General features: G+C 36.8%; 39 protein-coding genes and 4 tRNA genes. 13 read left to right on the top strand and 30 right to left on the bottom strand.

Annotation, left to right across the window (positions count from 1 at the left end):
- Positions 1-73 precede the first annotated feature (73 nt).
- Genes CVP05_RS11685 through rffG form a run of 15 tightly spaced genes read right to left on the bottom strand, consistent with a single transcriptional unit; the run spans position 74 to position 14,324 of the window.
- The gene (locus tag CVP05_RS11685; RefSeq protein WP_243389247.1) at positions 74-1,324 is read right to left on the bottom strand and encodes an O-antigen ligase family protein; all 1,251 of its coding nucleotides are present in this window, start codon (positions 1,322-1,324) and stop codon (positions 74-76) included.
- Positions 1,324-2,733, bottom strand: coding sequence for an undecaprenyl-phosphate galactose phosphotransferase WbaP (gene wbaP, locus CVP05_RS11680; RefSeq protein ID WP_100289741.1), 1,410 nt, complete (start codon positions 2,731-2,733; stop codon positions 1,324-1,326). Before wbaP ends, CVP05_RS11685 begins: the two co-directional genes overlap by 1 nt.
- Positions 2,723-3,655, bottom strand: coding sequence for a glycosyltransferase family 2 protein (locus CVP05_RS11675; RefSeq protein WP_100289740.1), 933 nt, complete (start codon positions 3,653-3,655; stop codon positions 2,723-2,725). Before CVP05_RS11675 ends, wbaP begins: the two co-directional genes overlap by 11 nt.
- Positions 3,656-3,712: 57 nt before the next feature.
- A complete protein-coding gene (locus tag CVP05_RS11670) occupies positions 3,713-4,582 on the bottom strand; it encodes a glycosyltransferase family 2 protein (RefSeq protein WP_100289739.1) in 870 nt (289 codons plus the stop codon).
- The gene (locus tag CVP05_RS11665) at positions 4,569-4,970 is read right to left on the bottom strand and encodes a GtrA family protein (protein WP_100289738.1); all 402 of its coding nucleotides are present in this window, start codon (positions 4,968-4,970) and stop codon (positions 4,569-4,571) included. Before CVP05_RS11665 ends, CVP05_RS11670 begins: the two co-directional genes overlap by 14 nt.
- Positions 4,963-5,901: a glycosyltransferase gene (locus tag CVP05_RS11660; RefSeq protein WP_100289737.1), complete on the bottom strand. Its 939-nt coding sequence runs from the start codon at positions 5,899-5,901 to the stop codon at positions 4,963-4,965. The genes CVP05_RS11665 and CVP05_RS11660 overlap by 8 nt, the downstream gene beginning before the upstream one ends.
- Positions 5,891-7,630 carry a hypothetical protein gene (locus CVP05_RS11655; protein ID WP_100289736.1) on the bottom strand — a complete coding sequence of 580 codons (1,740 nt, stop codon included), beginning with the start codon at positions 7,628-7,630 and terminating at the stop codon, positions 5,891-5,893. Before CVP05_RS11655 ends, CVP05_RS11660 begins: the two co-directional genes overlap by 11 nt.
- A gap of 3 nt (positions 7,631-7,633) precedes the next feature.
- On the bottom strand, positions 7,634-8,812 hold the full coding sequence (locus CVP05_RS11650; protein ID WP_100289735.1) for a rhamnan synthesis F family protein: 1,179 nt from the start codon (positions 8,810-8,812) through the stop codon (positions 7,634-7,636).
- Between the two features lie 18 nt (positions 8,813-8,830).
- Entirely contained in the window at positions 8,831-9,571 is a 741-nt protein-coding gene (locus CVP05_RS11645) for an ABC transporter ATP-binding protein (protein WP_100289734.1), read from the bottom strand.
- A 2-nt stretch (positions 9,572-9,573) separates the two neighbouring features.
- Entirely contained in the window at positions 9,574-10,362 is a 789-nt protein-coding gene (locus tag CVP05_RS11640) for an ABC transporter permease (protein ID WP_100289733.1), read from the bottom strand.
- Between the two features lie 11 nt (positions 10,363-10,373).
- Positions 10,374-10,916 (bottom strand): dTDP-4-dehydrorhamnose 3,5-epimerase, encoded by a 543-nt coding sequence (gene rfbC, locus CVP05_RS11635; RefSeq protein WP_100289732.1) that lies wholly within the window; start codon positions 10,914-10,916, stop codon positions 10,374-10,376.
- A gap of 16 nt (positions 10,917-10,932) precedes the next feature.
- Positions 10,933-11,490: a nucleotidyltransferase family protein gene (locus CVP05_RS11630; RefSeq protein ID WP_100289731.1), complete on the bottom strand. Its 558-nt coding sequence runs from the start codon at positions 11,488-11,490 to the stop codon at positions 10,933-10,935.
- A gap of 9 nt (positions 11,491-11,499) precedes the next feature.
- A complete protein-coding gene (rfbD, locus tag CVP05_RS11625; RefSeq protein ID WP_100289730.1) occupies positions 11,500-12,375 on the bottom strand; it encodes a dTDP-4-dehydrorhamnose reductase in 876 nt (291 codons plus the stop codon).
- Entirely contained in the window at positions 12,375-13,247 is an 873-nt protein-coding gene (gene rfbA / locus CVP05_RS11620) for a glucose-1-phosphate thymidylyltransferase RfbA (protein ID WP_100289729.1), read from the bottom strand. The genes rfbD and rfbA overlap by 1 nt, the downstream gene beginning before the upstream one ends.
- 9 nt (positions 13,248-13,256) lie before the next feature.
- Positions 13,257-14,324: a dTDP-glucose 4,6-dehydratase gene (gene rffG / locus CVP05_RS11615; protein WP_100289728.1), complete on the bottom strand. Its 1,068-nt coding sequence runs from the start codon at positions 14,322-14,324 to the stop codon at positions 13,257-13,259.
- Positions 14,325-14,540: 216 nt separating this feature from the next.
- Between rffG and infA the strand changes: the two genes are divergently transcribed.
- Complete coding sequence (infA, locus tag CVP05_RS11610; RefSeq protein WP_100289727.1) at positions 14,541-14,759, top strand: translation initiation factor IF-1; 219 nt, start codon at positions 14,541-14,543, stop codon at positions 14,757-14,759.
- A 220-nt stretch (positions 14,760-14,979) separates the two neighbouring features.
- Here the strand turns inward: infA and CVP05_RS11605 are convergent.
- Both CVP05_RS11605 and gltX read right to left on the bottom strand, forming a co-directional pair.
- A tRNA-Ala gene (locus CVP05_RS11605) sits at positions 14,980-15,055 on the bottom strand.
- A 104-nt stretch (positions 15,056-15,159) separates the two neighbouring features.
- A complete protein-coding gene (gene gltX, locus CVP05_RS11600) occupies positions 15,160-16,599 on the bottom strand; it encodes a glutamate--tRNA ligase (RefSeq protein WP_100289726.1) in 1,440 nt (479 codons plus the stop codon).
- 170 nt (positions 16,600-16,769) lie between these two features.
- Between gltX and CVP05_RS11595 the strand changes: the two genes are divergently transcribed.
- The 5 genes from CVP05_RS11595 to brnQ all read left to right on the top strand — a co-directional run bounded on the left by CVP05_RS11595 (position 16,770) and on the right by brnQ (position 20,568).
- Positions 16,770-16,845: transfer RNA gene (locus CVP05_RS11595), tRNA-Val, on the top strand.
- 54 nt (positions 16,846-16,899) lie between these two features.
- Positions 16,900-16,975: transfer RNA gene (locus CVP05_RS11590), tRNA-Val, on the top strand.
- Between the two features lie 72 nt (positions 16,976-17,047).
- Positions 17,048-17,123, top strand: a tRNA-Val gene (locus CVP05_RS11585).
- A 69-nt stretch (positions 17,124-17,192) separates the two neighbouring features.
- Complete coding sequence (locus tag CVP05_RS11580) at positions 17,193-19,178, top strand: LTA synthase family protein (RefSeq protein ID WP_243389246.1); 1,986 nt, start codon at positions 17,193-17,195, stop codon at positions 19,176-19,178.
- 85 nt (positions 19,179-19,263) lie between these two features.
- Positions 19,264-20,568 carry a branched-chain amino acid transport system II carrier protein gene (brnQ, locus tag CVP05_RS11575; RefSeq protein ID WP_100289725.1) on the top strand — a complete coding sequence of 435 codons (1,305 nt, stop codon included), beginning with the start codon at positions 19,264-19,266 and terminating at the stop codon, positions 20,566-20,568.
- Positions 20,569-20,688: 120 nt separating this feature from the next.
- Here brnQ and CVP05_RS11570 read toward each other — a convergent pair whose 3' ends face one another.
- From CVP05_RS11570 to dmsD, 5 genes are all read right to left on the bottom strand, one after another.
- Complete coding sequence (locus CVP05_RS11570) at positions 20,689-21,837, bottom strand: 5-methyltetrahydropteroyltriglutamate--homocysteine S-methyltransferase (RefSeq protein WP_100289724.1); 1,149 nt, start codon at positions 21,835-21,837, stop codon at positions 20,689-20,691.
- A 124-nt stretch (positions 21,838-21,961) separates the two neighbouring features.
- Positions 21,962-23,224 (bottom strand): cytosine deaminase, encoded by a 1,263-nt coding sequence (locus CVP05_RS11565; RefSeq protein WP_100289723.1) that lies wholly within the window; start codon positions 23,222-23,224, stop codon positions 21,962-21,964.
- 10 nt (positions 23,225-23,234) lie between these two features.
- Complete coding sequence (gene codB, locus CVP05_RS11560; RefSeq protein WP_100289722.1) at positions 23,235-24,455, bottom strand: cytosine permease; 1,221 nt, start codon at positions 24,453-24,455, stop codon at positions 23,235-23,237.
- 73 nt (positions 24,456-24,528) lie between these two features.
- The gene (napF, locus tag CVP05_RS11555; RefSeq protein WP_100289721.1) at positions 24,529-25,053 is read right to left on the bottom strand and encodes a ferredoxin-type protein NapF; all 525 of its coding nucleotides are present in this window, start codon (positions 25,051-25,053) and stop codon (positions 24,529-24,531) included.
- Between the two features lie 12 nt (positions 25,054-25,065).
- A complete protein-coding gene (dmsD, locus tag CVP05_RS11550; RefSeq protein ID WP_100289720.1) occupies positions 25,066-25,665 on the bottom strand; it encodes a Tat proofreading chaperone DmsD in 600 nt (199 codons plus the stop codon).
- Positions 25,666-25,870: 205 nt separating this feature from the next.
- On the opposite strand from dmsD, the gene CVP05_RS11545 reads away from it, so the two are divergent.
- The 3 genes from CVP05_RS11545 to CVP05_RS11535 are packed head-to-tail and all read left to right on the top strand — an operon-like array spanning position 25,871 to position 29,845.
- Positions 25,871-28,318 carry a DmsA/YnfE/YnfF family dimethyl sulfoxide reductase gene (locus tag CVP05_RS11545; protein ID WP_100289719.1) on the top strand — a complete coding sequence of 816 codons (2,448 nt, stop codon included), beginning with the start codon at positions 25,871-25,873 and terminating at the stop codon, positions 28,316-28,318.
- Entirely contained in the window at positions 28,318-28,935 is a 618-nt protein-coding gene (locus CVP05_RS11540; protein WP_100289718.1) for a DMSO/selenate family reductase complex B subunit, read from the top strand. The genes CVP05_RS11545 and CVP05_RS11540 overlap by 1 nt, the downstream gene beginning before the upstream one ends.
- A 1-nt stretch (position 28,936) precedes the next feature.
- Positions 28,937-29,845, top strand: coding sequence for a dimethyl sulfoxide reductase anchor subunit family protein (locus tag CVP05_RS11535; RefSeq protein WP_100289717.1), 909 nt, complete (start codon positions 28,937-28,939; stop codon positions 29,843-29,845).
- A gap of 7 nt (positions 29,846-29,852) precedes the next feature.
- Here the strand turns inward: CVP05_RS11535 and CVP05_RS11530 are convergent, their stop codons facing one another.
- Complete coding sequence (locus tag CVP05_RS11530; protein ID WP_100289716.1) at positions 29,853-30,779, bottom strand: helix-turn-helix domain-containing protein; 927 nt, start codon at positions 30,777-30,779, stop codon at positions 29,853-29,855.
- A 186-nt stretch (positions 30,780-30,965) separates the two neighbouring features.
- Between CVP05_RS11530 and CVP05_RS11525 the strand changes: the two genes are divergently transcribed.
- Together CVP05_RS11525 and CVP05_RS11520 are read left to right on the top strand one after the other, a co-directional pair.
- A complete protein-coding gene (locus CVP05_RS11525; RefSeq protein WP_100289715.1) occupies positions 30,966-32,135 on the top strand; it encodes a M20 aminoacylase family protein in 1,170 nt (389 codons plus the stop codon).
- A gap of 31 nt (positions 32,136-32,166) precedes the next feature.
- Positions 32,167-33,663: an AbgT family transporter gene (locus CVP05_RS11520; protein ID WP_100289714.1), complete on the top strand. Its 1,497-nt coding sequence runs from the start codon at positions 32,167-32,169 to the stop codon at positions 33,661-33,663.
- On the opposite strand, the gene CVP05_RS11515 is transcribed toward CVP05_RS11520, so the two are convergent.
- The gene (locus CVP05_RS11515) at positions 33,630-34,547 is read right to left on the bottom strand and encodes a LysR family transcriptional regulator (RefSeq protein ID WP_100289713.1); all 918 of its coding nucleotides are present in this window, start codon (positions 34,545-34,547) and stop codon (positions 33,630-33,632) included. The two genes, CVP05_RS11520 and CVP05_RS11515, sit on opposite strands and share 34 nt — an antisense overlap.
- A gap of 187 nt (positions 34,548-34,734) precedes the next feature.
- Between CVP05_RS11515 and CVP05_RS11510 the strand changes: the two genes are divergently transcribed.
- Entirely contained in the window at positions 34,735-36,339 is a 1,605-nt protein-coding gene (locus CVP05_RS11510) for an ABC transporter substrate-binding protein (protein ID WP_100289712.1), read from the top strand.
- A 45-nt stretch (positions 36,340-36,384) separates the two neighbouring features.
- On the opposite strand, the gene CVP05_RS11505 is transcribed toward CVP05_RS11510, so the two are convergent.
- From CVP05_RS11505 to metG, 4 genes are all read right to left on the bottom strand, one after another.
- Positions 36,385-36,954 carry an opacity family porin gene (locus CVP05_RS11505; protein ID WP_100289711.1) on the bottom strand — a complete coding sequence of 190 codons (570 nt, stop codon included), beginning with the start codon at positions 36,952-36,954 and terminating at the stop codon, positions 36,385-36,387.
- A gap of 61 nt (positions 36,955-37,015) precedes the next feature.
- Entirely contained in the window at positions 37,016-37,519 is a 504-nt protein-coding gene (locus CVP05_RS11500) for a SprT family zinc-dependent metalloprotease (protein WP_100289710.1), read from the bottom strand.
- A 72-nt stretch (positions 37,520-37,591) separates the two neighbouring features.
- Complete coding sequence (gene metK / locus CVP05_RS11495) at positions 37,592-38,746, bottom strand: methionine adenosyltransferase (RefSeq protein WP_100289709.1); 1,155 nt, start codon at positions 38,744-38,746, stop codon at positions 37,592-37,594.
- A 108-nt stretch (positions 38,747-38,854) separates the two neighbouring features.
- A complete protein-coding gene (metG, locus tag CVP05_RS11490) occupies positions 38,855-40,909 on the bottom strand; it encodes a methionine--tRNA ligase (RefSeq protein WP_100289708.1) in 2,055 nt (684 codons plus the stop codon).
- A gap of 166 nt (positions 40,910-41,075) precedes the next feature.
- Between metG and apbC the strand changes: the two genes are divergently transcribed.
- A complete protein-coding gene (apbC, locus tag CVP05_RS11485) occupies positions 41,076-42,185 on the top strand; it encodes an iron-sulfur cluster carrier protein ApbC (RefSeq protein ID WP_100289707.1) in 1,110 nt (369 codons plus the stop codon).
- 64 nt (positions 42,186-42,249) lie between these two features.
- On the opposite strand, the gene argG is transcribed toward apbC, so the two are convergent.
- Entirely contained in the window at positions 42,250-43,590 is a 1,341-nt protein-coding gene (argG, locus tag CVP05_RS11480; RefSeq protein ID WP_100289706.1) for an argininosuccinate synthase, read from the bottom strand.
- A 104-nt stretch (positions 43,591-43,694) separates the two neighbouring features.
- Positions 43,695-45,023, bottom strand: a complete 1,329-nt coding sequence (locus CVP05_RS11475) for an NAD(P)/FAD-dependent oxidoreductase (protein ID WP_100289705.1) — start codon at positions 45,021-45,023, stop codon at positions 43,695-43,697.
- Between the last annotated feature and the right edge of the window lie 250 nt (positions 45,024-45,273).

Here is a 45,273-nt window from a genome sequence, read left to right as displayed (position 1 = left end):
CTTTTTGGGGTCAGATCAAAAAATTGAAATTTTTTACCGCTCTTTTTATTGATAACCTCAAGTATAACTATAATTAATATTTACTACATAAATTAGAAGCTTTTTCTGTTGTTTTTAACATAGCATAAAATACAATAACCAAGAAAAAGTAAAACACATTGCCTGAATTATGGGCAAAAAATCCCTGACTCAAACAATAAAAAGCAACCGAAATAATATGCACACAACCTAGCATCGCAACCGTTGTTTGCTCTATAGAACCTTTATTTAATCGCTTAAAGAAAATAGCAAAAGGAATGCATAATACACCTAACAAAGCAAATAGGCCAACAATACCACGTTTAGAAAAATCATCTAAGTATTGATTATGTACGTGTGCAAACCCAGAAGCATAGCTACTAATTAATTTTTGCTCTCCCTGCTCTTTCCTATTTTCAACAGCCCCTTTATAACCCCAGCCTAAAATCGGTTTTTCCTGAATTTGTAACCAAGCACTTTTCCACATATCAAAACGGGCTCCTACCGAAGTCGAGCCATTATTCTTATCAAAATAAGCTGAAATTTCATTTTTAGCTTCAATAAACCGGTGAGCAATTTGTGTATTTGGCACTAATGTTGCTGTTGTTACAGCCAAAACCATAACAGCAAGAAAGCCACCTAATACTTTTTTAGAAATATATTGACGGTAAACAATCAAGATAAATAGAAGAATAACAGGTAATCCAATCCAAGCCCCCCGCGCAGTCGAAAGAAAGCTTGCTAAGATCCCCATTAAAGAAAAAACAAAGTAAAGTGCGGTTAATTTATAGCGTTTTTTCGTGAAAAAGTAGAATGTCACAATTAGCGAGAACATTGCAATAGACATGGCGATGCCACCACTTTGAATATGCATCTGGGCAAAGAACGCTTGCGGTTTATTTAAAATAAAACGATGGTAAATTGCTACAATACCAGAGATCAATGCGCCAACAGCTATAAAATGAAATATCCAAGTTAATTGAAGATAAAAACGAGAAAAAAGTGGTATTAGTAATAAGAAAAGTAAAACTTTTGAAGGATTATCTAATAAACTTGCTTTTTCATTGTTTATCAAAAATATCAACAAAAACGTAACAAAATAGAAAAAATACCCCCATACTAATAACTTCTCTTCATAACTAAAAGAAAAAATTGTCTTTTTTCTTAATTCAAAAATTACATAACCTAATGCAAAAGTACATAAAAAAAAGGGTGCATAATTATAACCCTTCTGAAAAACTAAAATAGATAAGAAAAAAAAACCGACTAAGGCATTCACTATGCCATTTAACTGAATTTGTTTCACTAATATGCTCCTTTTCGCATTAATACAACTTTAGCCGTTTTATATAAAATAATTATATCATTCCATAGTGACCAATTTTTGACGTACCAAGCGTCAAGGTAAACTCTCTTTTCATAACTAGTATCACTACGTCCACTCACTTGCCATAATCCTGATAGTCCTGGCCTAACCATATAATAATAGGTAATATTTTCCTCATAAAAACGTAATTCAGAACGAACTACTGGTCTTGGGCCAATTAAACTCATGTCCCCCTTTAATACGTTCCACAATTGAGGTAATTCATCTAGGCTAGTTTTACGTAAAAAACAACCAATTGGTGTAACTCTAGGATCATTTTTTAATTTATATGTTCTTTCCCACTCATAACGTATATCCACATCAGATTGCAGTAATTTTTGTAATATTTCGTTAGAGTTCATCACCATGGTTCTAAATTTGTAACAATAAAAAGGTTTACCATTACGGCCAATACGTACTTGACTATAAGTTGCACTACCACCATCTCGCCTTATTTTCCAAGATAGATATATAAATAATGGCATAAACAATACCAGTAACATTCCAGAAACCACTATATCAAATGTTCGTTTAACAAATCGAGAAGAGCGTTTTGCAAGATTATTATGCAAACGTAATAAAATTGCCTCATGACTAAAAATATGAGAAATCTCCGCTCCATATAGAGGTACCCCTCCTAAAGAAGGTATAACTGATATATCTCGGTATCCTAAACGATTCAATTTCATCACCCATTCTTCTAGCATATCATCTTGATTTTTTTCTAATGCAATGAAAACTTTTTGATAACAATGAATACTTTCTAAAAAAACATCAATAGGAACATATCCTTGTTTAGGATCAATAAAGACCATATCGTCTCGAGGATCAACAAACACCTTAACTTTATAACCTAAACTTTTATCTGTAGCTAAAGCCTGAAAAGCTGATCGTGCATTATCAGACTTACCAATCATAACGCAATCAAGCTCCCATACCCCCAAGTAATTTAAAAAATACTTAGCAAAGATACGCCCCAAAGGGGATAGAAAGATAACAATCCCCCAAACATAATACCACGTTGCTACTGATAAATTTGAGTAGGTTAATACCAGTAAAGACAGATTTAATAATGCAACTTTGATGAGTACCGTATAAATATCATATAATTCGTCCCAAAAGGGTTTACGATAAGTATAATGCCTCTTTATCGTCCAAAACCATAAAACAGCAACTCCTACACAAAATAGAAATAAACTTAACCGAATAATGGAATTTGTTATTTCATTAATATCTAATGAAAAATCATCAGGTGTAGAAATATAATAAGCAAAGAAAATCGAAAAACTAAAGACAAACAAGTCCGAAAAAATAAGAATAAATTTTGTAATAATCTTATTATTTATCATTTAATTTGGTCCAATAAGTTTTATGCATACTCAATTTTTTATTTAAACTCATTGGGAAATATTGATAATAGAATCCCAACTTAAAACCAAAATATTTAGCAAAAGTCATTCCGACCGCTCGAAATAACCACAGTCTCTTATTATTCCACAAATATTTACATTCTGAAAGAACAAAACGTGTGCCCTCTCCATTAAGTCTACCAAATTTTTGTCGAAGCCAATAATTTTGAGATTGAAAAACCCCTGTATCAAAATAACGTTTAAATTCTTGCGTCAAGGTATAATTATGGGAATGGTAAACGCAAGCCTCAGCACAATAAGCAACCTTATAACCCGCTAAAATCATTTTGGCCGTTAGATACATATCCTCTGCTAGAATAGTATTATCAGGGAAACCACCTAACTCTTCAAACACAGATCGGCGATATGCAGCAAAAGAGTTCGACATAAAAGCACATTTTATGCCTAACTCGGCAATATCCTGTTGAGATTTCACACTCGACTTTGCAGGATAATTAAAAAGACGCGCATGAGCCGCTAAAGGTGTTGCATTACTATGGGGTAATTGGCGACCACAAACGGCGGCAACATCTTTATCTTCAAAGGGTTTAAGTAATTTTTCTATGGCATTAGTATCCGCTAAAATTGCATCCTGTGTCATAAAGATAAGAATTTCTGCACTTTTTCCTGCAAACTTAACCGCTTGATTACGCGTACCACCGTGATTAAATGTTTGTTTATCAATTGAATAGACATCAAACCCCGATCGCTTTGCCCATATTACCGTATCATCTGTTGAGCCAGAATCAATTACAACAACACTTGGCTTAACGCTTTGTGCTAAAATATGCTTAAAACACGTTCTGCCTAACTCTCCAGCATTGTAGGTGGGGATAATTAGTATGGTTTGAATTAATTGCATTATTCTTTATAATCCACTTATATTTGTACAATCTAGTTTATCATCAAATAAAAAAGCCTAAAGACTCATCAACCTTATTAAGATTCTCTTTAATTTAGAAACGAACTTATACTGTCTAAATTTATTCTTAGGTAAATTTCCACATACTAATAAATCAAATGAATCTAGCGATTTTTTTTGTAAAATTGCCAGTCTAAAATTATGAATAAACACTGACAAATTAGTAAAGTAGACAAGCCACCTCTTCTTTCTATCAAATGCACCTATTTGATTATTAGAATGCTGACGATAATCAATCAATGGCTGTGGAATAAATATTGCTTCTCCATAATATTTTGCTAATAATGCAATCCACCAATCATGCATATAAAGATGATCCCAATCTACTAAATCAAGCGATTTTAGAACAAGCTCTCTCATAGAACGATTCACACAACTTGCTGCTCCTTGTACACAGTTTTTAAATAGGATAGAATCATCTTCAAACACTCGAGCTGTTAAGCCTTGATAATCAAAAAAACTATCTGAAATCACATAATTCTTATTATTAATTATTCGGCTATCACTAAATACTAGTAATGCTGTTTTCGTAGATTGTAAGTATTGACTAAATATCCCTATCTTATTTGGGTGCCAAATATCGTCTTGATCAGAGAAAAAAGTATAATCTTCTTTAGCATACTTTAACGCAGAAAGAAAATTATATTTTGCACCTTTTTGTAATCCAGAAACAATTTCATAACAAGAAAAACTATACGACAAGAAAATATTCTCTATCAGTTCTAGTGTATTATCTTTCGAAAAATCATCTGAAATAATAATTTTTTTAGGTAATATATTTTGTTTTAAAATACTTTCTAGTTGCTGCTGAACGTATTTTGAGCCATTATATGTACACAAAATTACATCATAATTAAGTTTTTTCATTATTAAATACTAAGAATTTTGATGATATAAAGTTAATTACCATGCCAGCAATGCTACCAGCAGCTACGCCAACTATCGGATAATTAAGTACAGTTATCACATAACTTACTAATAAATAATAAGTTAATAAATTTGCCATACCACCAAAAATCATACACCACAAATAATATAAGAACTCATAAAATTTATTTGTCCTCCGCTGTGCTTTAAATGTAATATTTCGATTTAAAATCCAAGTTACAAAAACAGCACATATAAAAGATACTAGGCGAGAAATATATAAGCCAAAATTATCTTTTAATAAGTAGAGTATGGTGGTATCAACCACAAAGCCAACACCACCAATAAAACCAAAAAATAAAATCTGTTTAATTGTACTTTTATTCATTATCTTTAATATTTAGATAAGATAAACGCTTAATCTCATGACGAGTAATTGTAGTACTATCTAAAATTAATCCTGTAAAAATAGAAAATATTGCAATCATCATTAAAGCAGAGGAAAGAATTGCTGTTGGTAAACGTGGAACAAGCCCAGTTGCAAAATATTCACTAAATAATGGGATTCCTAGTAAAATAGAAAATAGCGCACATAGTCCACCAATTAGACTGAAAAAGGCTAATGGTTTTTCGCGCATAAATAATTTAATAATTGTATAAAGAATACGAATACCATCTTTATAGGTAGATAATTTACTTTCTGAACCTTCTGGGCGATCAATATATTTAGTCATGACTTCACCATAAGGCATACGCAGCTCTAAAGCATGCACTGTCAATTCCGTTTCTGTTTCAAATCCTTGAGCTAGAGCAGGGAAAGATTTTGCATAGCGACGAGAAAATGCTCGATATCCAGAAAGCATATCGGTGAACTCTCCTCCAAAAATTTGACTAACACTACCTGTCAACATCTTATTACCAAATTGATGACCTGGGCGATATGCTAATTTTGCAATTTCAGGATCTACCTCACGACAGCCAACTACCATATCAAGATTTTCATCAATCAGTTTATCAACCAATTTATGTACAGCCTCTGCTTCATAAGTATTATCCCCATCAACCATTACATAAATATCAGCATCAACGTCAGCAAACATACGACGAACTACATTTCCTTTACCTTTATGTTTTACACTAATTACTTTTGCTCCACTTCTTATGGCCTCAGTAACAGTATTATCTTTAGAATTATTATCAAACACATAAGCCTCAATTTCAGGCATTACTTGCTTGAAAGATGTCACCACATTGTAAATAGTAACTTCCTCATTATAACAAGGTACTATAAGTGCTACTTTTTTATCTCTATATTTCATATAAACTCCTATAAGTTTTATTTAAACTAAATAATTCTTTTGCTGTTAACATTGCAAATATATATGCAAATCCTAATAATACCGAGTTTGCAACATTATAAAAATTAAGTACCGTCATATTGATTCCATCAGTAAATATAAACTCAGAGAACCAAGCAATTGCAAACGTATATACAAAACTCAATAGTATAAATGCTAATGTTGTTGCACAGTATAAAAATACCATTTTATTTCTTTTTATATTATCTTTTATAAAATTAAAGTTAAATATAAATGATAAAAAGCAATACGATATGACAGCTATACAAAGCAATATACAGAAAACGTTCATTTTCTTATAAATAGAAAAGATAAAATTTATCCATTTATTTGCTAGCTCACTATTCACAAAGCTATCTTGCATAATTTCATAATTAGTTAAATACTCTGTATGAGTAAGTCTTGACGCAAGATCGGCTATTTCCATATTTAAAATATTTCCAGCAGGTTGACTCCCAGCTGAATAATTGTGAAGTAAAATGCTTCCCTGATATCCTTTTCGCATTATCTTCCAAAGGTTTTTGATTTCATCTATAGACTTTCCTCCCGTAGAGGATACCAATTGGAATTTAGTCTCTTTTTCTAGAATTCCTTCTTCAAAAGCCTTTTCAACTTCAGAATTAATTTGTTTAAATAATGTATCCACATCCTTTTCTGAAGTCCATACATTAGCCTCTACCAGAGCAGTTCTTAATACCCAAGTTAAAAAATCTCCTTTAATAGGGTTTACGTATGCATCTCCGCCAAACCAAGGAGTATGAATAATTTTATTTCTAAGCTCTAAATGTTTTTGGAATGTAGGAGAGACATTAAATGCTTTATCAATAGAGTCAGCAGGGGCCCAATGTATAGATGTTCTATTATCAGATTTTATTTTATATATATTTTTTGTGAATCTACCAAGCTCACCCCCATTTCTAGTTTCAATTGCATATACACCAAAAAAATGTTGGTTTACAGATTTATAAGTAACTGTAATTACTTGATATACAAGTAGAGGCATAATTAGCAATATTAATTTAGAAAAAAATATTTTTTTAGAAAAATATCCTTTTATATATTTATATATATAAATAAGTAAGCATAATATTATAGAACTTACTAAACAAGCTAATAGCCAAACACCATCTTCTTTTATATAGAATGTAAATGAGAAAACTAAGCTATATATGACCACTGAAAATAATTTTTGATTTCTGTTCAACATAGCAGAAAAAACATTCCATAGTATAAAAGAGAAACTCATAATAGTAAATGGAGCAATAATAGAGTTTCTATACAGCCTAGTTCCCATCCATATTTCAAATGCCGTTGGTAAAAACAAGAAATATATAAAAGCAAGTAAAGCTATAAATTTATTCTGATTTAATTTAAGTATAAGATTAAGTACAGTTAAAGCAGAAATACACCAAAATATACTAAGAACTAAACTATAATTTAGTTGAGATATATACACAAAATCTAAAAATATCGGGAAAGACATTGTTTTTAAAAGCGATGTATGATCTATATTTTGATAATGGCTAGGTAAAGCATATTGGATCATTAAAGCATCATCATATGCTTGATCTGACGGAAACCAAAAGCCTGTAATTTCTCCCAAATATAATCTAATAAAAATAAGAAGAATAATAAATATATAATATGGATCTTTTAAAAGACTGAGTTTTTTATATATACTTTCTTGCATGAGTTAATTCATTCCTGTACTATACATCAATTTCTCTTTCAAACTTGAGAAATTCCAAGGACGTTTTCTAATACGCTGATCTTTTAAATATTCAGATAATAGCTCTTGATCAAAATTCTTTGCATAGTTAGTAATTAACATCCAATCAGTAATCTGACGATATACTAAATCTCTCTTTAAGAATGGAAAGCCGAATTCATCAATAATAAAAAATGGAGCAACTACGATAATTCCATAACGTTGAATCAAACGTGATATTTCTTGTTTTAATGATGCTTTATAATAAGTCGTTTGTTGTTTTGTTGTTTTTTTATCATAAAATGCTAGATGTAAATTTTTTAAGGAACCCACTAAATGTTGATCTAAATGACGATTACCCGACACTTCTATTAGAAACTTTTGCAATAAAACTTCATCATCCACAATAGTATCTATTAAATTTGCTGTATCTAAAAATATAGTTGGTTTAAAACCATCTTTCAGAATAGATTCAGATAGTTTAATTTCTCCATTATGGATGTTTGCACGTCTATCATCACTAATGAAAAAATCCTCCCAAAATTTAGAAAAATATTTACCATTAAATACATCGTTAGAGAACTTTAAAAAGTAAGATTGCACATGATAACCTGGTTGCCATAAATATTCTGCTACACCAATAAAATCCTCCTGCTCATTCTTCTGCATAAATTCAATAAAACGATTATCTGATTTTATTAAATTAGCAAAAATAGAGTCATTACAAATAATAATCTCTTTTGGCTGGATATTATTAGTTTTTAATAACTGGATAAATTCTTTATAAGTACCAAAGTCACGTCCAATATTATGCCTTTCCGCCATAAATAAAGTCCGATCTTTAAAAGAGTCTATAAAATATTTATCTAGCTTTCCATTAGAAATAGTAATTATTTTATAATTTAACTTTTCAAGTAGTTCAAAATAACGTTCATACATTAAAATTGATTTAGGAGCATAAATAACAAAAAGAATAATCTTTTCATTATTCAGAACAGATAAATCAAAATTTAAAAAATCATCGAGCAGTCTAATTGTACCATTAGGATTCTCTTTTCTATACTTCTTTGAAACTCTATACATTTTATAGCGTTCTATTGATAGCAGAGAAAGCATCGTCCCAAATTTTAATTTTTCCTTAGCTATATCTATATATTTTCTCATAACTCTTCCTTAAATAATTTATTGCATACTTTGCATATATTGATTACTAATAATATCTATTTCACCAATACCTTTTATTTTCCCTTTCTCTATCCAAATAGCCTTTTGGCATAGAGCCCTAACCTGCTCAATAGAGTGCGATACAAACAATAATGTTGTACCACCATGTAATAACTCTTCCATTCTTTTTTTACATTTCTCCTGAAATGCAAAATCTCCGACCGCAAGCACTTCATCTACAATTAAAATATCAGGCTTAGCTATTGTCGCTATAGAAAAACCTAAGCGAGCAGCCATACCAGATGAAAAGTTTTTGATAGGCGTATCAAGGAAATCTTGTAGTTCTGCAAATTCGACTATACTACTAAAATGTTCTTCAATAAATTTCCTACTATGACCTAAAATTGCTCCATTGAGATAAATATTTTCACGAGCAGTAAGTTCTGGATCAAATCCGGCACCAAGCTCTATCAGTGGAGAAATTGAACCGGCCACTTTTACAGTCCCCTTATAGGGTTTCAAAATTCCACAAATTAGTTTCAATAAAGTAGATTTGCCAGAACCGTTTTTACCTATTAACCCCCAAGATTCACCACGTTTTACTTGAAATGTTACATCTTGCAATGCTAAGAACTCTTGAAACATCAACTCTCTCTTTAACATTTTGATAACATATTCTTTCAAACCACTGATATTTTCAGAAGCCTTATTAAAACGAACGGTAGCATTTCTTACATCGATAATAATGTCATGATTCATAACTAAATATACAAAATAAATTGGTCTTGCTTACGATTAAAATACCACATACCTACTATTAGAAATACAATGGCAGTAAGTGATCCTTGTACTAATAATTCTAAAGAAAGAGGTGTTCCATATAAAACAATTTCTCTAAATTGCTGAATATAACCATACATAGGATTAAGATTATCATACCACCAGCGGTATTCTTCAGAAATAATGGATACAGGATAAATAATCGGTGTTAAATACATCCAGATAGATGTAAATACTCCCCAAAGATATTGTATATCTCTGAAAAATACAGATGCTGTAGCAAGCAATAGACTCAATCCTAAGCTAAAAATATAAACTTCAAATAGTACTATTGGTAGCCACAGAATATTCCAGGTTAATGGAACTTGGGTGATTAGCATAACAAGAGCGAGAGCAATCAGAGAAAATAATAAATTAACTAAGGCACTTGTTACTTTTGATAACGTAAAAATATATTTCGGTACATAAGTTTTCTTTAGTAAAGGGGCATTCATAATAATAGATCCTGTAGCTAAAGATGTTGCTTCACTCATAAAACCAAATATAACCTGCCCAGCAAGTAAATACACTGCAAAATTAGGAATATCAAATCTAAATAAATTAGAAAAAACGATTACTAATACAGTCATCATTAATAAGGGATTTAAAATACTCCAAATATATCCCAAATAGCTACGGCGATATTTCAGTTTGATATCTTTTAGCACGAGTTGCTTTATCAATTCTCGATATTGAATAAATTCTGAAATTGCTTTCTTAGATGTTTTCATTTTGCTAGATTTTACTTAAACTTAACCGCTTGACTCAATGTTTTACCCGCTAAATCTTTTGCCGATAAGCTAGGTTCTCCGTCTAAATGCCAGTCAATCCCGACAGTTGGATCATTCCAAATTAATGAATGTTCCGCTGTTGGGTTGTAGTAGTCTGTACATTTATACGTAAATTCTGCCGTGTCGGTTAAAACATAGAAACCGTGTGCAAATCCTTCTGGCACCCAAAGCTGACGCTTATTTTCAGCAGATAGAATTTCACCAACCCATTGTCCAAATGTCGGAGAGCTTTCACGCATATCCACAGCGACATCAAATACTGCCCCTTGAACCACACGCACGAGTTTGCCTTGCGTGTTTTCCGTTTGGTAGTGTAAACCTCGCAATACGCCTTTCACTGATTTAGAATGGTTTTCCTGTACAAACGTGCGGTTTGCGACATTCTGTTTAAACCATTCATCTCGGAATGTTTCCATAAAAAAGCCACGCTCATCACCAAACACCTGTGGCTCTAATAATTTTACATCAGGAATTTTTGTTTCAATGATTTTCATTGTTTATCCTATTATCTTATACAAAATAACGTTTATATTTTTGATGGCTTTGGATATTACGTTCCGCATCTTTTTTATCCCAAATTTGTAATTCCCAAGGATAATAAAAATTACTGGAGTTTTTAAAATAAATATGAATACCAATATATTCATCTTTATCCCGTAAGTACCAATTTTTTAAACCATATTTTTCTTTCCAAAAATCAAGACATTCCATTACTTGAGTAATCTCTTGACTGGAAATAATGATTCTCACACCAAAAATATCATTTAATATACTATTTACTGGGTAGCCTTCACTTCGTTGCTTAAATCGCTCTATTTTAGCTAAAATCGACTCAGAAGTTTTTACCCGATAAAAATAGGCTATATCATACAAATCTGCACGATACAAATAGTCATTAATAGATTCATGCAAATTTAAACGATAAGATAAAATATGCTCAATAGGAACATTTGGTAATGTATGCTTTAAATTTACTTTTTGTACCTTTCCTGTTTCAAAATAATCACGAGAAAAAGCTGAATGTAATTTATTAATTTCACTAATCAAACGTTCAATTTTTGCAAGCATATTTTCTCTTTACATATAAAGTGATAAATTTTTTAACGCCTTTTGCCAATCACTTGGCTTAATACCAAATACTCGGTTAATTTTCGCTAAGTTTAAGCAGGAATTCGCGGGGCGTTTTGCGGATGTTGGATAATCTGCAGTGCCGATTGGATTAACAAGCGGTGCTTTTTCCAATATTTTTTGCGACACAGTTTCGGTAAAAATAGCTTGTGCAAAGTCATACCAGCTCACATAAGGGCTACCCGTAAAATGGTAAACACCATACTCTATTTGCTCCCCTGCAACGATTTTCTCAGCAATCTGAATAAGTGCTGCTGCAATATCTCCAGCATAGGTAGGTGCACCGATTTGGTCAGATACAACGCCTAAGCTATCACGTTGCTGAGCAAGTCTTAACATTGTTTTGACAAAGTTATTGCCGTGTTCCCCAAATACCCAAGCCGTACGTAATACAATAGTTTTGCTATTCTCTGCAAAGGCTGCTTGTTCACCCGCTAATTTTGTTTTGCCATAAACACCTTGGGGAGCTGTTGTATCATCTTCGCTATACTGCCCCGCTCGCTGACCATCAAAGACATAATCCGTTGAGATATGTAAAAATGCTGCACCAACCTCATGGCTTGCTTTTGCAAGGTAGCGTACACCGTCCACATTAATTGCCGTAGCCAATTCAACTTCACTTTCTGCTTTATCAACTGCGGTATGCGCTGCTGCATTGATCACCACATCTGGACGGAAATCTCGGATCATATCAAACACAGCCGTTTGTTGAGTAATATCTAGATTATTACGATCCACCGCAAGAATATCGTGTCGCCCTTGTAATTGCTGCACAAGGCAATATCCTACTTGCCCATTTGAACCTGTAATTAAAATTTTAGCCATTAGCGTTGTTCCTTAATTAAACGTAATAAATATTGTCCATATTCATTTTTCGCCATTGGCTTCGCTAATTGCTCAACTTGTTCTGTTGATAACCAGCCATTACGCCACGCAATTTCTTCTAAACACGCTACTTGTAAGCCTTGTACATTTTCAAGTGTACGCACAAAAGACGCTGCTTCGTGTAAACTTTCGTGTGTACCTGTATCTAACCACGCAAAGCCTCGACCTAATAATTGTACATTTAATGAACCATCTTTTAGGTACATCTCATTTAATGTGGTAATTTCAAGTTCGCCACGGGCAGATGGCTTCACTTGTTTGGCAAACTCCACCACACGACTATCATAGAAATAAAGTCCTGTTACTGCATAGTTTGATTTTGGATTGGCAGGTTTTTCTTCAATAGAGACTGCTTTAAACTGGTCATCAAACTCAACAACCCCAAAACGTTCTGGATCTTTCACCAAATAACCAAAGACCGTTGCACCTTTCTCTTGAGCTACCGCCTCTTTTAACATTTGGCTAAAATGCTGACCATAGAAGATATTATCTCCTAGCACTAAGCAACAGCTTTCACCGTTAATAAATTCCTCACCAATCAAAAATGCTTGAGCTAACCCGTCTGGGCTAGGTTGAATTGCATAGCTGAGTTGAATACCGAAATCTGAGCCATCGCCTAATAAGCGTTTAAAACTTTCATTATCTTCTGGTGTGGTAATAATTAAAATTTCACGGATCCCCGCTAACATCAAAACAGAAAGCGGATAATAGATCATTGGTTTATCATAAACAGGTAAAAGCTGTTTTGACACGCCTCGCGTAATTGGATAAAGACGAGTGCCAGACCCGCCAGCAAGAATAATGCCTTTCATATTTTACCCCTATGCTTTTGTGCCTAAACGTTCACGGCTGTATGAACCATCTAATACATGCTTCCACCATGTTGAATTGGTTAAATACCATTCCACCGTTTTACGAATGCCCGACTCGAAAGTCTCTTGCGGTTTCCAACCTAATTCACGTCCAATTTTACTTGCATCAATGGCATAGCGTACATCGTGTCCAGGGCGATCTTTTACATATGTAATCAGATCTTCGTACTTTGCTACCCCTTGTGGTTTATTCGGTACAAGCTCTTCAAGTAGTGAGCAGATTGTTTTCACCACTTCAATGTTGGCTTTCTCATTATGTCCACCGATATTATAGGTTTCACCCACCGCACCTTCCGTTACCACTTTATATAATGCACGAGCGTGATCTTCCACAAATAACCAGTCGCGAATTTGTTGTCCGTTGCCGTAAACAGGTAGCGGCTTACCTTCTAACGCATTTAAAATCATTAAAGGAATAAGCTTTTCAGGGAAGTGGAATGGCCCATAGTTATTTGAACAGTTGGTTACAATCGTTGGCAAGCCATAGGTACGCAACCACGCACGAACAAGGTGATCACTAGAGGCTTTTGAAGCAGAATAAGGGCTAGATGGGGCATAAGGTGTGGTTTCCGTAAAGAGATCGTCAGTTCCTTCTAAATCACCATACACTTCATCTGTTGAGATATGATGGAAACGGAAGGCTGATTTTTTCTCATCAGATAAACCATTCCAATAATGACGAGCCACTTCTAATAGCGTAAATGTTCCCACCACATTGGTGTGAATAAAAGCACCTGCACTATCAATAGAACGATCAACATGACTTTCTGCCGCGAGGTGCATTACCGCATCAGGTTGATATTGTGTAAAAATACGAGCTAATGCTTGTGCATCACAAATATCCACTTGTTCAAATACATAACGCTCATTATCTGAAACGCTGTCAAGTGATTCAAGATTACCTGCGTAAGTTAATTTATCCACATTAATCACACGATCTTGTGTGTGATTGATAATATGGCGCACAACCGCTGAACCAATAAAACCCGCTCCGCCAGTGATAAGTATTTTTATCATAAATGTCTCCACAAAATTAATCAATAAAATTAAACCATTTTAGTTCCCAAGCAAATTAAATGCAACAAATGAAATACATAATCAAAAAATAGTTTTGCTTAACGAAAATACAAAAACTTGCTTCTTTCTCTTTTAGTCCTATCGCAAAAAGAGTATAATTCCCCAAATATTATGTCAATTAAAGGTCAATAGACCCTGATAACACTAGAGGAATCAATGGCTAAAGAAGATAGCATAGAGATGCAAGGCACTATTTTAGAAACCTTGCCAAACACAATGTTTCGTGTTGAATTAGAAAACGGTCATGTTGTGACTGCCCATATTTCAGGCAAAATGCGTAAGAATTACATTCGTATTTTAACCGGTGATAAAGTCACGATTGAAATGACACCTTATGATTTAAATAAAGGTCGCATTATTTTCCGTAGTCGTTAATTAGGATAAAAAACGTCTAATAAGCGCTGAAAACTGTTAGTTATCTTACTGAGGGCATATCTGATATGCCCTTTAGTTTTATGCTGTTTAAATAAGTTGAGCATTTAAAATGACACGTAGACAGCATGCATGCGCTGCTACAAAACTGACACAAACGAAAAATACATGTTTATCAGCTAATATGTGATTTGATTTAACTTATTGATAAAGATTGAAAATTTGGTGGAGATAATCGGGATCGAACCGACGACCTCTTGCATGCCATGCAAGCGCTCTCCCAACTGAGCTATATCCCCAATACAGAAAGGTCTTCTAAAAAGAAGTGGCGCTAATAATAAGTTCTGCCACTTCTTATGTCAATGTGAAATAATCAATTTATAACTAATTGCTTAATTTTAAATCAGTTATTTGCCTTAATAAAATCAATCGCTCGTTGAATGCGTTTTAATACACGTTCTTTACCGATCCCTACTAAAGTCACATCCATAGACGGCGATTGTCCCGTTCCTGTTACCGCAACTCGTAACGGCATTCCAACTTTGCCCATACCCAACTCAAGCTCAGCTGCGGTTTGTTCAATTGCAGCGTGTGTATTTTCTAAGTTCCAATCTGAAAGTGCGGTTAATTTTTCGAGTATTTTTTCTAATGGTTCAACCGCTGACATTTTAAAATGTTTTTTCACCGCACTTTCTTCATATTGTTCAAATTCTTCAAAGAAATAACGACTAGAAGCGGCCATTTCTTTTAAGGTTTTACAACGTTCTTTGAGCATATCCACGATTTCTATCAAAGACGGGCCATTTGAAGTATCAATCCCCTGTTCTTGATAATGCCAAGCCAAATGAGTTGCAACATTTTCCACAGGTAATTCTCGAATATAGTGATGATTTAACCAAAGTAATTTCTCTGTATTAAATGCACTAGCCGATTTACTGACAGAATGGATATCAAATAATTCGATCATCTCTTGGCGAGAAAAAATCTCTTGATCCCCATGTCCCCAACCTAAGCGAACTAAATAATTGACCAAAGCTTCTGGTAAATAGCCATCATCACGATACTGCATCACACTGACAGCGCCATGACGTTTTGATAATTTTTGCCCATCATCACCATTAATCATCGAAACATGAGCATAAGTTGGAATCGGTGCTTCAAGGGCTTTTAAAATATTAATTTGACGAGGCGTATTATTAATATGATCTTCTCCACGCACAACGTGGGTAATCCCCATATCCCAATCATCTACTACCACACAGAAATTATAGGTTGGAGAACCATCAGTACGACGAATAATTAAATCGTCTAATTCACCATTACTTATTTCAATGCGACCACGCACCGCATCGTCAAAAACCACTGAACCGTCTTGCGGATTTTTAAAGCGCACAACATGTGGTTCACTCTCGGAATGCCCATGATCCCCTAAACAATGGCGATCGTAACGCGGTTTTTCTTTGTTATTTTCTTGTTGTTTACGCAAATTTTCTAAACGCTCTTTCGAACAATAGCAACGATACGCCAAGCCTTGCTCAATCATCTCATCAATAACTTGGTTATAACGCTCAAAACGTTTTGTTTGGTAATAAGGCCCGTGCTCCCAAGCTAAATTTAACCATTCCATACCTTCCAAAATCGCAGCCGTGGCTTCAGGTGTTGAACGCTCTAAATCGGTATCTTCTATACGTAATACAAATTCACCCTGATTATGTTTAGCATATAACCATGAGTAAAGCGCAGTACGCGCCCCACCAACGTGTAAATACCCCGTTGGGCTAGGCGCAAAACGCGTACGAACTTTCACATTCGGATCTAAATTAAAAAGCGCTTTAAGTTTCATTCTATTAACCTTATTTATTCTCATTCCAAAAGTGCGGTCATTTTACTACGAGTTTTTTATTTCGCCATAAAAATTGCGATTTTATGTTTATTTTTACACCAATTAAGTCAAAAACATAAAAATTTGGTTGACTGAAATTCTATTATCTCTATAATGCCACACCACAACGAGGGCGATTAGCTCAGTTGGGAGAGCACCTCCCTTACAAGGAGGGGGTCACTGGTTCGAGACCGGTATCGCCCACCACTTTCATACAAGTGTCTTTCGTTGTACCCCAAGTTTTTTAAGGCTTTTTTAAGTGGGCGATTAGCTCAGTTGGGAGAGCACCTCCCTTACAAGGAGGGGGTCACTGGTTCGAGACCGGTATCGCCCACCACTTAAATCCTTAAAACCTACCAAAATTTTGATATTTTACAAAGCGCAAGCCAAGTAAACTATAAGAGTTTTCGGGCGATTAGCTCAGTTGGGAGAGCACCTCCCTTACAAGGAGGGGGTCACTGGTTCGAGACCGGTATCGCCCACCACTGCATTTCTTTATATCTGGTTTTAATGATAGAATTGAGTAAGGTAAATAATCTTATAGAACGTTAAATATGTTACAAGCTAATTTAGAAAGCATCACTTTCTCACTATACTTTGTGTTTGGATATTTTCTTATTGTGTTTTTATTACACAGAGAATTCATGCTAAGAAAATTTATTGAAAAAGAAGTTTTAAATAATATTGAATATATTAAACATATTAAACGTCTCCGTTTATTAGGTGCTCGATTTGATGCAAAATATATTTCTATTCTTTTATTGTTTTCTTTAATCATTGGCTATGTTTTAGTGCTATGTAATATTAGCAATCAAAATCTTGCTTACATTTTCAGTTCGCTCATATTTATTCTATCTTTTCTAGCAACAACCCTAGTAATAGGGAATTATTTTTATTTTAAAACATATAATAATTATTACGACATATTCATATTTGGGCTATTAGAAGATCAAACACAGGCAGTTCTAAAGAATATATATGAAGAAGTGCCTGTCATTTCTTTATTTTTTTTAACATCAATCGTATCTATCCTACCAAGTTTATTGGTATATCAAGCAATTTATTATAATTGGTTTCACGCTAATTTAAGTGTTATTACTTTTTCAATTTTAGCCTCATTTTCAATACTCTCAATGCTTGCATTGGCCAGGGGAACTTTATTTTCCTTACCTCTTGGAAAAGCTCATGCACAAGTATCATCACTTAATATCATTAACAAAATGATTCCAAATGGCATAGTTGCTATTGAATGGGCATTAAAAGATCGCAAGCGTGAAATATCCTTTTCTGCTGTATCAGAAGAAGAGGGACTAAAATTAATGCAATTAGCACTAAATAAAAATTCTCTTCTAGACACGACAGAAAAAAATGCATTTTTAGAACAAAATTCCCCCCATGTTGTTTTTGCACTAATGGAAAGCTTTGGCACGAATATTTTAGTTTTAGACGAGCCTGATACTAATGATCTGTTAGGAAAACTCAGACCTTATGTTAAAAATAGTTTTTTCTTTAAGCGTTTTTTGTCTATTTCTGGAGGAACTGCTCCTACTCTGGCCAGCCTTTTCTTTCATAGTCCAATACAAAATATAAGTCAATCAGTTGCCCAAAAAACAGCGTTATCTCATACGCCATTTCAGATATATAAGAAAAAAGGTTATAAAACCATATTTATTACATCTGGTAATGTTATGTGGAGAAACCTAGGAAATTATCTTCCTTTGCAAGGAGTTGACGAAATTTATGATCAAAACTCTATTTTGGATCTCTACCCAGAAGCACGAAATACCTTATCTTATTGGGGGATTGCTGATGAGTTTGCTTTCTCTCTGGCAGAAAAACTCTTACAAGAAAGTATTCAACCACTGTTTGTAAGCATACTCACCATTACAAATCATCCACCTTATCAATTACCAAAACATTATGATGCACGAAATATTCAACCAGATTGTCTCAAGGACAAATTAGGAAACAGCGATCAGGAACGCGAGAAGGTTTTGAAAACATATCAATATGCCACAAACGCACTTGGAAATTTTATTAGTAATATTGATAACAATCCAAACATCTCAAGCACGATCATTGCTGCTACTGGAGATCATCACCTTAGAGGAGTAAATGCCAGATTGCCTGAGGAATATTTTCTTATGAATGCAGTCCCTTTTCTGATACATATTCCTGAAAACATAAAATCTAAATTATCATTGCATTTTGATCAAAATGTGATCGGTTCACATAAAGATGTATTTCCAACACTCTATGAAATCAGCCTGTCTGAAGCTGAGTATTGGAATCTAGGAGGAAGAAATTTACTTAAAGCATCAGATAATAATTTTAATGCTTTTGCATATAATGAAAATGTTTGGGCTGATAGCACAGGAGTAGTTTGTCACTATGAAAATTATTCCAAATATTTATGGAAAGACGATTTATTGACTAATAATTCCATTGATGTACCTCAGGAGCAAATAGAGAAAATTAATGCTTATAAAAAGCTTTTATTTTGGCAAATAAATTATCAAATAAAAGGCTATAAACATTAAAACGTATCCTCATAATCACAATTTTAAAATTATGATAAAATTCAAATATTAATTTTTATAATCAAACGATACGAGAATAATAAATATGAATAAAAATACACTTGTTGTGGGCTTTATGCTCTTTGCTATGTTTTTTGGAGCAGGAAATCTGATTTTTCCACCACGTTTAGGGCTAGAACATTCTGTTGGTTTTTGGCCGGCAGTATTAGGGTTTGTAGTAACCGGAGTGAGCTTACCGATTATTGGTATTATCGTCAGTAGTTACTATGAAGGTGGCTATAAAAAAGCGTTAGATCGTATTCACCCTTGGTTTTCTATTTTATTTTTATCCGCCATTTATTTAAGCATTGGGCCGTTTTTCGCAATTCCTCGCACCGCAGCAACGGCTTATGAAATCGCGATTGTTCCCTTTACAAACGAACCTTCCTCTATTTCTCTGCTTATTTTTACCGCACTTTATTTTGCTATTGCTCTTTGGTTAGCACTAAACCCATCAAAAATGGTAGAACGCATTGGAGCCATTTTAACTCCAGTATTGTTATTATCTATTTTTGCGTTAATTATCCGTGCTTTCTTCTTATTAGATGAGCAACCTCATGTGGAGCCAACTAGCACGCAAACAGGCTCGCCTTTTTTTCAGGGCATACTTGCCGGTTATTTTACTATGGATGCATTAGCCGCTATCGCATTTTCGGTGATTGTGATCATGTCTATTAAAAACCGCAGTATTTCTACAGAACAATCATCATTAAGAAAACAAACCATTATCGCAAGCTTTATCTCTGTGACTTTTCTTGCGCTAATTTATATCGCTCTCGCTTGGATTGGGCGTAATTTACCGATTTCTGCCGAAACCTTACAAGAATTAGCGAATAAAGAACAAGATGTTGGCACTTACATTCTCAACCTTGCCACCGTGATGGCCTTTGGGGAATTTGGGCGCACAATATTAGGCATTATTGTTTCATTAGCCTGTTTAACCACAGCCATTGGGTTAATCGCTTCTGTGAGTGAATATTTTAATGAAATCTATCACAAAATCTCTTATAAAACATATGTGGTCATTTGTACTTTAATTGGATTCGTCTTATCTAATCAAGGATTGAGCGCTGTCATCAGTAAATCTGTTCCTATGCTACTTATCCTTTATCCTATCGCAATCACAGTGATTCTTTTGTTATCCGTGAACATTATTATAAAACTACCTCTACTCGCCCAACGGCTTGCGATGGCATTTGTTACGCTGATTTCTATTGCTTCTGTGTCAGATCTAGCCTTTACCCAAGTCCTCCCTCTCAAATCCTATTCAATGGAGTGGATTCCATTTGCAATAGCGGGATGTGTACTCGGTTGCATGATAGAAACATGGCGCAAAACAAAGCAAGTATAAAAAGCGCATAAAAAAAGAGCGGTAAAAAATTATGTTATTTTTACCGCTCTTTTACTGATATTATCATCAAATCAATTCGGGTTGAAATTTGATAAAACAGCTAACCAGTGTCGACTCCAGCTATTTGCCCCAAACTTCTTCTGCAATATCACGGATAAAATCTAATTTTGCCCACTGCTGTTCTTCCGTCAATATATTCCCTTCCTCTGTGGAAGCAAAACCACATTGCGGACTTAAACAAAGTTGGTTAATATCCACATACTGCGCAGCCTCTTTGATACGTGTAATAATGTCTTCACGCTTCTCTAAAGCACCGTCTTTTGATGTAACTAAGCCTAATACCACTTGCTGATCTTTAATAAAACGTAACGGTTTAAAATCCCCTGCTCGTTCTGAATCATATTCTAAAAAGAAACCATCTACATGACATGAGCCGAATAAAATTTCCGCCACTGGTTCATAGCCGCCAGAAGAAAACCAGGTTGAACGGAAATTACCACGACAAATATGCATTGTAATCGCTAAATCCTGTGCGGGTTTTGCCTCTACAATTTTATTCAACATATACACATAATCTTTAGCAATTTGATCTAAATCGAACCCTCTCGCTTGATAGGCCTCGCGTTTATCTTCCGCGCAAAACTCACCCCAGCTGGTATCGTCTAATTGTAAATTCCGACAGCCTAGCTGATAAAAAATTTGCATCGCCTTAATATAGGCAGCGGCAATATCGTCTAATAACTGCTGATTGTTATTTTCATAACGTGGGATAGGCTGATAATCTGTAGCACGCACATTCGTAATCAAATGCAACATCGATGGAGACGGAATCGTCAATTTAACTTCTGTTCCCTCTGCAATTTGCTGTAACGAACGAAAATGCGCGACAAATGGGTGGTTTTGTGAAAAATCTACTTTATCCACAATTTTTAACGTCTTTGGGCGTACACTGTGGGCTTTAAACTGTACAGAAAACTTTTCTGCATCGACTTCTTCTACACCATCTAACCCAGCAAGGAAATCCAAATGCCAAAAAGTACGGCGAAACTCACCATCACTCACGGCATTCAATCCCACGCGTTTTTGCTGTGCAACTAATTTTGCAATTTCACTATCTTCCACTTGCGTTAAATCTGCACAAGAAATATCACCACACGCACATTGGGCACGAGCTTGCTTTAAATTCTCAGGACGTAAAAAACTGCCTACCATATCAAAACGATAAGGCGCTTTAGTGCGAGGTTTTGCGTGTTCAAATAATGCTGTCATAACTACTTCCTTTATTTATCCAAATGATGTCAGGTATTCTAACAAAAATTCTGTTTAAGCAAGGATGAAAAGAATTTGCCCCATTATGAATAAAATTCATAACAGGGCAAAAGTGCGGTCTATTTTAGCGATAATTTACTGTTTCAGTTTCAGTCAAATAGATCTGCGTTTTAGCAAGCTGTGTTTGGGCAATAATTTTACCCTGACGAATAGAATAGCGAGTTGGAACTTGGCGACGCACTGCATCAAACCCATTTTCAGCCGGCAAGATCACGAGATTTGCACTATTCCCCTCCACAATGCCATAATCCATTAGTCCTAACGCTTTGGCGCTGTTTTCAGTGACTAATTTTAAGCCATCATTAATTTGTCCATACCCCATGAGCTGACAAATATGTAACCCCATATGTAATACTTGTAACATATTTGCTGTGCCTAGAGGATACCAAGGATCAAACACATCATCATGCCCAAAACACACATTAATATTATTTTTCAACATTTCTTTCACTCGCGTAACCCCACGTCGTTTAGGGTAGCTATCAAAACGCCCTTGTAAGTGAATATTCACGAGTGGATTGGCCACAAAATGAATACCGGACATCTTCAATAAACGAAATAAACGTGAAGCATAAGCGTTATTGTAGGAATGCATAGCTGTCGTATGGCTAGCAGTTACCTTATCCCCCATCTCATATTTTAATGCTAACGCCGCAACGGTTTCGACAAAACGAGATTGCTCATCATCAATTTCATCACAATGAATATCAATTTGTTTACCATATTTGCGCGCAATTTGGAAAGCAATATGCATCGATTCCACACCATATTCACGGGTAAATTCAAAATGTGGAATGCCTCCAACAACATCAGCCCCCATCGCCATAGCCTGATCAAGTAACTGTTCACCATTTGGGTAAGACAAAATACCTTCTTGAGGAAAGGCTACAATTTGAACATCAACCCAAGGCGCAACTTCTTTTTTCACCTCTAACATCGCTTTTAAAGCGGTCAAAGTGGGATCCGATACATCAACATGGGTTCGCACATATTGCACACCATTGGCAATTTGCCATTTTAGGGTTTTCCATGCTCGGCTTTTCACGTCTTCATGACTCAGTAAGGATTTTCTCTCCGCCCAGCGCTCAATCCCCTCAAATAAAGTACCCGATTGATTCCAATTTGGCTGCCCTGCCGTTTGGGTTGCATCTAAATGAATATGTGGTTCAACAAAAGGTGGGTAAGCGATCCCCTGTTCACCATCTACGATTTCGCCGCTGTAATCAAGTGCGGTCTGATTTTCACAAATTTTTTGAATTTTACCGTTTTCAATTAAAATCTGCCAAAGCCCCTCTCTATTGGGTAAATGTACATTTTTGATTAACATTTCTCACTCCTTATTGAAACGGCTTACGTAAAATTGGGTTTAAAATCAAATAAGCAACTGCCCCACCTAATACGGCATTGACGGGAATAATGCCCGGTAAATATTTACCACACGCTACACCAATCCCTACCGCAACAATAGCCGCCCAGTTAATATTCACAAAACGGGCTTGCTCAAAATCTTGGTAAGCATGACGACGCGTTAAGTAATCGGCAATAATAACACCACCTATAGGCGGAATAGCGGCAGATAAAAAGGTTAACCAACCCACAAAATTATTATATAACCAAAGCGCACAAAGGGTGCCGACAATACCATTGACTACAGATAAAATGCGACTGCTTACTCCTGTAATATTGGCAAAGCCTAAACCTGAAGCATAAAGTGCATTATCATTCGTTGTCCAAATATTCAGTCCTAACACAATAATCGCTGGCAATAATAAACCTTGTGCAACCATAACATCGGAAATATCCGCCATTCCTTTAGCAGCAGCCCCCGCAGCACCAAACACAAACATTAGGGAATTACCTAAAAAGAATGCAATCATTGCAATCAAAATAGCCTGCTTCGCCTTTCGACCAAAACGAACAAAATCAGCCGTCAAGGAACCCGCACTAATAAACGACCCCACCACCAAAGTAATTGCCATAGATAAAGACATACTCTCTTCTGGCACAATCGCTTTTAAAGCGGATAATCCGCCCAGTTCTCCCACAGCCAAATAGACCGAATAGCCACCTAACAACGCAATGGCCGGCACAGCCACAGCAGATAATACTGTCAATGCTGAAATACCAAAAAATACTGTGGCTGTCATCAACGCACCTGAGGCGAGAATCAGCATATTCACATCTATGCCAGTAAATTTATTCACAGGAATCGCAAACATAGCGACCCCAACACCAAACCAACCGACTTGAGTGCCGCCGAGTAATAAAGAAGGTAACCAAGAGCCTTTTATACCAAAAGAATAGCGCGCGAGGATATGGGTTGTTAATCCAGTTTTTGCGCCAATGTAACCGAGTAGTGCCGTATAAACACCCAACATCAGATTACCTATGATCACGGCCAGCCAAAAATCATCATAGGTCAATGATGTTCCAAGTGTCCCACCGGTCCACATACTTGCAGAGAAAAATGTTAATCCTAACATCACGAAAGTTAAGGCAATGACACCCTTGCGTTCATGTTGCGGCACCGGCTTTAAACTATAATTATCAGCACTCATAATATTCCTTATAATAAAATAAAAATCTCGTCATTATAGTCCGGTTATGCACAAAAGCAAACGATTGCCTACATTAACTTAACTGCAAAGTAATCGCTTGCATAAAACAAGCAATTTTACATTCCCCGCAGCCATTACAATCCTTGCTTACTTGTATTTCATGGTCGATATAAATAGCCTGTTTTGGACAAGCTTCAACGCATGTTGTACAGGATTGGCCTCCATAAGATAAGCATTGCTGATTAAATATTGGACGTAACTCCGTATCTGCAGGAAAATGTAAATTTAAGGCATTAGTCGAACATGCTTTCGCACATTCTCCACAAAAGTTACAGCTTGCATAATCTATTTCTAAATGTGCTTTATGCTGCTTAATTTGAATCAAACCGAAAGGACAAGCCTTTACACACTCTCCACACCCTGTACAAGCAGCTAAAAACAGAGACTCTGTCGCACAAAAAGGCGGGCGACTTTCTTGACGTTTGTCATGCGTTATTGTGCCAGCTTTTTCTGCTGCCCCGAAAATACCACGTAATAATCCACGTCGAGAAACGTGATGATGAGATAAATAAGCATGATAATAACGTTCATCTTTCATGACAGCAGGCCACTAACGATAAAACTGAACTTTAGGAATCTCTATCGCCAAACATGTTTGCCAATAATCCAGCGTCTCCTGCGTTAATAATGCAAGGCCTTGATAAAACGGTGCGTCTTGTTGCGCGCTGAGTAGTGCCAAATAGCGGCTGCTCCAAATCAGAAAATGATCCCGCAGAAATTCTATCAGCAATTCCGGTCGACTTTCTGCCAAATATGCCGCTAACATTAACATCAATCCAATGTGATCTTCTGGTTCATCTTGTAAGCGCACAAACTCAATTTGATGATGGCGCAAAAAATCGCGCAATTTCAATAATGAATCCCCAAAAATAACCGATTCTTTATCTAAATAAACAGACCCCCAAGGCGGTGCAGGCAAAGCATTAGGCCCAATAAACATCGTTTGATACTGAACAGATAAATGCGCGGTATTGTTTAAAAGTGCGGTTATTTTTTCTGGATTTTTTAATCCTAACCATTCAGCCTGCCAGTTATTTTGCTGAAAATAATCTAAAACAGACCGCACTTTTTCCTCATCGGGCGCGTAATAAAATAATGAGCCTAATAAGCGGCCACTAATTGAAATCCAATTTATCGTAGTAGAGGTCATAGTTTTACCTTGTATAATGGGGCAGTCAATATTCTGTGCATTCATCTTATTTGATTACTATTAGATTTTCTTGCGAAAAAATCTCAATTATTTTTGATTTAATCTCATCTCCGGCAAAAATTGATTTAACTCAATATAGTTAGCATTACTCTCCCTATATTATGTCCCCATCTTTTACTTTTTTAAATAAATTTAGGGGGATTTTATGCACAAGCTTGTTTCAGATCAACCAACCTCACTACCACGTCGTGATTTATTAAAAAATAGCGTCGTCTTAGGTAGTGCAGCATTGGTTGCCAATAATTTATCCATTCCAATTGCCAAAGCACAAAACCAGACTACTCCACCATCATTACAAGAAGAAAAACTTGTTTGGAGCGCCTGCACCGTTAATTGCCACAGCCGTTGCCCATTACGTATGCATGTGAAAGACGGTGTAATTACCTATGTGGAAACAGACAATTTAGGTGAAGATATTTATGGCGATTTTCATCAAGTTCGAGCTTGTGCACGTGGACGATCTATGCGCCGTCGCGTATATAACCCTGATCGCTTAAAGTATCCAATGAAACGTATTGGAAAACGTGGTGAAGGAAAATTTAAACGCATTAGCTGGGAAGAAGCCTTTGAAGAAATCGCCAACAACTTAAAGCGCATTATTAAAGAACACGGCAATGAAAGTTTATATTTGCCATTTGCCACCGGCACTATTGGCGCAACCGTAGCTGCTTCTTATCCTCCTCCTCGTAGCATTGCAAGCCGTTTTATGAACAGTATTGGAGGCTGTCTTGGCCATCATGGTACTTATAGTTATTCACAAATCTTTGAAGCCATGCCGTTCATGTATGGTAGTAACGCGGCAAACAGTCCGACCGATATTGAGAACTCTAAATTAGTTGTCTATTTCGGTAACAATCCGGCAGAAACCCGTATGAGTGGTGGTGGAGTGACTTATTTAGCACAACAAGCGATGGAGCGTTCTCAAGCTAAGATGATTATGATTGATCCTCGCTATAATGATACTGCTGGTGGACGTGAAGACGAATGGGTGCCTATTCGTCCGGGTACTGATGCTGCATTTGTCGAAGGTATGGCTTATGTCATGATCACTGAAAATTTAGTAGACCAAGCTTTTTTAGACACCTATTGTGTTGGTTACGATGAAAAAACCTTGCCAGCCTCTGCTAAACCCAATGCCCATTATAAAGCCTATATTTTGGGTGATGGCGAAGATGGTATTGCGAAAACACCAGAATGGGCTGAAAAAATTACCTCCATTCCTAAAGCAACTATTGTACGTTTAGCGCGTGAAATCGCCACCACTAAACCCGCCTATATTTGTCAAGGTTGGGGACCACAACGCCATGCCAACGGCGAACAAACATCACGAGCAATTGCTATGTTAGCATGTTTGACTGGGAATGTTGGTATTAGTGGCGGTAATAGTGGCTCTCGCGAGGGTTTCTATACGATTCCGTTTGTCCGCTTGCCCGCAATGGATAATCCAATTAAAGCAAAAATTCCTATTTTTATGTGGACCGATGCAGTCACTCGTGGAACAGAAATGACAGCCTTAAAAGATGGTTTAAAAGGCGCGGAAAAATTAAACAAGAATATCAAGTTTATTCTGAATTATGCAGGCAACTGTATTATTAATCAGCATTCGGATATTAACCGCACATTAGATATTCTCAGTGATGAAAGTCAGTTAGAAATGCTTGTTGTCATTGATAACCATATGACCTCTACAGCTAAATGTGCAGATATTCTGCTACCAGACTGTACAACTTCTGAACAAATGGATTTCTGTATGGACGGTTCTGCGGGTAACATGGGATACGTCATCTTTGCAGATAAAGCCATTGAACCACAATTTGAATGCAAACCAATTTATGAAATTCTCAGCGGTATTGCCGAAAAAATGGGGGCAAAAGAGATTTTTACTGAAGGTCGAACCCAAGAAGAGTGGCTACGTCATCTCTATCAACAAACACAAAGCAAAAACCCTTTCTTCCAAGATATCAGCTTCGAAGAATTTCGTGAACGTGGCATTATCAAGCAAAAAGATCCAAATGGACATATGGTGGCATTTAAAAAATTCCGAGAAGATCCTATTGCTAATCCATTAACTACGCCATCAGGCAAAATCGAAGTCTACTCTGAGCGTTTAGCCAAAATTGCTGAAACTTGGGAATTGCAAGAGGGGGATATCATTAGCCCACTTCCTATTTATGCGCCTGCTGTGGAGGGTTGGGATGACCCTAAACGCGCGCAATACCCATTGCAATTAGTGGGTTTTCATTATAAATCTCGTGTGCATTCCACTTATGGAAACGTTGATGTATTGGATCAAGCCTCCTTACAATCCGTTTGGATTAATCCAATTGATGCCGCCCAACGTGGTATTAAACATAATCAAATGGTACGTATCTTTAACGATCGCGGTGAAACTCGTGTTATGGCAAATGTGACTCCACGTATTTTACCTGGTGTTGTTGCTATGGGCGAGGGGGCATGGTACAAGCCTGATGGTCAAAAAGTCGATCATAACGGCAGCTTCAATGTCTTAACCACTCAGCGCCCTTCGCCTTTATCAAAAGGGAATCCACAACATACCAATTTAGTACAAATTGCTGCGGTAGGAGGTGCATAATGAAACAGCAATACGGATTTTATATTGATACTCAACGTTGTACCGGTTGCAAAACCTGCGAGTTAGCCTGTAAAGATTATAAAGACCTCACGCCTGATGTGAGTTACCGCCGGATTTATGAGTACTGCGGGGGGGGTTGGAAACAAGAGGGCGAGGCATGGACTCAAGATGTCTTTTCCTATTACCTCTCAATTTCCTGTAACCATTGCGATAACCCAGCTTGTGCAAGTGTATGCCCAAGTGGTGCAATGCATAAACGTGAAGACGGTTTTGTCGTGGTGAACCAAGATATTTGTATTGGGTGTCAATATTGCAGCATGGCTTGCCCTTATGGTGCGCCTCAATTCAATAAAAATACAGGTCGAATGACAAAATGTGATGGCTGCTTCGAGCGTGTAGAACAAGGTAAAAAACCCATGTGTGTTGAGTCTTGTCCATTACGTGCATTAGATTTATTACCAATGGACGAATTAAAAGCAAAATATGGTGATATTAAAGATGTTGCGCCATTGCCACCATCTCATTATACCCAGCCTAATATTGCATTACGGTTAAATAAAAATGCGAAGCCGGCGGATTATCGCGATGGTTTCTTAGCTAATCCAAAGGAGGTGTAACATGGAAGCAGGATTACATGAACTACCTTTAGTTATTTTTACGGTGTTAGGACAAGGTGTTGCGGGTGCATTTATTGCGTTAAGCTTTTTATTATTGACACAAAAAGAGGTGTATATTCAACGCAAAGCACACTATGCCATGACAGTGTTATGGGTTCTTATGGCAATTGCTTTCATTGCCTCAACCACTCATTTAGGTTCCCCAGAGCGTGCATTTAATGCGCTCAATCGGGTAGGGCAATCAGGCTTAAGTAATGAAATTGCAACAGGATCCCTCTTTTTTGCTACCGGCGTAGCTTACTGGCTCTTCGGCATCGCACGCTGGTTACCTGAAACATGGCAAAAGAACGGGATTATTCGTTTGTTAAATAAAATTTCAGGATTTTTGACCGCACTTTGGCAACCTATTTTATTAATTGTTGTGAGTTTATTAGGCATTGGCTTTGTTTATACGATGTCCTCATTATACGCTATACCAACTGTCCCTACATGGAATACGGTTTATACCCCTATTGCTTTTGGTTTAACTGCCCTGTTAGTTGGCTTCACTCTCACGATTTGTTTATGCCAATACGCTGACATTAAAAAAGAGCAAAAAGGATATTTGGCACTCCTTTGGTTGGCTTTTATTATTGCCATAATCAGTAACTATCGCTACTACCATTATTTACAAAATGTCAGTTCTGCAGTTGTCAATGCTTTAGATTTAGTGCCTGAACTCGCGAGTATTTCTATCATTCGCTTAGTATTACTCTTAGTGGGTTTACTGCTTACTACTTTAGCCTATCGCAAACACACTCCATTCCTTGCCCTAATTGGCGTATGCTGTGTGTTCATAGCTGAATGCTTGATGCGGATTCTATTTTATGGTTCACACATGACCGTAGGTATGAAAGCATTAGGCTTATAACCCTTTCTTAATCAAACCCGGTATATCCGGGTTTGATTTTTTCTCGAAATTGACTTGGCGGCATGCCATAACGCGCCTTAAATGCTTGACTGAAATGCGCTTCAGATTTATAACCTACGCCCAATGCAATAGCTAAAATCGACTTATGACTTTCTCTCAACAACATTTCCGCTTTTTGCATGCGTAAATCCATCAAAAACTTACCAGGCAGCATATCGGTTTTTTGCTTAAATAAACGAATAAAACTTGCGCGAGACATGGCACAAAGTTCGGCAAGTCGCTCCATATTCCATTCATACTCAGGCTGTCGCAACATACTCTCCACCGCTATGGCTAACCGTTTATCCAATAATGCACCTAATATACCTGAACGAATATCACTTTTTTCCGCATAATCTCGCACTAAATAAGTAAACATTGCATTACACAATGAATCAATAATTGATTTACTGGGTAATTTTAACGAAGCTTCATGTTGTAATAGCTGCAATAATGCATTCAGTTGAGGGTGTGTTTGAGCAGATAAATGCAAAAAATCGGGTAAGTTCAAGAAAGAACGAGAATAGGTTGAATAACGTACATAGCCACAGAACATTTCAAAATCATACTGTTGTATTTGATTTGTTTTCAATGAAAATGCCCCATATTCGCAAGCACTCATTCCCCCAAGACATGCCTCACAATGTTGCAGCCCGCAACTTCCTATGTGATGTGCCAAACCATAAGGCAAGAAAAATACATCTCCTGTTTTTAAATGATAATGTTCTTGATTGTCCAAAATCACTTCGCAAGAACCTTGCGAAATAATGTGGAAAATCCCCATTGCTTCGACTTCTTGTGCATGCTTAACCTGCCAATTCCCCTGAAAACGACATAAAGTATTAATTTCGCCTTCTACTTTTGAAAGGCGAATTAATTTATCTAAATAATCCATACCATTTTCCTCATCATTGCCCTAGCCTCCTTGTCAAACTGACTTGCTTTCCGAAATAAAATCAATCAGTTAAAAATTATTTATACCATACTATAAGCTTATCTAATACTATTATTAAAATCTTTTTATTTACATTTTTTTAACACTTAAGTAGTTTTCTATTATTTAACATAAAAGGAGCGCCTTATGTCACCGACAAATTCTATTTTTGATACTATCTCCAGCTGGCAACAAGAAGCCCGCTCAATTCGTCAACACCTCCACCAATATCCCGAGATTGGCTTTACGGAGGTAAAAACACAATCTTTCATCGTTGAATTACTGACTAAGTATGGCGTTGACAGTATTGATACCTCATTTGCAAAAACAGGGGTCGTTGCCACGATTAAAGGTCATATTGATGGACCTCTCATTGGTCTACGCGCAGATATTGACGCCTTACCGATCAACGAAGCAAATGCTTTTTCATATCGTTCACAGCACTCTGGTTATATGCATGCTTGTGGACATGATGGTCATACAACTATGCTTTTAATGGCAGCTAAATTCTTATGCTTAAATCGTGATTTCGCGGGTACTGCTGTATTATTTTTTCAGCCAGCCGAAGAAGGGTTAGGTGGAGCTAAAGCCATGATAACCGAAGGCGTACTAAAGAAATACCCTGTTGTTTCAATTTACGCATTACACAATATGCCTAATATGCCAAGCCATACTTTTGGATTTAAAAGCGGTCCAATAATGGCAAGCTCCGACCGTTTTTATATTACCGTTACAGGCAACGGTGGGCACGCTGCAATGCCACATACCACTAAAGACCCTCTGCTAGGTGCCACCTTTATTTATCAAGGTATACAGAGTTTTGTCGCAAGAACATTTAATCCTTTAGATTCTGTTGTCGTGTCTGTCACTCAAATCCATTGCGGTGAAACAACTAATGTTATTGCAGATAAAGCTGAGTTAACAGGCACATTCCGTACATTAAACAATCAAGTACGCCAACAAGTTATTGAGCAATTAGAACAACTTGTGCCACATATTGCTCAAGCATTTAATTTAGAAGCCCATATAAAATTTGGTGCCATCTCTCATCCTGTAACGATGAATACACAACAGGAAACAGAACGAGCAATCACTGCAGCACAACAGATTGTAGGTATAGACAAGGTTGATTGCGATATTTTACCACTGATGGGAAGTGAAGATTTTTCTATTTTTCTTAATGAAGTACCAGGCTGTTACGGTTTTATTGGTAATGGTGATAGTGCAGCTCTGCATAATACAAAGTATGACTTTAATGATGAAATTATTCCATATGGCGCAAGTTATTTCGTTCAAGTCGTAAAATCATACACATAAAATTAATTCTCTATTCAATAAGAGGTGAATTATGAAAACACAACCGACAACATTTTCCGATAGAATCGAACATATAGGTAATAAAATTCCACACCCATTTTACCTATTTATTTATCTTTGCATTGCGATTGCAATTATCTCTAGCATTTTAAATGCATTTGATACCACCATTTTGCATCCTGCAACAAAAGAAACGGTAGCAATCAAAAGTATATTAAGCAGTGAGGGGTTAATTTATATTCTTAATTCTACTGTAAATAATTTTATTGGCTTTAAACCACTCGGCCTAGTGTTATGTATGATGATTGCTATTGGTTTATTACAAGAGGTTGGATTAGCCAATGCTGCCATTAAAGCACTTTTATTAAATGCACCTAAGAAACTAGTAACGGCATGTATATTTTTTGTGGGTATTATAGGAAATTTAGCTTCTGACGCAGCTTTTATTTTAGTCCCACCTATTGCAGGTATTATTTTCCTTGCAACCAAACGTAATCCTGTTGTTGGCGTTGCTGCTGGCTTTGTTGCAGTTGCAGCTGGTTTTACAGCCAATATCTTTATTGCTGGTACAGATTTGCTTCTTTCGGGTATTACCAATGAAGCAATAAAATCCGTTTCTAATGTACAAATTTCACCCGCCGCTAATTGGTACTTTATGTTGGTATCTGTACCTTTTTTAGTTGTGGTATGCACACTTATTACTGAAAAAATTATAGAGCCACGCTTTCCAAGCGGAGAACATTACGCCAATATGCAATCCAATGATAAAAATCTACAGGAAATTTCTGCTGATGAATATAAAGCATTAAAAGTCACAGGAATCGTTGCGCTATTATTTATCTTTGGTTTATGCGCCTTAATTTTTCCTGAATCCTCACCGCTACGCAACCCTAAGGGTGGCTTAGTTCCTTCACCTTTTTTAAGCGGAATCATTCCAATTCTAGTGGCTTTCTTTCTGCTTTGCTCGATTGTGTTTGGTGTTGTTGCTAAAAAAATTAAGCACCCTGATGATATTCCAAACTTAATGGCAAATTCATTACGTTCGGTAGGTACTTATATTGTATTAGTATTTGTGATTTCACAATTTATTGCTTGGTTTAACTGGACCAATCTTTCGACCTATCTTGCAGTCAGCGGAGCAAATTTTTTCTCTGATATGAATTTACCCCCTGTTTTTATGCTTGGTGCACTGATTGTCTTATCTGGCATAATTAACCTTGTTGTTTATAGTGGCTCTGCTCAATGGGCAATGATGGCTCCTGTATTTATCCCGCTATTTGTGCTATTAGGTATTGAGCCAGAGGCAATTCAAATGGCGTACCGTATAGGCGATTCAACGACCAATGTAATTTCGCCTACAAATGCCTATATTCCAATGATTCTAGCCATTATTGCTCAATATGATAGCAAAATGAAATTTGGTACCTTCCTTTCTATGATGTTGCCATATGCTTTAATTTTGCTGTTCGGCTGGGGAGCGTTATTCTTAATTTACTATTCATTTGGACTACCGATAGGACCAATGTAATTTTCTTTCACTGCACTCCAAGAGTGAATGATATTTAGCGCTTGATGATAAAAAAGGGTTATCATAGGGTGGTGATAATCCTTTCTTTTTACTAAGCCTATTTCTCGGTATGCTCTAGGATCTTCAATAGGAATAAATTTTACACGCTCATGTTTTTTCAAAAAAGCAAACATAGAAGAAAGAATTGAACATCCCAATTTATTTTGTACCATACCGACTATCGTTTCAGCGCGGTGTATATTAAAGCTCGGCTGATAATTAAGATTTAACTGCTCATAAGTTTGCTCAACGAGATGACGAATTGATGTATTTTGTTCTACACCAATATTCACAAAAGAATGAATATTCTCCCAGCTAACAAGCTCCCGATCAGCCAATGGATGATCTTCTGGACAAAGAAAACACATATAGTCTTTAAAGAGCGGTAAGAATTCTAAATCTTTTTGTTCCACTTTAATATTCACGCCTATATCAACTGCCCCCGTTAATACCAATTGAGTAATATTATTCACTTTATTTTCTTGCAAAATAAACTCAACAGAATCATGTTCTTGTTTAAGAGCATAAATTGTCATAGGAATTAATGAAGCTGACACGGAATATAAACCAGAAATTTTAAATTGATATTGCCCACTATAAGCTTGAAATTGTTCTAATTTATTCACAATATCTAATGCATATTGATAAAAACGCTTACCAGATTCCGTTAAAATTAATCGATTCCCCTGTCTAATAAATAAAATACAATTTAACTGCTCACTTAATCTTTTTATAGATTGACTTAAGGCGGACTGCGTAACAAAACATTTTTCAGCAGCCTTAATCATGCTTTGTTCTTGCACTAAAATCGTGAACGCTTTTAATTGACGATAAGTAATTTCCATTGCCTAAATTCCATTTTTCCTTATTGTGCTTATCAAAATAATGTAAAACTAAAGCCACTTTTTGCTCTGCTAAACCTTATTCTTTTATCACTTTTTATTCTAAATTAGAATAATTTATACTTTAAACTTTTCCATTTTTCACGTAATTTAAACATTTCTATTTTTATCATTATCAAAGGGTTCTATTATGCATTATGGTCGATTATCTTTCCTAACTCTCGCGCTCACATTCAGTTATATTGGCACCACTCAAGGCAAAGCGCCTTCTGATACATTTATTCACTGTATCGCCACGCCGCCCATGAAACTCGGCCCTGCAATAACCAATGATGCAAACGATTTTAACGCCAGTTCACAACAAGTCTATAATCGATTAGTTGAGTTTAAACCTGGAAAAATAGAAGTAGAACCCGCTTTAGCAGAACGATGGGAAATTAGCGAGGATGGGCTAACTTATACTTTTCATTTACGCAAAGGCGTAAAATTCCATAGCCATAAACACTTTACACCAACGCGTGATTTCAATGCGGACGATGTTATTTTCTCCTTTATGCGACAGGCCGATAAATCTCACCCTTATCATAATGTCTCTGCTGGCACTTATTTTTATTATAACTGGATGAATTTACCCAATATTTTAGAGAAAATAGAAAAACTTGATGACTATACCGTCCAAATCCATTTAAAACAGCCAAATGCCCCATTTCTAACCATCGTTGCAATGGACTTTTTATCCATTTATTCCGCAGAATATGCTCAAAAACAACTCGCTGCCGGCAAACCGGATATCATCGATCAAATACCGATCGGCACCGGTCCTTTTATTTTCCAAGTTTATCAAACCGATCATGCCGTGCGCTATAAAGCAAATACAGATTATTGGAAAGGCAAGCCCAATATTGAACGTTTAATTTTCAGTGTCACACCTGATGCAAGCACTCGCTATGCTAAGCTGCAAGCCGGTGATTGTGATAGTATGGATTTTCCCAATATTTCAGATATCGGCCATATGAAAAACAATACGAATATACAACTTTTATCACGAGAAGGGTTAAATCTCGCTTATATTGGCTTAAATACAACTAAACCCATCTTAGACAATGTTAAAGTTCGCCAAGCCTTAAGCTATGCCACAGATCGTAAAGCAATCATCGCTGCGGTTTTTCAAGATGCTGGACATCTTGCGCTTAATCCCTATCCTAGCGCAGTATTAGGCTATAACTCGAAGGTTATGCAATACGAATATGATATAGAAAAAGCCAAAGCATTACTCGCTGAAGCCGGCTACCCTAATGGTTTTGAAACAGAAATTTGGGTACAACCTGTTGTCAGACCCTCTAATCCTAATCCGCGCAGAACCGCTGAATTACTACAATCTGACTGGGAAAAAATTGGTGTAAAAGCAAAACTCGTTACCCATGAATGGGCCGATTTTAATAAACGCACTCGAGAAGGTGAATTTTTTACTGGCACTTATGGCTGGACAAGTCGTAATGGCGATCCTGATAATTTCTTATTTCCGTTATTAAGCTGTGAGAATATTCCCGGTACGAATTACGCCCGTTGGTGTTCAGAAGAGATGGAAAGTTTATTACAGAAAGCAGCCTCTACATCAGATAACACAGAACGGGATAAACTCTATCAACAAGCCGTCGAATTATTTCAACAAAATGTGCCTTTTTTACCGTTAGCACATGCAATCAACTATGTCCCATTAAGCAAACGCGTGAAAAACTTTGAACAAAGCCCATTTGGCTATATGTCTTTTTATTCTGTGAATCTAGAAGAATAAGACAAAAATAATGAGGCAGGTTAACCTGCCTCACTTCAAATAAAATTAGAAATCGTAACGTAAACCGACTTTGACACCATAGTTATTCACACTTGCATCATCGACTTTCCCTAAACGATTATATTCCGCCCCAACGTTCAATTTCACATTTGGCGTCAAAGGATAAGTGGCACCCACTAATGCACCAACACCAACAGATGTTTCCTTATAATCCGCTTCACCATAAGTGCGATCATGAACATAGCGATCAGATAATTTTAATTGATTCACCGCTAAACGCCCACCAACATAAGGTTTCAAATCAGACTGCACAGGAATATCATAAATTGCAGATAAGCCCACTCCACGAACGGTGGTTTTAGCATTGCCTACCACGCTGCCATTCTGATAAGAATCTTTCACATCTTGATAATGTGTATAATCTACGGCTAAGCGAAAATCTTGCAGTTTATAACCTACACTCACTCGAGGCTCAAAACCGCTATCCTTAATTTTAGCATTTGCGTCAACTTCAGCCTTTGAATAACCTAAGTCACCTTGAACATACCAATTCGCTGATGCTGTAGATGCCATAGCCAATGCACCAAATGCAATCGTGAATAATGTTTTTTTCATAATATAAAATCTCCATGTGTATGAGTAGAGTGAGTTACTTTATAGGAGTATATCACTGATTTTACAAAAAATCATCTAACCAAGATAACGGCGATTGGCATTTTCGGCAGATATACACCGCTCTTTCATGTTGAACTTTCTGATGACGTCGAACGGTTAACTGATGAATCTGACAAGCACAGCGATATGGATAAGTTTTCCCTTGTACACTGCTGACATCAAATTGATGACAAGTGTCTGCAGGTATTTGAAAAAGGGAGACCATTACAAATTGCCATTCTTTGCCGTGTGGTTTAACTTGCCCGAATATCTGATAGACAATGAGATGGGCAACCTCATGAGGAACAACTTGATTAATAAATGCCTCTGGGTTCTCCAATAATAAAGTGCGGTTAAATTTGATACAGTTTTTCTGTAAATAAGCCACTCCCGCTTTTACGCCTCGTACATCATAACTCACAACCGGCATAGGGAAGCTTCGATTAAAATGTCTCTCGGCCAAATCTAGACAGGTCTTAAGCTTACGTTGGACTTGTAATTTAAGTAGGCGAAAATCATGACTCATAACACAAAATAAAAAAGCTATTGAGGGACTTGATATCTGCAATAGACATCACTCAATAGCTTTCAAAAAAACTTACTTCAATCCAGCCGCACTTTTTAAGTCTTCTGCACGATCAATTTTTTCCCAAGGGAACTGTTCTCGACCAAAATGACCATATGCTGCGGTTTCTCGATAAATTGGTTGAATAAGATCTAACATTTTAATCAAGCCATAAGGACGAAGATCAAAAAACTCTCGAACTAACTTCACCAATAAATCTTCACTGACTTTTGCCGTACCAAATGTTTCGATCATAATTGATGTCGGTTCAGCCACACCAATCGCATAAGAAAGTTGAATCTCACAACGATCCGCTAATCCAGCTGCAACAATATTTTTTGCAACATAACGAGCGGCATAAGCGGCTGAGCGATCAACTTTCGATGGATCTTTGCCTGAAAAAGCACCGCCTCCATGACGAGCTGCGCCACCATAAGTGTCCACAATAATTTTACGCCCTGTTAACCCACAATCGCCCATTGGCCCACCAATCACAAAGCGCCCTGTTGGGTTAATAAAATATTTGGTATCTTTGCTTAACCACTCACTAGGCAAAACAGGCTTAATAATTTCTTCCATGACCGCTTCATGTAGATGCGCTTGGCTAATATGTTCTGCATGTTGGGTTGATAATACGACTGCATCAATACCAACAATTTTGCCATCTTCATATTTTAACGTGACTTGACTTTTTGCATCAGGACGTAACCAATCTAATGTACCATTTTTACGGACTTGCGCCTGACGCTCCATTAAACGATGAGCATAAGTGATTGCCGCAGGCATAAATACCGGTGTTTCATTGGTTGCATAGCCGAACATAATACCCTGATCGCCTGCGCCTTGATCTAATGGATTTTCGCGGTCAACCCCCTGATTAATATCAGAAGATTGTTTTCCAATCGCATTTAATACTGCACAAGATTGACCATCAAATCCCATTTCTGAGGAAGTATAACCAATATCACAAATCACTTGGCGTGCTAAATTTTCAATATCGACCCATGCCGATGTCGTGATTTCGCCACCAACAAGCGCCATACCTGTTTTAACATAGGTTTCACACGCAACACGTGCTTTAGGATCTTGTTTTAAAATTTCATCAAGTACTGCATCAGAAATCTGATCAGCAATTTTATCCGGATGTCCTTCCGACACCGATTCAGAAGTGAATAAATGAGTTGTCATTACTTAAAACCTTTAGAAGTATTTACATCTAGACGGCTATCATACGCGTTTTATAAAAAAATTCAATGAAAATAAGGTGAATAAATCACCTTATTTTCGCTTTAATCATTAACTCACTTTCATACCAGCCAAAGCATGACTATCAACTGATAGCAGTGCCAATACACTATCATCTGCTGTTGCGCCGGTTAAAATCATACCTTCTGATACCCCAAATTTCATCTTACGCGGTGCAAGATTGGCGACCACGATAACAAAACGTCCAACTAACTCTTCTGGTTTATCATAAGCTGCTTTAATCCCTGAAAAAATCTGCCGTGTTTCATTGCCTAAATCCAAACTGAATTTTAACAATTTTTTAGATTCCGGTACGGCTTCACAATGTATGACTTTTGCTACACGTAAATCGATTTTCGCAAAATCATCAATACTAATAGTTTCAGCAATAGGTTCTATGTCACCCACCGCAACGTCTGTAGCAAGAACTTGTGTATTTTGTACCGCACTTTTCACTGCCGCATTTTCTTGTTTTGAAGCCTCAACCATCGCTTCAATTTGTTTGATCTCTAAACGCGTAAACAAGGCTTTAAATGGCGCGATTTGATGATTTAATAATGGAGAAGCTAAGTTATCCCACGTTAATTCCGTTTGTAAAAAGGCTTCTGCACGCTCTGCGAGTTTTGGTAATACTGGCTTCAAATATCCCATTAAAATACGGAAAAACTGAATTCCCATAGAACAAACAGCTTGTAATTCAGCCTCTCTTTCAGCGTCTTTAGCAATCACCCAAGGGGCTTTGTCGTCTACATATTTATTTGCTTTGTCACACAGCGCCATAATTTCACGAATCGCTTTACCATATTCGCGACTTTCATAATATGATGCAATCATATCAGCTTGCGCAGTAAACTCCTGCCAAAGCGCGTTATCTTCTATGTGTGCAGCAAGTTTTCCATCAAAACGCTTTTGAATAAACCCTGCATTACGTGAAGCTAAGTTCACTAGCTTATTCACGACATCTGTATTCACTCGTTGAACAAAATCATCTAAATTCAAATCCAAATCATCAATGCGCCCACTTAATTTTGCCGCATAATAATAACGCAAATATTCTGGGTCTAGATGTTTTAGATATGTTGCTGCTTGAATAAATGTCCCTCTTGATTTTGACATTTTTTCGCCATTTACCGTCACATAACCGTGAGCAAAAATATTGGTTGGTTTACGATACCCAGCCCCTTCTAGCATGGCCGGCCAAAATAAGCTATGAAAATACATAATATCTTTACCAATAAAATGATAAAGCTCCGCATCACTATCCTGTTGCCAAAAAGTATCAAAATTTAACCCGCGCTTTTCACATAAATTTTTAAATGAGGCCATATAGCCAATTGGCGCATCTAACCAAACATAAAAATATTTACCTGGCGCGTCAGGAATTTCAAAGCCAAAGTAAGGCGCATCGCGGGAAATATCCCATTGTTGTAACCCGGCATCAAACCACTCCTGCATTTTATTCGCCACTTCCGGTTGTAATGCACCTGAACGGTTCCAGGCCTTTAACATGCTTTCAAAACTTGGCAAATCAAAGAAAAAATGTTCTGATTCTTTCACAACCGGTGTAGCGCCTGAAACCGCTGAACGCGGATTGATCAACTCCGTTGGGCTATAAGTAGAAGAGCACACTTCACAATTATCCCCATACTGATCTTCCGCTTTACATTTAGGGCAAGTTCCTTTCACAAAGCGATCAGGTAAGAACATATTCTTTTCCGGATCAAATAACTGAGAAATAATGCGAGATTTAATAAAACCATTAGCTTTTAATTGGCGGTAAATCTTTTCTGAAAATACTCTATTTTCTTCGCTATGTGTTGAGTGATAATTATCAAAACTAATGTTAAATCCAGCAAAATCTGCCATATGGCTTTGCTGAACATCTGCAATGAGTTGTTCAGGGCTAATTCCCATCTGATCTGCTTTAAGCATGATAGGCGTGCCATGCGCATCATCTGCACAAACAAAATACACTTCATTACCACGCATACGCTGAAAGCGTACCCAAATATCCGCTTGGATATGTTCTAACATATGACCTAAATGAATAGGGCCATTGGCATAAGGCAACGCACAGGTCACTAAAATTTGACGACTTTTCGACATTCTTTTTATTTCCTAAAATAATGAAAAATTTTTCAAAATATTACCTGATTAGCGGTATTTTTTCCAGTTTAACCGTACTTTTGTATTTTCTGCTTAACAGTTTAAGGGGATCGTGATTAAATAAGAGTGAATAATCACTTATGGAAATAATAACAGGATAAATAGTATGGCTATTCAAGTTTCAAATTTAACCGATGCTCAGGAAAAGCAAGTCATTTCCCTGCTACAAGGTTTTCAACATGAGACATTACAAAAAGATCTCGTCACATTAGGTGCGATAAAAAAAATCGAAAAAGGTGTAGATACTTTGCGTATTGAGCTATCTTTGCCGTTTGCTTGGAATACGGGATTCACCCAATTACAATCAGCGCTAACCGCTTCTTTATTGCAGGCAACTGAGAGTAAAGAAGTAAAATGGGCGCTCACATACCAAATCGCCACATTAAAACGCGCTAATAACCACCCTGCGGTAAAAGGCGTAAAAAATATTATTGCGGTTACTTCTGGTAAAGGTGGGGTGGGTAAATCTACCGTCACCGTCAATCTCGCGCTTGCACTAAAAGCGCAAGGCGCTCGTGTAGGTATTCTAGATGCTGATATCTATGGTCCCTCTATCCCGCATATGTTAGGTGCTGCAAATCAGCGCCCGACCTCACCAGATAATCAGCATATCGTGCCAATTGAAGCACACGGTTTATTTTCTAATTCTATTGGCTATTTGATGGAAGCTGATAACGCAACTATTTGGCGTGGTCCAATGGCAAGTAGTGCATTAAGCCAATTATTAAACGAAACGCTGTGGCCAGATCTTGATTATTTAGTGATTGATATGCCTCCTGGTACAGGGGATATCCAACTCACTTTATCACAACAAATCCCCGTAACCGGTGCTGTGGTTGTCACTACACCACAAGATATCGCTTTACTTGATGCCATAAAAGGGATCACTATGTTCCAAAAAGTATCGGTCCCTGTATTAGGCGTGATTGAAAACATGTCTATGCATATTTGTAGTCAATGTGGACATCATGAGGCTTTATTTGGTACTGGAGGGGCAACCAAACTGGCTGAAAAGTATCAGGTTAAAATTTTAGGACAACAACCATTACATATTCGTTTACGTGAGGATTTAGATAAGGGTACTCCAACGGTAGTTGCGGCGCCAGAAGACGAGATCACGCAATCTTTCCTGCAATTAGCAGAGAAAGTAGCCAGTGAACTTTATTGGCAAGGCTCGGTTATTCCGGGAGAAATTTTATTCCGTGAAGTCAAATAGTGGGCGATTAAAAAGATAAATAAAAAGGGGTAAGCCTTGATGATCTTACCCCTATTCACCCAAATTAATCCGATTTTTTACCAAGTTGAGGCAATACCGAATCCTTGCTTGCGCTAATCAAGCCAGCCTGTGAATACACACTCAATTTATCACGAGTATCGACAATATCTAAATTACGCATTGTTAATTGACCAATACGATCGATTGGATCAAATGGTGCATCTTCCACTTTTTCCATACTCAGACGTTCTGCTGCATAGGTTAAGTTTGGCGATTCAGTATTCAATAATGAATAATCATTACCACGACGTAATTCAAGAGTGACCTCACCGGTAATTGCTCGTGCAACCCAGCGTTGGGCAGTTTCACGCAACATTAAAGCTTGTGGATCAAACCAGCGACCTTGATAAAGCAATCGACCTAAACGTAAACCATTAATACGGTATTGTTCGATAGTATCTTCGTTGTGAATACCTGTCACCAAACGCTCATAAGCAATGTGCAATAATGCCATTCCCGGCGCTTCATAGATCCCTCTTGATTTAGCTTCGATAATGCGGTTTTCAATTTGATCCGACATACCTAAACCATGACGGCCACCAATTCGATTCGCTTCTAAAAATAGTTCAACTGCATCGCTAAATGTTTTTCCGTTTAAAGCCACCGGCACACCTTCTTCAAAACGTACAGTAACAACCTCAGGTTTCACCTCTACATTTTCATCCCAAAATGCCACACCCATAATTGGTTTTACAATTTTGATTCCTGTGCTTAATTCTTCTAAGTCTTTAGCTTCATGAGTCGCACCCAACATATTCGAATCTGTTGAGTAGGCTTTTTCCACTGACATTTTATAATCAAAACCATTGGCAATCAGAAATTGTGACATTTCAAAACGGCCACCTAATTCATCAATAAACTGTTGATCTAGCCAAGGCTTATAAATTTTTAATGCTGGATTGGTTAATAAACCATAACGATAGAAACGCTCAATATCGTTACCTTTAAATGTCGAGCCATCTCCCCAAATATGTACATCATCTTCTTTCATTGCCGCAACTAACATCGTTCCGGTTACTGCTCGACCTAGTGGCGTTGTATTAAAATAAGTAATCCCACCAGTAGAGACATGGAATGCGCCTGATTGAATCGCCGCAATTCCTTCATGCGCTAACTGTGCGCGACAGTCAATCAAACGAGCTTTCTCAGCCCCATATTCCATCGCTTTGCGAGGAATTGCATTATAATCGTCTTCGTCCGGTTGGCCTAAGTTAGCTGTATAAGCATAAGGTACAGCGCCTTTTTGACGCATCCACAATAACGCAGCACTTGTATCTAAACCGCCTGAAAAAGCGATACCGACTTTTTGACCTTTTGGTAAGTGTTGTAAGATTGTATTTGACATGATAATTCCTATTGAAGCTAAGAGAAGTAATCGTTTGCGTGAATTGCAATGATATTATTATCAACGAAAAGTGCGGTAAAGTCTACCGCACTTTTTATGTAACGTTAATGTAATTTTAATGCTGGTTTAATAAAACGGTTAATATGACGAATCAAAATCAACACGCCGGTTTTTAGACAGCCATGTAATGCGTGATGATGCATTCGGTATAGAGAAATATAAGCCATACGCGCTAATTTCCCTTCAATCACCATAGATTTATCATCTTTTCCGATATTCCCCAATGCAGTAAATTTCGACAATGACACTAATGAACCTTTGTCGTTATACACAAATTTCTTTAATGGCTTATTATCAAATAATGCCACGATATTTTTATAACATAATTTGGCCATTTGATGCGCGGCTTGCGCACGAGGTGGCACTGGCTTGCCATTTTCTTGCAATAAAAATGCACAATCGCCTAAGGCAAAAATACTCTCATCTACGGTAGTTTGTAAGGTATCTTTCACATGAATTTGATTAATTCGATTAAGCTCTAAACCATCAAACTGCTGGGTAACAGAAGAAGCACGCACACCTGCCGCCCAAACAATTAAATCCGCCTCAATAATCTCACCGTTTTTCGTGTGCAATTTATTCGCCTCAGCCTCTGTAATCTGTGTATTCAGCTTTACTTGAGCGCCGAGTTCTTGTAAGTGGGCTAATACTGAGCTGGACACGCGTTCAGGCAATGCCGGTAATAAACGAGGTCCCGCCTCCACAAGTGTCACTTGTAAACAATGGCTATCGATTTTTCCATAACCATAAGAAGATAAATCTTGTGCGGCATGATATAACTCTGCGCACAACTCAACACCTGTCGCGCCACCACCGACAATAGCGATATTCACTTTACCTTCTTGCACTAATTTTTGCTTACTTTCTTCTTCTCCAATTTCATCAAGCGCGCTGTTTTCGGAAAATTTTAAAAATAATTCCAACATCTTATGATGAAAACGTAATGCTTGTTCTTGGCTATCGAGAAAAATACAATGTTCCTCTACGCCTTTGGTGCCAAAATCATTAGATTTGCTTCCAATCGCCAATACAAGATAATCATAAGGAATACGACGTGCCACCACGATCATATCTCCTTCCAATCCATAAACAGGCGCCAGTTCTACATATTTTTGCTCACGATTGATACGCACAATCGCGCCTTGTTCAAAATAAAATCCATGATTTCGCGCATGCGCTCGATAACTTAAAGCATCACTCCCATCATCTAATGCGCCCGTTGCTACTTCATGTAATAAAGGCTTCCAAAGGTGGGTGGAGTTTTTATCAATCAGGGTCACATTTGCTCGGGACTTTACGCCCATTTTATCCCCTAGAAATGTCGCTAGCTCAAGCCCGCCAGCCCCTCCACCGACAATCACAATATTTTTCATAATCATTCCTAAAATTTGATCTAAATCACAAAACTGAGCAGATTTTAGAATGTTTAATTAGGGTTGTCTAGTGGAATAAAAGGAAGTATTTTGCTTTAAAATTATCAAAGCACAAATTCATGTCAAGACAAAGAAAATAGGTGCAAATAATCCTCTCGGGCCTGACCGCGTATTGAAATAAATACTGAGTTATCCAAATAACTTATATTATGACTTAAATAAGAAAAGAATATGGCTGGGGTACTAGGAT

Source organism: Conservatibacter flavescens (genome assembly GCF_002795425.1).
GTDB classification, from domain to species: Bacteria; Pseudomonadota; Gammaproteobacteria; order Enterobacterales; family Pasteurellaceae; genus Conservatibacter; species Conservatibacter flavescens.
The sequence above is the reverse complement of the archived record's forward strand: the minus strand, read 5'-3'. Positions and strand labels throughout refer to the sequence as shown.

Coding starts and splice junctions, on each gene's coding strand:
- rfbC (WP_100289732.1), bottom strand. CDS start 10,916: ATGAAAATCATTGAAACAAAAATTCCTGATGTAAAATTATTAGAGCCA.
- CVP05_RS11665 (WP_100289738.1), bottom strand. CDS start 4,970: ATGAATAAAAGTACAATTAAACAGATTTTATTTTTTGGTTTTATTGGT.
- infA (WP_100289727.1), top strand. CDS start 14,541: ATGGCTAAAGAAGATAGCATAGAGATGCAAGGCACTATTTTAGAAACC.
- dmsD (WP_100289720.1), bottom strand. CDS start 25,665: ATGACCTCTACTACGATAAATTGGATTTCAATTAGTGGCCGCTTATTA.
- CVP05_RS11670 (WP_100289739.1), bottom strand. CDS start 4,582: ATGAAAAAACTTAATTATGATGTAATTTTGTGTACATATAATGGCTCA.
- CVP05_RS11630 (WP_100289731.1), bottom strand. CDS start 11,490: ATGCTTGCAAAAATTGAACGTTTGATTAGTGAAATTAATAAATTACAT.
- CVP05_RS11505 (WP_100289711.1), bottom strand. CDS start 36,954: ATGAAAAAAACATTATTCACGATTGCATTTGGTGCATTGGCTATGGCA.
- apbC (WP_100289707.1), top strand. CDS start 41,076: ATGGCTATTCAAGTTTCAAATTTAACCGATGCTCAGGAAAAGCAAGTC.
- brnQ (WP_100289725.1), top strand. CDS start 19,264: ATGAATAAAAATACACTTGTTGTGGGCTTTATGCTCTTTGCTATGTTT.
- CVP05_RS11540 (WP_100289718.1), top strand. CDS start 28,318: ATGAAACAGCAATACGGATTTTATATTGATACTCAACGTTGTACCGGT.
- CVP05_RS11500 (WP_100289710.1), bottom strand. CDS start 37,519: ATGAGTCATGATTTTCGCCTACTTAAATTACAAGTCCAACGTAAGCTT.
- CVP05_RS11515 (WP_100289713.1), bottom strand. CDS start 34,547: ATGGAAATTACTTATCGTCAATTAAAAGCGTTCACGATTTTAGTGCAA.
- napF (WP_100289721.1), bottom strand. CDS start 25,053: ATGAAAGATGAACGTTATTATCATGCTTATTTATCTCATCATCACGTT.
- CVP05_RS11655 (WP_100289736.1), bottom strand. CDS start 7,630: ATGCAAGAAAGTATATATAAAAAACTCAGTCTTTTAAAAGATCCATAT.
- gltX (WP_100289726.1), bottom strand. CDS start 16,599: ATGAAACTTAAAGCGCTTTTTAATTTAGATCCGAATGTGAAAGTTCGT.
- CVP05_RS11640 (WP_100289733.1), bottom strand. CDS start 10,362: ATGAAAACATCTAAGAAAGCAATTTCAGAATTTATTCAATATCGAGAA.
- CVP05_RS11475 (WP_100289705.1), bottom strand. CDS start 45,023: ATGAAAAATATTGTGATTGTCGGTGGAGGGGCTGGCGGGCTTGAGCTA.
- rfbA (WP_100289729.1), bottom strand. CDS start 13,247: ATGAAAGGCATTATTCTTGCTGGCGGGTCTGGCACTCGTCTTTATCCA.
- rffG (WP_100289728.1), bottom strand. CDS start 14,324: ATGATAAAAATACTTATCACTGGCGGAGCGGGTTTTATTGGTTCAGCG.
- CVP05_RS11565 (WP_100289723.1), bottom strand. CDS start 23,224: ATGTTAATCAAAAATGTACATTTACCCAATAGAGAGGGGCTTTGGCAG.
- CVP05_RS11510 (WP_100289712.1), top strand. CDS start 34,735: ATGCATTATGGTCGATTATCTTTCCTAACTCTCGCGCTCACATTCAGT.
- metG (WP_100289708.1), bottom strand. CDS start 40,909: ATGTCGAAAAGTCGTCAAATTTTAGTGACCTGTGCGTTGCCTTATGCC.
- wbaP (WP_100289741.1), bottom strand. CDS start 2,733: ATGATAAATAATAAGATTATTACAAAATTTATTCTTATTTTTTCGGAC.
- CVP05_RS11660 (WP_100289737.1), bottom strand. CDS start 5,901: ATGAAATATAGAGATAAAAAAGTAGCACTTATAGTACCTTGTTATAAT.
- CVP05_RS11530 (WP_100289716.1), bottom strand. CDS start 30,779: ATGGATTATTTAGATAAATTAATTCGCCTTTCAAAAGTAGAAGGCGAA.
- rfbD (WP_100289730.1), bottom strand. CDS start 12,375: ATGGCTAAAATTTTAATTACAGGTTCAAATGGGCAAGTAGGATATTGC.
- argG (WP_100289706.1), bottom strand. CDS start 43,590: ATGTCAAATACAATCTTACAACACTTACCAAAAGGTCAAAAAGTCGGT.
- CVP05_RS11545 (WP_100289719.1), top strand. CDS start 25,871: ATGCACAAGCTTGTTTCAGATCAACCAACCTCACTACCACGTCGTGAT.
- codB (WP_100289722.1), bottom strand. CDS start 24,455: ATGAGTGCTGATAATTATAGTTTAAAGCCGGTGCCGCAACATGAACGC.
- CVP05_RS11535 (WP_100289717.1), top strand. CDS start 28,937: ATGGAAGCAGGATTACATGAACTACCTTTAGTTATTTTTACGGTGTTA.
- metK (WP_100289709.1), bottom strand. CDS start 38,746: ATGACAACTCATTTATTCACTTCTGAATCGGTGTCGGAAGGACATCCG.
- CVP05_RS11570 (WP_100289724.1), bottom strand. CDS start 21,837: ATGACAGCATTATTTGAACACGCAAAACCTCGCACTAAAGCGCCTTAT.
- CVP05_RS11580 (WP_243389246.1), top strand. CDS start 17,193: ATGTTACAAGCTAATTTAGAAAGCATCACTTTCTCACTATACTTTGTG.
- CVP05_RS11675 (WP_100289740.1), bottom strand. CDS start 3,655: ATGCAATTAATTCAAACCATACTAATTATCCCCACCTACAATGCTGGA.
- CVP05_RS11650 (WP_100289735.1), bottom strand. CDS start 8,812: ATGAGAAAATATATAGATATAGCTAAGGAAAAATTAAAATTTGGGACG.
- CVP05_RS11525 (WP_100289715.1), top strand. CDS start 30,966: ATGTCACCGACAAATTCTATTTTTGATACTATCTCCAGCTGGCAACAA.
- CVP05_RS11645 (WP_100289734.1), bottom strand. CDS start 9,571: ATGAATCATGACATTATTATCGATGTAAGAAATGCTACCGTTCGTTTT.
- CVP05_RS11520 (WP_100289714.1), top strand. CDS start 32,167: ATGAAAACACAACCGACAACATTTTCCGATAGAATCGAACATATAGGT.